Consider the following 56834-nt stretch of genomic DNA (forward strand, 5'->3'; position numbering starts at 1 on the left):
CCTCAGGGCAGCCACTTCCGCTTTTCATGATCCAGCTGCAGTGGCTTGAGGCTCGGGGTCAAATGAATAACTCTCCAGTGATGCAGGCATCACCTACGAGCTCTTCATTTGCCTGTCGCCTCAGGGCAGCCACTTCCGCTTTTCGTGATCTAGCTGCAGTGGCTAGGGACTCGGGCATTTGTCAGCCCACTACGTGAAGCAGGCTTCACTTCGTGTTCTGCCAGATACCTGCCGTCCCTGGGCAGCCACTTCCGCTTTTCTTAAACGATGCCCGCATCAAAGTTATATCATCGATGATCAACTGTTACTAAAAGCTAAAAGCATTGCGAAAAAATCCTTCATCTAAAGAAAGGAGAGTTGTAAGATGAGTGAATTAGTCCCCTATATTTCTATAATGGGTTACAAAATCAATGTATTCCCAGAGGAGGAAAATCCCATGAAATCAAAGTTTCGCCCATCCATCATTAGCTACATGAGTCTTAGGGACATCACCGACATACTTAATGAGTTAATCGAAGACAACCAACAAAACGAAAAAATGGTGAAAATACTAACTGAGAAGAAAGTGGAAGTACACGAGAGATATGGCAGAAGGTAAACGGAGAGCTAGCATTTTAGAAAACAAAAAAAAGGAGCAGGTGAGCTGTAACTCATCTACTCCTCCTGTGCGAAAGAAGCATCACACAATACAATAATAAGTGATTATATTGTACGACTTTTTTTCAAAAAAATCAAGTCGTAGTTGTATTTGGTGATGACTTCTTTCGGCAAAATGAAAGGAGTTTTTGTTGTGGCAAAAAAGGCAATAACTATCATTGCATCAGTCGAGGCTTATTCGAATCTGTCCACTTTTACTACAATCGAAGAATTAAATCAAACTGTTCGCTCATACAAAAAACAATTGGCGGATCAATTAACAAAGTCAACACTCAAAGTTTTGGATCACCTGCACAGATACTCTGCTAAATACTTGGGCGTTAGCTTCTGTTCCAAAAACAACATCGCTCAGACTTTAAATATCAGCCGTAAAACAGTCATCAGAGCTTGTCAGAAACTAGAAGTGTTAGGTGTGATTAAACAGCTAGAAACAAAGCGGAGAACAGATATGCGACAAACAACAAACGCAATAATAATCCAGCCAATTGAGCAGATTGTCCCACAAGAGGAAGTGGAAAACGAAGGGAAATGTCCCACCAAAAAAACAACTAAATTTTTAAAACAAATACCTTTAAAAACACGTACAGATACATCTGAGCGTGTTAATCCATCCCAAGACACAAACGTATCGGATTGGGTGAACAAAGACTTCTCCACAATCTGTGGCTCATTTTACAACGCTAAGGACGTGGAGGAGTTTTGGCGAATCGTCTATATCAGCAATAAGATGTATCAAATGCAAATGCAGGATCTAATTTGTGTATCTGTGGATGCTTTTAAGCAGCTAGTGGTTAAAATCAAGCGAGGAAAAGTAGAGAATAAATTCGGCTATTTTACGGGAATTCTTCGGCAAAAAATGAGACGAACTTTTATGCGAAATGCTTTTAATAGTTTTTTGGAAACATAAAAAAGAAGCCTTATTTATTGGCTTCATTGGTTTGTTTAACGTTAAATAAATCCTCAATTGGCCTATTTAACGCTCTACTAATTGCAAAAAGATGAGCATCTAAATGGGAAGCATTTTTATCAAATCGAGATATAGCGGATTGAGGGATCTGGGCCATCTCAGCTAATTTAGTCTGGGTTAAACCTTCCTCTGCTAATATGTCAGATAAACGGGGTTTTACGGTTATGCCATTAATCATATAAGCACCTCCTTGTATATAGTATGCAATAATCAATAAGCAATTTCAAATAAATTTATATAAAACTATTGACTATGCACTATTGCATAATGTATAGTGTAGACATAGCCAATATTAAACGAAAGGGGGAAAGCAAGATGATTAAGTTTATCGAGAAAGAGAATCTGTATCATCTCAACTTAAATTCGTTTGAGGGTATTGAGGATTCTGTAAGACAGGAAATCCAAACTCATTTTAATGATTTAAACTCTAATACAGATATTAAAAAATTAGTATTTGCAAGAATTACACCTTCTTCATTTTTTATTAAGGTGATTAAAAACTATGACAATATTCCAGGCGAGAAATTTGTATGTTATCACTATTTCTCATTCTATAAGTCATCTTTGTTCTTAAGCGAGGTGGATGGAAATGTTTTTGAAATTCTAACCAGTGCAATTGATGGCGGAGGATTTAATTAAGGACAATAAAACGTTCCAAATTTTCATATTGTTTAAATTGGAACGTTTTTAAGAAGAAATTTCAATCAAAAACACTCATTCGACAGATACCTCCAAAAGTAGTCACGTTTTGCTGTATAAATGTTTTTAAAATCCTAGTATTTTAGAGGTGTAGCATGACTAATACATAAAAATTACACTTCATCTCAGATCAATAAAACTAAAGAAAGGAGACTGTTATGCTACAGGGAGTAGGCAACTGTATTTATTGTTGGCAGAATGATTGTGAATGTGGGCAAGAGTATCTGGTCGAGGATGATTACTTTTTAAATACTAAAATGGAATATGAGGGGGAGCTAATAATGAAAACATTTACAGGTAAAGTAGAACTAACGGTATCCAAGGAGTCAAATCAAGAGGTAACTAGATTCGTAGAGGAACATGATCTGCAGCATTTTATCGAGGCTACACTTATAGTCAAATTGCCGGGTGGACGAACTATCACGCTTAATGTGGAGGATATCCCATTTTATAAATTCCAAGCTCATGACGAAGATGGGGTAGAAATAGAAACACCGCAATTTGTTTAATCAGAATAAAAAATGATGGAGGGACAAAAATGACAACGAAATGTGAAATACCTACTTATGTAAGGTGGGGAAATGTTCCAGAAGGATTGGCAACTAAAACTCAAATGAAAAATGTCTACGGTTTAAGAGTGCATAACAATGCAGAAGTTGTTGCATACGTCAGAGCTTACGCTCAAGGCAGATGGAGAGATTTTAATTTATATAAAATTGAAGATGGCATAGAAATTAAAAAAAGAGTGGTAGATATTAGCCATATAAAAATCTCCCCATCTACCATTGCTGAAGCTCTCTACATTATCAACAAATCGGCTAAAAAGAGTAGGGACACAAAAAATCATTCTTACGATAGTAAAAAATACAGTGTAGTAAGTCGGTCTAAGACAAGACAATTAAAACTTTACAACCTAAAAGATGCGGTCATTAATCAATTGCTAGAACTAAATCAAGGGGAATTTTTAGGATACCATCGTCAGGTTTTACAAAGAGAAAATGAAGATGTGACTAATTATCTAAAGCTATACAAATTAGGTAATTTTACATTTCATTTACCAGCGTTTCATAGTCAGGTTGAGGGACTCAAAGATCTTGGTGAAATCGGAGTGATCTCTTCAGATTCAATAAGTTTAGATATAAAATTTCATGAATCTGTAAAATTATTGGAAACTTTCATAGAAAATAAGGCAATTTAAACAATAATAAAAAATCCTATTCTAAAGTGTCTGCTTGGCGGCTCGAACATTTTAGAATAGGATTTAAATTAAATTTTAAATTCGACAAAAAACTACTAGCATTTGACAAATAAGTTATGTTAAGTTGGAAACGGAATAGTGCCTTGAAAATAAGTAAATAGCCCAGTTCATCAGATTTTAAAAAAGATGATCTATGCTTAGCTTTTTAATATTTTTTTTGCTAGTTCAATAGATAAACCTATACTACTATCTGCTAATAGTTTACCACAGATTTATATAATGTCAAACATTTAATTGAAAAGTTTTTTTAAGGAGGTGTATTAAATGGAAACAATTACAATCGAAGACATTAAAAAGTGGTCTAAAGCTGATATCATCGAGCATTTACAAGTGAGCATAGATGAGTTAGGTAAACACGAATACGACTCCAAGGAATATCATGCTATTCGTGACCACATTGATGTAGTGATTAACATTATTGACGAATTACTACCAAGATGAAATACATATTTTAATGGAATTTGGATTGAAGGGAGGTGAGAGTTTGAAAGATTTCTTTTTTTGTTATGACAAAAATTTATCTACATATCTAAATGAGCAGGGAATTAAGTGCGTCACTGTGGCAAAAGACATAAAAAAAGGTCGCATTTTTAGTTTGTACATAATCAATAGTAACTTCCAATCGGCACTGAGCCAATATAAAAAATCCAAATTAAATCAAGGGGAGAAAGCGAATGCAGGAAAAAGAATTACTTAAGATCAAATCCCTTTGTGAAGATAGCATAAGGGATTTTTTGCAGTTTAATCACAACGAAAATAAAGTGTTTATGCCAAATGAGATTTTTGATGATCTACATAGAAAATTTAATACGCTGTTTCCAGAAGATCATGAGAAGAATGGAGCAGTGGGGTCACACGTAGCTTTTACATACTCATATGTATACTTTATAGCGTGGCTGCATCGGTATTGTAAGTACAGCGATACATGGATAACGACAAACGGTATAAAGAAGTGTTTAAGGTATTCTCCTACAACGAAAACGATTGACTTTATCATAAAAAAAAATGGTGTGTTAGATGATTTAGGATATACTTTGACCACAACAAATTATCCTATCTACTGGACTTTTGAGGATCAAGACTTACAGTTTGTCACCGTTTCGGATTTAGATGAGGTTGATAAACAGTACATAACGCAAAAATTGAGAAACTATAAAGTTAAATTTCCGGTTAAACAATTTTATCGTGACAGAGAATCATATGAGGAAGGTATCATTGATGGAGCTTATTACGAAGTGTACAACACTCACATGATTGACTTTGAGGTATTTATGTTTTGTATGGGGGAAAAGGATTTAGGTTGCACAGGATTTTACCTCTACAGCTACTTAAAAATGATGAATGATCAATTTAAAAATGGATTTGATGTGGCATTAGCAGACCTTACACATCAAACGAAAATTAAGGACAGAACGCTAGATAAATATCTCAAGTCATTAAAAAAATACCGAATGATTAATTGCATACATAATCAAGATTACTACGTGAGTGGCTTAAGTAAAGAGGAGCGGAAAGCGAATACATATCAAACAAATGAGTACACCTTCTTTTCAAATGAGCCTGTTAAGGTTAAAAACATTGAGTCTATGCGCCTACAAGATTATCGAAAATGGAAAACAGAAAAAGAGGAAATCAATAACCGTGATATTGATGGAGAAGTTGCAAACTTACCATTTAATTTTTGAAAATGTAAAAAGTAGTTTTTCTGCGGTACATATAATATAGTCTATAAATTACCCTACTTATTATATTTAATTAATTATTATTAAATTAGTAATAAATGTATATTGATAAATTATTATTAAATATAAGTAAAAATTAATATCTATATTCTAACTACCGCAAATAAACTACTTTTTGCAAAATCTGTTTTTAAGTTAATCATTAACGTTCTATATCAATGGAAGAATTCGGGAAGAAAAGAAAAAACGTGTACATTTGAAAAGCTGATAAAGGTTGATATAGCGTTGTTTAATTTAACTAAAAAAATCTATACATTCCAATAATGTTGATATATCAAGCTTTTTTGAGGTTTTTTATGAATAGCCTATAAAGGAAGAAAAATAAACAAAAAAGTAAAAAAATGTCCTAGTTTAGAAATCGGCTTAAAGCCCATAGTATCAACGTTTATTTTATATTTTGTTTGCTAAAGTTACTATAAACCCTTACGTATCAATGCTTTCAGCCATTTTTCATGGATAGTCTATAAAGGAAGAAAAATAAGCAAAAGAGCAGAAATATGTGAAGTTTCAGAATTAGCTCAAATGCTTGATACTAGTGGACTTCACAGAAGTAATGATAGTTAAGAAATCCATAATCGCTTGCGCCCCAACGCTTTTAGCCATTTTTCATGGATAGTCTATAAAGGAAGAAAAACAGCGTGAATACAGGGAAAAACGTGTACAATTGGAAAGCTGATAAAAGCCTTTACTATCATGTCTTATCAATAAAATAAAATTTGAAACTAGCGCAAAGTCTTTCATATCAACGCTTTCAGCCAATCTTGATGGATAGTCTATAAAGGAAGAAAAATAAATATTTCATTTTAGTCAGAGGAAATCTCCTCTGACTTTTTTGTTTTGTGTCGTTTTATTGCACAAAAATATATTTTTAAAAAAGTTTAAGCTTTCTTTTAAAAAGCAGAAAGGATCGTGTCGAATGGAAAATCAACCATCGAAGAAAAAAAGACAAAAAATAAGTGAAACTGCTTTAGGACGAGTGGGAGAAACAAACACTAATAGTTTAGGCTCATTGATGATTGTGGAGCAGTATAATGGCTCTCAAAATGTGCTTGTCAGGTTTGTTGATCAAGAAAACACTGTTAAAACTACCTGGCATCAATTTGTTACTGGTAGAGTGAAGAATGTTAATGATAAAAGTAAATTTGCCATCGGCTATATTGGGGAAGGAGATCATCCAGTCCGTGTAGATGGTAGATACACAACGAAATATTTAACTTGGAGTGCCATGTTGATGCGTTGTTATAGTAAGCAATTCCAAAAAGATCATCCCACATATAAAGATGTTTCTGTGTGCAAAAAGTGGCACAGCTATCAAAATTTTGCATCGTGGTTCGATGCGAATTATTATGAGATTGATGGCCATAAAATGCATCTTGATAAAGATATTTTAAAAAAGGGAAATCGTGTGTACAGTCCAGAGACTTGTGCGTTTGTTCCCCAATTTATCAACGGAATGTTTGCCTCAAGGAAAGCTTTAAGAGGAAATACACCGATTGGAGTGAAAGTTTGTAGCAGATACGGTGATAAATATGAAGTTAGGTGTTGCAATAACAAAGGCGGTCGTGTGTATCTGGGGAGATTTGATTCTCCAGAAAAAGCATTTGAGGTTTATAAAATTTATAAAGAAAAGCTGATTAAGGACGTTGCGGATGAATTTAAACATCAAATTCCTGAACCTCTGTATGATGCACTTTACAAATATAAAGTTGATTTTACTGATTGATTTACAAAAAAATACATAATTAACAAAGGAATCCTTCGTTAAATGTCGAAATGTAGTTTGAAGGAGGATGGTAATAAATGTATTTTTATTTAGAGAAATATAGAGATATCAACGATTACATAGTTAAAAGGTTCAGCATTAATGATGAAAAATTAATTAAACTAATACTTGCAGATGTAAATTGTGAAGCTTTGTCGAATGAGTTTTTTCAAAGGCATACTGCATATAAATCATTTGATCATTTTGTTAAAGAGAATCCGTTTATTGAGAACATAGGTCACAGATTGGTTGTTTATAATGCAGTGAGATTTGATGAGTTTGTCCAGGAGAGCACCAAGTATTTAAATTTTGAGGATTTACTTGCTGCTGCTTATAGGCTTTACGTTTAACTTTTCTGCACATGTAAAATGAGGAGGAAAAAGAATGAATAAAATTTATAAAGAGTCGTTTGCAATTATTCGGCTTGTTCTTTTGATTAAATTCGTATTTTTTACATCGATTGCTTGTGCGATTGCATGGGTGCTCGGAGCAATTTTACAGATTAGTATAAATTATTTTATTCCAATTGGATTAATGGTCATTCTGTACATTTTTGTGGGATTGCTTACATTTGTTCAGTTGAAAACAATGAAAAATATTTCTGATCATGTCGGAAAAGGATTTAAGCTTTAATTAAGATAGGGGAAAATTCCCCGATGTTGCGAGTTATGGTATAGTAAGTAAAAACAGTGGCATATACTAGTCTATCAGCGTTTAAAAAAGGTGGTGAGTGGTATATGCGAAATGAGGAGGAGAAAGATATGTTTGCAGATGCAATTAAAAGAAAACCTAAGAATAAGCGAACAAACCTTTTATCTACTGCAACACCTAGTGATTTGAAAACTCTCAACGAGAAAACTAAAAAGAATAGAGGTATAAGTAACTTAACCTATAAAAAAGTTTTTGGGGAAAACTGATAAATGACTGAATCAATTTTTATTGACTCTAATAATTGGTATTTAATTGAAAGAGGATTCTTTTTTCAAGCAGCAATGAGTTATTATTCAGACCAAGAACAGCCTTTGAGGTTTTTAAAGAGAGATGAAGAAGGAAATCTCATTATTGAAAGAGAAAATGGAAATTTTGATCCTGTTATTATTGATGGAAGACCTAGAGCAGTGGAGCAGGATATTGTGATTACTGTTAAACCAAGGCAAGTGATAATTCTTTCAAACAACATTTTAAATAAATCAAAAGATTATGATTACGTGCAAGTTGCCCCTATTATGGGATTAAAAGAAAGGGATTTAGTTAAAAACTGGTATCAAGATTTGATAAATGATTCTCATATTGGTTTTGCATATATTCCAAGAGGACTGTACGGTATTGAAGTTGATTTAACTCAAATCACCACAATCCATAAAAGCATGTTACTTAAAAAACAGACGAAAGTTCCTGAAGACAGAATGAAATTTATTGATTCCCATATTGCAGAATTACTGGACATGTGAAATGTTTTTATGAGTCTCACCATTATCTGTGGTGGGTCTTTTTGCGTTGAAAAAAATAGGGAGAATGTTAAGGAGTGACGAAATGAAAAAATTAAACAAAATGATTGTTAAAAAATATAATGGTGAAACTTTGAACGAGTATGTTAGCTACAATGAGTACGAAGAAAAAGATATTGAAGGTGTATTGGAAGCTGAGGGTGCTGACTACCTGACGCTTGATGTGGAGTATCATAAGGGATAGTTTTTGTTTGGTGAAAAGTTTTGCTTTTAAAGTTGATGAATTGAGGCAGGGAATCACTTCCTTTTATCGAATTAGTTCGGTGAGGGGAGGTGGTGTGACTGTGAATAAAGAATTGAATAGATTTATAGTTAAATGTGTTTGTGAAGAAAAGGTGTTAATTGATATTAGTGTAGATAATGAGATGTGTGCTAATTATGTTTCTTCTTTGCAAATAAGTGATGTAATAAGCTTTAAGGGGATGAAGTATTCTAAAGAACATGTGGAACTGATTCATCATCAGGTCGGTAGTTTATGGTTAGAAGTAATTGTTTATTTAAAGCAAATAGTTGATTAGAAAATAGTATTTCGTCATCTCAATTGAGGTGGCTTTTTTATTTTGAGGGAGGAATTTTATAATGAATGACTTAAAATATATTAGAAAAATTATAGGGTTGATTATGGCAAACACAGGTATAAGTCATGAGGAGTTATCAAAATTAACAGTTGAGAGTACTCTAGCAATAGGAGAAGCGATACTAGGGGAAAAATGCTTGAACAGATTAAGAAAGGAATTGGATGTTAGCCTTTAAATGTAATAAGATTATTAATTATCACTAAATTAGTTGTTCAGAACGATTGTTCGTATTATAATTGTTCTGAGGCGGTGATTTATGTGGATATTAGAATTGTAAGTGTATTAATTTCTGCGTCAGTAGCATTATTTATTGCTGTTTTGAACCATTTTATTATAACACCTTACAAAGAGAGCAGAAATAGAAAAAGAGAGCAGTTAAAAAACCTATACGCTCCTCTATATGGAATAATTAATGTTAGAATTAAGATGGTGAAAGAATTTTCACTAAGGTCGAAAAAATTAATGCTAGGTAGTACTGAAGGGATAGAATATCAATCAAGGGAAAACATGGAGAAATTTATCTTAGAAAAGGCTGGATACGCTTCTAATGAACTGTTAGATGCTTGGATAGAATATTCTTCACAACTTACTGGAATTGAAGCAGAAAACACTGAACGATTAGTTATCACTGTCGTAAAAGAGTACAACCAATTAAAAAAGAAATTAAATCTCCCTTATAATGCAGAAGAATTAAGGACTGGCATCCCAGAAAGTATAAAAGAATATAGGGATTTTATATCTTAGACATCTCATATGAAGGTGTCTTTTTATTTTAGCACAATTAGAAATTGGAGGGATTCGATGAAAGGTCAAATATTATGTGATACTAATTATTTCGATGAGCAATTTGTAAGAGTGGTAGAACAACTCGGAAAAGAGTTACATGAGCAAAGATGGATTCCAGAAGTTGTTAGAGGATATCTACTTCACCTGGAAAAGCAGATTGAAGAAGCGAAAGATATTGTTGAGGAAATAATAAATGCAACTACTCAAGATCAGAATGAGCTAAGACTAGCTAGCATTCAGAAAAAAACAATTGAATTGTCAAAAGAGATGGATGATTTTATTAAGCGATGGGATAAGGTAAATGATTAACTTAAATATTAATGCTGATAATGTCATCGGAAGATTGGACGAATGTCAATTAGAGCTTGAATCAATATTAGATCAAATAAAACATTTTGAAGAAAAGTATAAAGATATTATCATGATGGATGCACATTTAACAGTGGAATTTAATGAGGATGAGATTGTTAATATGATGGTGTCTAATTTGGTTGATTGAAGAAAGGTTGATGAGTTGATGAAGTCTTATGAGGTAATAAAGAGATTTAAAGATAAGTATAGTAATGAGTCGTTTAATGTGGGAACTATGTACATATCAGACGATGAAGATAGAGTGGAAGAGTTACATGGTAAAGGATATCTTAGCGTTGAGCAAGATACATTAATTAAGCATGTAGGCGGAGGATATTATGTCCTGTCAAATGGTGAGAAGGTAAGGGGTAAGGAGAAGGCTCTAGAAGCATTGAAAGATGTGAGTGTGGATGAGTAACGACTTCTATCGATCTATAGTTTGGAGAAAGAAAAGAGAATACATATTAAAGCGTGATGGATTCTTGTGTCAAGAGTGCAAGAAGTATGGCGTCAATCGTGATGCGAATATAGTGCATCACATAAAAGAGCTGGAACACCATCCTGAGTTAAGGTTGAGCAATAATAATTTAGTTTCGGTCTGTGCGAAATGTCATAACAAATTGCACCCAGAAAAAGGTGGAAGGAGAAAATTTTAATCCCCCCATCATTATTTCTGTTGATTAAACGCTTAGGAACCGGTGGAGGGTAACTTTTTCCAACTACGCACCATTTTACAATAAAAGGGGATTTTCTATTTCTGATTAAAAGGAGGGGTGAGTATGGCTAAAATGTCAGATGAGGAAAAAGCGGTGAGAAAAATTATTAGAAAAACGGAGAAGGATATGCAATCGCTTGGCACATATCGTCCTCAGTTTGATTCGGCAATTAGAGTCTACTCAGAAATGCGATTCCAGTATGATGTGCTCATGCAGCAATTTTATGCAGATGGTTGTAAAATATCTGAAGAATACACCAATAAAGCTGGTGCAAAAAACATTCGTAAAACAGCAATGTACCTTTCGCTCGAAACGTTGCGTAAAGATATTGTCAATCACGAAAATTTATTAGGTCTAACTCCTGCTGGACTAAAGAGAATTAATGATGAGATGGCAAAGAAGAAAAAGAAAATGAGTAAATTAGATTTGGCGTTGAGCTCACTTGACAAGTGAAAACTTCCAGGCGGTATTAAAATATGCCAATGATATAGTTGCAGGAAAAAAAATAGCATGTAAAGAATTAATACAAGGCTGTCAAAGGTTTTTAAATCACCTTGAGGATGAAAGGTATGAACTAAAACACAAAGATGCTGAGTTTTGTATAACAATAATTGAAAAAACATTTACACACATTAAAGGTACCGCCAAAGGAAAACCATATATACTCGAGGACTGGCAAAAGTTTATAGTCTACAATGTGGCAGGATTATATATAAAAGGAAAATCTGAAAGGCTCTATAAAGAGGCTTTTATTTTTTTGCCTAGAAAGAACAGTAAAACTTTTTTTGCATCAGCATTAGCTTGGGCAATGTCGTTACTAGAAAAAAAGTATTATTCGGTGCTTTACATAATTGCTACAAAGTTGGACAGGGCGCTTGAAGCCTTTTACAACATCCTAGAAAACATAGAAATCATGGGGGAAAGAGACAACTTTAGAGTTCTTGACAACAATAGCGAACACAGTATTTCTCGCTCTTTTTATGATCAAGAAGACAATAAAACTGGCGCAATGAAGATACAAGCCTTGGCGTCCGATGCAAAGAAAGCAGACGGACTAAACGGAAATATTTTCATTTTGGATGAGATACATGCTTATAAAAACTCTAATGAGTATTTTGTATACAAACAAGCGATGAAGGCATATGTAAATAAATTGCTAATCGGAATCACCACGGCAGGATCTAATATGAGTAGTTTTTGTTATCAGCGATTACAATACTGTCAAAAAATACTAAACAAAGAAGTCGAAGATGAGCAATATTTTATCTTTATCACAAAGGCTGATAATCCTGAAGATTATACAAATCCTCAAGAGCATGAAAAAGCAAATCCTAATTATGGCGTCACGATTAGACCGGAAGATATTATGGCAGAATCACTTCAGGCTCAAAACGATGTATCGGCTAGGGATGAATTTTTAAATAAATCGTTAAACATTTACACTAATACGATGAGCGCATATTTTAATATTGCAGAGGTACAAGCCTCGGATGAAGAGTACAATTACACTCTTGGAGATTTGGCAAAGCTACCTATCACATGGTATGGGGGAGCTGATTTAGCAAGACTATACGATTTATGCGGTGTTTCACTGTATGGAACCTATAATGATATAGACATTGCGATTACTCACGGATTTATTCCTATTACTCAAGCTAAAGCCAAAGCAGAAGAGGACAACATTCCTTTCTTTTGGTGGAAAGAACAATCGTGGCTGACTATGACTAATAGCGAAATCACCGATTACGAAGAAATAGTAAAATGGTTTAAAAAAATGAAGAGCAAGGGATTTAAAATTAAGAATGTTGGATTTGATAAGCAATACTCTCGTGATTTTGTTCGATCAATGCAAAAAGCAAAATTTAAAATGGAGAACTCTGATCAAGCCTACTGGAAAAAGTCTGAAGCATTCCGAGAAATCGAGAAAAAAATAAAAAAGAGGCAATTCTCTTACTTACATAATAAGGCGTTTGAGTATTGTATCAGCAACGTCAAGGCAGTAGAAGATTCCAACGATAAAGTGAGATACGAAAAAGTGCACGATAATTTTAGAATTGATTTATTCGATGCGACTGTTTTTGCTTGTAAACAATCTATTTTAGCAAGAGATAAAGGAGACAAACTTAAAAGTTGGTTTGAATAAGAGGGAGGTGATTACTATATTTGGATTTAATAAAAAGAAGCAAAAAAGAAGCACAAATCCAGTGGGGTATTGGCTGTCCGGTGGAGATTCTAAAGACATACTGTTGCCTACTGGATTTGTACCTATCACAAAAAATGAGGAAGTAAAGAAATGTCGTCATAAAATTGCTGATCTTGTGTCAAGTATGACAATCATGCTGATGGAAAATGGTGATAACGGAGATGTTCGTTTAAAGAATGAACTTTCCAAAAAGATTGACATTAATCCAAATAAAAACATGATACGGAAAAATTTTATCTATAAGGTTGTAGATGATATGATTTCGGCTGGAAATAGTGTTGTCCAACCAAGGATGAGTGGCAATCTAATTGACAACTTAATTATTTGGGATATTAATAGAGTAAATTTTAAAGGAAATGAAGAGGGATATACAATTTCAATCAATAATGTGCACTATGACCCAGACGAACTCCTTCATTTTTCTTTGATACCAGATGACGAATTGCCTTATAAAGGTCAAGGCTATATCAACACAATTAAAGATACAATCACAAATCTAGTGCAAGCAAACACTACAAAAACAGTATTTTTAAAAAGTAAGTGGAAACCCTCTCTAATCATCAAAGTGCAAGGCGATGCAGAAGAGATACAGGATTCGGAAATGAGAGAAAAGTTGCTTAATAGTTATATTGGAGACACTGAGGCCGGGAAGCCGTGGTTGATCCCTGCAGATGAAATTGACGTACAAGAAGTGAGACCGTTAACACTGCAAGACTTGGCCATACAAGAGAGTATTGTACTTGATAAACGATCAGTTGCGTCTGCTTTCGGTGTTCCTAGTTTTATGATTGGAATTGGAGATTTTAATAAAGATGAGTACAATAATTTTATTAGTTCTGTGATAATGCCAATTGCAAAATCAATCGAACAAGAGTTAACAAAGAAACTTGTTTACTCTCCTACGTGGTATTTTAAGTTTAATCCAAAAAGCTTAATGCAATACAATCTCAGCGAAAAAACATCACATGTCAAAGAGCTGGTGGCGAGTGGTATGATTTCCAGAAATGAAGGAAGGGGCTTGTTCGACTACTCTCCAGTTGATGGACTTAATGAATATGTCGTACTAGAAAACTTTATTCCCGTTGCCGATGTAGGTAAACAAAAGAAACTAAAAGGCGATGATGAAGGGGGTGAGGACTAAATGAAAAAGGAAAAAATGGTCAGGGAATATCGCACAAAATTTAATATAACTCGTGCTGAAGATACTCCTGATGAGTTAATCATTGAGGGGTATTTTGCACTATATGAACAAGAAACCGAGTTGTGGCCAGGGAGCTTTGAAATTTTATCTAAAGGCTGTTTTGACAACACATTGAGTAACGATATACGAGCGCTGTGGAATCATAATACTCAGTATGTGTTGGGCAGAAACAAAAGTGGAACTCTGCAATTGAGCTCCGATGAAAAAGGATTATATGGTGTCATAAAATTACCAAACACACAATATGCAAGAGATTTGTACGAACTAGTGGAACGAAAAGATGTTGACCAATGTTCGTTCGGGTTTGACATCCTGGATGAAAAACTAGAGGAACTTGCTAATGATTCGTTTCGCTGGAGAATCAATGAGGTTGATTTACACGAAATTTCAGTTGTGACTTTTCCAGCTTATGAGAATACAAGTGTGCAAGTCAGAGAAAAGCAAATCAAAGAAATGAAAAGTCGAAAGGTTGAAGCTCAACGACAAAAACTAATTAAACGCTTGGAGGCTGTTAAAAAATGTTGAAGCAATTAAGATTATCTAGGTCACTAGAATTAAAACGTCAAGAATTAAAGTCATATAATGAACGAGAAGCAGAAATCCAGAAGCGCAGTGAAGAGGTAAAAATCGGACTCGAAGATGCTGAGAGCGATGAGGATTTTAAATTATTGGACGAGGAAATTGAAAAACTTGAAAAAGAAAATGATGATTTACAATCCTCTCGAAACTCGTTGCAATCTGAAGTTGAAAAGTTAGAAGAAGAGTTAGAAGAAGTGAACGAAAGAAGTATCAAACAAAAACAAACGCAAAAACGTGAAAAGGGAGCTGCTGAAATCATGAATCGATTACAAGTGAGAGAGTTATACAAATCAGGAGAGTATTATGAGCGTGGAGAAGTTAAGGAATTTTATGATAAGTTTAAGAATTTACGAGCAGTATCAGGGGCTGAGTTGACAATTCCTGATGTAGTAGTTAATCGCATTATGGACATCATGGGAGATTTTACCACGCTGTATCCATTAGTTGACAAGATCCAAGTAACAGGCACTACTCGTATTTTAGTTGACACAGATACTACTGCAGCAACGTGGATGGAGCAAAATGCAACTTTGCCTGCTAGCGATGTTGGCACAGTAACAAAAGTTGATTTTGATGGATTTAAAGTTGGTAAAGTTACTTTTGTAGACAATTATTTGTTACAAGATTCCATTATTAATTTGGATGCATACGTAACAAAGAAAATTGCTCGAGCGATTGCGAAAGCATTAGACCTCGCTATTGTGAAAGGTACCGGAGCGGCCAATAAACAACCTGATGGTGTTATTCCTCAATTGCCGCCTGAAAATAATGTCACCGTTGATGCGGATGCAGATTTAATTAAGAATCTTGTTAAACAAATTGGTTTAATTGATACTGGTGAAGACAGTGTGGGAGAAATCGTATCAGTAATGCATCGTAAAACATTTTACAATCGTTTATTAGAATTTTCGATCCAAGTTAACGCTCAAGGGAATGTGGTTGGCAAATTGCCAAATTTACAAAATCCTGATTTATTAGGACTACGTGTTGTTTTTAATAACAACCTAGCAGAAGATGAAGTATTGTTCGGTGAGTTTTCTCAATATACGTTGATTGAGCGTGAGAGTATCACTATTGATAATTCGGAACATGTAAAATTTGTTGAGGATCAAATGGCATTTAGAGGAAAAGGTCGATTTGATGGGAAGCCAGTTAAACCTGATGCATTTGCACTAGTAACTATACAAGACGTGGCTTAATACATACATAGGAAAAGAAAGGTGGATGCAACTATTTTGACATCCGCCTTTTTATTTTGTAGTAAGGTGGTGAATCTATGTTATTAAACTTACTTAAAATGGACTTGGGGATTACTCATCATTTAAGGGACGAATATTTTGTTAAACTACTGGACAGTTGTAGAGCAGAAATTGAACGAAAGGGCATCGTTTTAGATGAACTAAACGACATTGAAGATGCAATTTTAATTGCTGACTATGCTGCATGGAGTTATAGAAAAAGAACAGAAGACTTGCCTTTATCTAGGAACATCCAGCACAGGATTCGCAATCGTATCTTAAAAGAAAGGGCGAAAGATAGTGGATGATTTTTTAGAATTTATCACCATTACTGAAGAAGAGAATCGCAGAGGCACAATGATAAAAACTAACAAATATAGACAAGTTTTCGCAGATAAAAAATCGATAAGGCAATCAGAATTTTACCAAGCTCGAGCTTCCGAACTCAAACCTGAAATCATGTTTGAAGTGTGGAGCCTAGACTACAAAAATGAAGAAAAACTAAAGTTTAAAAATGAGGAATATAAGGTGATTCGTACATACGAAAAAGATAATGAAAAAACAGAAATAGTTGCTACTAGAGTCGCTCGAAATGAGGTGGTTTAATGGGATTACCAAGTCCGGTCAAGATTAAGAAAAATGGTGTTGAGTATGTTTCGAGTGTGGACAGAGTACAATACACTCTTGCAGAACTTGTTAGGGGAGCGTTAAGAGATACGGGCAAGTTAGTTACAAAACGTTTTAGAAGCGATGTGCACAGGAGAACAGGAAGACTTGCAAAAAACACACAATACTGGGTGAGGCGAAAAAGTGGAGATTTGCAAATTGGATTTAAACCTGGAGGGTTTTATGGAATGTACCAAGAGTTTGGTAGTTCTAAAACGCAAAAATTAGGATTACTGAAAAAAGCAGTTAATGAAAACATCGATGAAATTAGGAGAATACAAGGGAAATATTTATCCGCAATTGACGATGAAAATAGAGCATTAGGATTAATTGATGAGTCGGAAGTGATTTCTGATGATTGAGATTACTGAAATCACGAGAGATTTTTTGAAAACCATTCATCCTAGAGTCTATTTTTCTTTGAAGTCTAATAATGCAAAATATCCCTTTATCACATTTGAAATAAACGATGTTACACCTCACAGCGAGTCTTTAGATTTTTATTCGATCGATGTTGATGTTTGGGATTTACCTCTCAACAACGATGACTTGCCAGTGGACAATTTAAATAAACAAATAAATGGAAATGGAGATATTGTTTCTCCAACAGGATTAAATCGGAAAACTCTTAACAACGAGAGCGCCACCGTGACGTATGCACTGGACAGAACAATTCCTCTCGATGAAGAGGGCACGGGTATCAAAAGAAGAAAAAACGTCTACCATGCTAGACTTTTTGAAAGGGGAAATTAAAATGGGGAATCCATTATCACAAGAGCAAATTGATAACATCCAAATAGATTATGCAATTGTTTTTGCCAACTATGGTGAAGTTGACCAGGAGAAAATCGGGCCAACAAAAGGCGGAGCAGAATTTTCTGCAACCAAAAATATTTACGACATCGAATATGATGGAAAAATGGGAAAAACGAAGGGGATGCAAAACGTAGACGAAATTAATGCCTCTTTAAAATTTAGCGTTTTAGATACGCAGCTTAAAACGCTAGAAATGGTGTTAGCTTCCCAAGCGGAATTCGATGAAGGCACCGGTAAAATTTCCAACAATCAAGGTGGAATCATTGACTCTTCAAAATATCTAAAAAATCTGACAATGTTTGCTAAAACTGTAAATGGAAAATTTAAGAAAATAACTCTTTTTAACGCTATGAATGAAAGTGATTTTGTTTTAGGCGCAAAGCCAAAAGTTGAAGGTGAGATACCCATTGAGGTGTTCGCCCACCATGATCCAATAGTCATGGGTGATATTTATGACATCCAAGATGTCGATGCGATTGCTTAATTGGTGACAGAGATTAAAAATCTCTGTCTTTTTATTTTGAGGAGGAAATTATAATGAAAAAGTTTGAATCGGAACAAATATTTGACATGTTGCCGTACGCTGTTGAAATCTATGAAAAAGTTGATTTAGACAGCTATGCGGAAAAATTAAAAAAGAAATATAAAAATAAAAAAGTTAGTCAAGACAAAATTTTCTGGGAAGTGTTGATGCACATTTTAAAAAATTCTCAAAAAGTTAAAGACGATTTCTTTTCGGTGTTGGCCATTGCTCAAGGGATAACTTTAAATGAAGCAAAAAAGAAGCCAATTAAAGAAAGTTTCGAGACATTTAAAGCAATCATTGAAGATAACGATCTAATGGGTTTTTTAAAAGCATCAGTGGAATAGGATATGAGGAGACTCTGATTTTATTCCACACTCATTATCATTATGAGATGTTAAAAAGAACACCTGTAAAACGCTTAAATAAGTTGCTACAAAAAGCACAAGAAAAAGAAAATGAAAAATTAATTTTAGAGCTGTGGGTGCGCCTCTATCCTCCGATGATGAAGAAGGAACTTGAGTTTGTGTCATTTTTGGATTTTAAAGAAAAAGTCAGCAAGCCTGCTCAAAAAGTCACTGATAAATCCCACAAAGAAATTGAGGACGAATTACTAAAAATTATCGAAAATCATGAGAAGAAAGGCGGTGATAGAAATGGAAATCTTTAAGTTGTTCGGCTCAATATTTATAGACAACGAAAAAGCCAATGATAGCATCGCCAAAACAGATAAAAAAGGTAGAGGGTTGGTTGGCACTTTTGGACAAACTGTCAAATCTGCAGCAAAAGTAGGAGTGGCAATTTCTGGAGCGGCTGTTCTTGCTGGTGGAGCGGTGACAGCATTAGCGACAAAAACAGGAGATTATGCGGATAGAATTCTCGACCTAAACTCCATCACTGGAATGTCAACCGATGCCATACAAGAATGGCAGTATGTTGCCGGGCAAGCTGGGGTGGATATAGAGGCAGTTACAAAAGCTCAAGAAAAATTAACAAAACAAATGAACATTCTCGAAGAAGGCACAGGAAAACAATCAGAAGCGTTGGCTGGGTTGGGGTTGAGCTATCAAGACTTGCAAAGTTTATCACCTGATGAGCAGATTGACAGCATAATCAAAAGTTTGAGTGGAGTTGAAGATCCAGCGGAAAGAGCAAGGTACGGAACGGATTTATTAGGGAGTTCCTGGAGTGAAATAGCTCCAATTGTCTCAATGGGAGCTAATGCCATTGAAGATGCAAAGGGAAAAGCTAATGATTTGGGAACTGTTTTAAGTAATGACGCCTTAAACAACGCAAATAATTTTCGCATGGCGATGGAAGACCTTAAATCAACTCTTGGTGGAGCTGCGATGCAAATAGGCTCGAAAGTTGCGCCATTGTTGACTAATACATTAATTCCAGCCTTTCAAACGGCTTTGCCATATGTCATTGATTTTACTTCTGGATTGGTAGATGGTATTGGAAAAGGAATTGAATGGATTTCTAAAGCATCGGAAAAAGTTAAAACTTGGATTGAAAATAACAAAGAAACACTAAATAATGTAAAGTCAACAATCATGGACGCAATCGGGTTTGTAAAAGAATATATCGCTGGATACATTCAGTATATAAGCGACTTATTTTCTGGTGGGGGGAATCTAGGGGAAACCTTCATGAAAATCTTCACTACAATAAAGTCAACGGCCATTCCTATATTGCAAGATGCAATTTCCTTTATTATGGAAATTGTTGGTCAACTCCAGCAATTTTGGACGGAAAATGGAGACCAAATTGTCCAAGCCGTCCAAAATGCGTTTTCGTTGATTGCTAGTATTATAGAGTTTGTGATGCCTGCCATTGAGCTGATTATCAGAATGGTGTGGGGGAACATAAAAGGCATCATTTCTGGTGCGATAGATGTCATCATGGGAGCCATCAAGATATTTTCCGGTTTGTTTACAGGTGACTTTTCTAAAATGTGGGAAGGGATCAAGCAAATGTTTTCTGGCGCAATAGAATTTGTCTGGAATTTGATAAATCTAATGATGTTTGGTCGGATTTTTGGTGGAATTAAATCGTTTATCACGAAAGGAATCGGTCAGTTTAAATCTTTTTTCACAAAGACCAAGAATATTTTTAAGAATTTAGACACTAGTGTTGTTGGCATTGTTAAAGGGCTTTGGTCAAAAGTGACTGGATTTTTTGATGACATTGCAAAAGGTGGAAAAAGTAAGTTTTCTGATTTGCTTACATCTGCAAAATCTAAGTTTAACTCGATTAGAGACTCAATTGTAAACCCGATCTTAAAAGCAAAGAACCAAGTGAAAGGTTTTATTGATGACATTAGGGGATTCTTTAGCAGATTAAAATTATCCCTACCAAACATCAAGATGCCACATTTTAAAGTAAAAAACTGGTCATGGAATCCCAAGGATTGGATCAAATCACCTCCAAGTTTGGGAGTCGAATGGTATGCAAAAGGCACTGAGTCAGCAAAAGGAGGATGGGCTGTTATTGGGGAGCATGGCCCCGAGCTAATGAAAGTGGAACAGGGTGCGAAAGTGAAGACAGCAGCTCAATCAAGAGGCATCTTAGATAAAAATAACGATGAAACACAGCGTCCTGTAATTATAAAACTAGTTTTAGACGGTCAAGAATGGATTACTAAGAATTTTGGAGTCATTAAAGATTTGCTAGATGATGATCTAGAAATTGAATTATTATCGGAGGGGGTGAAGGAGGGATGACGCCATTTAATTTTACTGTCGAAGACAAGCAAGGAAAACGAACTAGCATGTACGATTTAGGAGTTTTGGTGCTATCATTGCAGTTACCTTCACCTACAGTCTCATTTGACACAGAAAGAGCAGAAGGCTCAGATGGAGAGTATGTTTTGAGCTCAAATTATAATCCACGGCCATTAAATGCAAAGTGTTTTGTTGATGTTCGTAAAAATGATCATTTACTTATACGAAGTAAGTTATTCAAACTCTTTCCCAAAAAGGAAGAGTTTTTTATTTTACCTGATAATCAACCAGACATTAGGTGGAAAGTGAGACTGTCATCTGATTTTACTGTTGACCCAAACTCTGGAATGTTTTCATTGAATTTTACTATTCCAAAAGTCTTTGCTGAGTCGAGAAATGAAATTAAGGTGACCAAATCAACCTCCTCATTTCCAGTTTACAATTATGGTGATATGGCTATCGACCCAACAGAGCATGATTTAAAAATAGTGTTTAAAGGCGATGTCTCAAGTCAGTTGTCGATAAAAAACGAAACTAATGGCGATGAATGGATTTACACAGGTAGCGCCACCGCAACTGATGAAATTGTCATTGATAAAATAAGATGCACTAAAAATCTGCTCTCTATTTATCGAGAGACAAATAGAAAAATAATTAGACTTGATGAAGGTGGAAATGATTTTTCCATATCCGGAGCAACAAACTATACAATTACATTTTTGTACAGGCATTTGCATTATTAGGAGGTGGATGGATGGAAGTAAGTCAAAATGGAATAACTGAGAGACTGCTAGGTTTTAATAAACTAGGCCGTACTCGCAAAATTGGGGAGAGGACGATACGTTTCTCTCTTTTTTCATGTAAAGAAAACAAACACTCTTTCGATTTAGTACAACATGAGTCAATAATTACGTTTGATGGAGATGATTACATTGTAAAAAATCTCAAGGAAAAAGGGAAAGGGGACAGTTTTCGAAAAGATGTGGTAGCAACTCATTCATTTTTTGGATTGGTAGATGATTTTTGCTATGAAGTGCAAAGTGGCTCTTTTACACTTGTAGAAGCATTAGATTATGTATTGAATGGTACAGGATACACCTACTCTGTTGAAGGTGTGTTTTACGCTCAATCTTTTGAAAATTTTGGAGATAGTAATCGCCATTCCATGTTCGTTGAAGTGATGAAACGATATGAAGCCGAATTTGAAGTAAATGGCAATCATATAACAATAAAGAAAAAAATTGGCCGACAAAGCGATTTCCAATTTCGATATAAGTACAACATTAAAGGGTTGTCAACATCGGGGAGCACACGTAATTTAAGTACATATATAGAGGGGTTTGGAGAAGATGGACTCCATGTCACATACACTTCTCCCAACGCTGCAAAAATCGGTATAAAACATGCTAAGCCTATAAGAGACGAAAGGTTTACAGATGAAACAGAACTCTTAAACAAGTTGAAAACTGTTCTAGTTGATGCACCAGAAATATCATTTTCTATCGATTTTATCGACTTGAGAAATGCGGGATTTCCTTTCGATGTGCCTGATGAGGGCGATGATGTGTTTTTGATTTATGAGCCGATGAGTCTTGATATAGAAATAAGGATTCTTGAAGTAGATGAGGAATTTGATAAATTTGAAAAACCAATTAAAACCAAGGTGACTCTTGGGAATGTTCGTCAAAGCATGTCTTCCAAACTAGCTAGTCAGCAAAAAAAATTGAGCAACATGACGGATGATACTGGTAAGGTTAAATTTTCGTTTTTGGATGCTCAAGTACAACGATCCACAGAAGCGCTACAATCTGCTCAGACAGAGGTTGAATTTAGTAATGGTTTAATACTTAGAGATAAAAATGATCCTAATTTACTCGTACTGTTGAATTCCAGCGGCGTAGGAATTAGTCGGAATAATGGTCAAACTTTTACCGAGGCGATTACGTCTGAGGGCTTTAATTTATCGGCAGGGGCTATCGGATATCTACTAGCTGATTACATTCGTGGTGGCACACTTTTATTAGGTGGACTTAATAATACAAACGGAAAATTCCAAGTGCAAGATGAGCAAGGGGAGATTATTGCTGATTTAGATGCTGAGCGTGGTGGCTTTAGTGATTTGTATGTTGCAAATCTGGATAGTCCCACCGTAGTAAAAAATGGAGGAAATGTTGGAACTTGGAACTTATATGTTGCAAGTTATAGCGTGATTAGTGGCTTTTCGCCGTCCGATGAAAACACAGGAAATGATTGGTACAGTCCACTTCGAACAATCAGTGAAGCAATGCGCAGAATCCCGACTTATTTTAGTGGAACTGTCAATATCATCCTAGCGGGATCTTTTAATGAAGATATTAGTGTAACTGGATTTTTAGGAGATGGAACTATCAATGTGGACGGTGAGACACGGAATCCAAGCGTCAATGGGCGAATATTTGTTGCAAAAAACACAGTGATGACACGCATTAACAATTTTACTCACTATGGTAACAATACTTACTCAAACATCCACATTGCTGATGGAGCTAAAGCACGAATTGACAGCGTAAAATCATTTGGAACAGGAAACACCTCTTTTCATCTGGATGTTAACTGGGGAGCTTTTGTCCAGGTGTTTGACAGTGAGTTTTATGATTGCAACAAGGCTATTTGCGCTCGCTATGGTGGAACAGTTATGCAACATAATAACAAAGGCCATGCAAATTCGTATGGTACGTACACCTACAGTGGAACGGTGAAAGGGTACGGTACGTGTCCAATAGGTGATTCTGCAACTTCTGGGAATGATGCAGGAGGTATTACTGACTTTACTTTTACTCCGGATGGAGGGTCGTATACACCTCCACCTCCACCAGAAACAACAAAGCAATGGTCTTCAAGAACAGATTCTGCTACTTATCGCCTAGACTTTAACTACTGGGATGACGACACCTTTAACAACATGGTACTGCAAGGAAAATATGCAGGCTACGGATTATATGAAGGTTGCTGGTTTTTCGGCTCTGATGTAAAGTCATCTGTCCAAAGTAAAACAATCAAACAGATTCGATTTAAACCAACTAGATTAAATCAAGGCGGCTACTCAACGGGGGTTCAGGTGACATTTCGCACTCATAATTATGCAACCAGGCCAAGCGGAAATCCATCTATTGGGAGTACAACAATGACAGCAAATTTTGCATGGGGAGAGTCAAAATGGATCACTTTGCCAGAATCATTCCACGATTTATTTGAAAACGGAACTGCACAAGGAATAGCGATATACACATCAAGCACTGCCGGAGATAAATATGCAAAGTTCGATGAGAACGCAACGCTGGAAATAACCTACTCTTAATGAGGTGACATTGATGAAACAACTGATTATTTATGATGACAACGAAAAGATATTAGACGTATTTCCAAATCTAAAAAAAGTCGAAATAGAAGATGATAGCATCTCGTGGGAGAACGGTGGATTAACTGGTCTCAAGCGAGATTTTTTAATTGTAAATAACACTGATGATATTAAAATTGGTAAATATTTGAGCGAGTACGCACTGCAAGAAGCAATAGATGACTTTCGATCAGAAAAAATAAAAAAAGAAGATGAGCTATTTCTGTTACAAGAAGAAAATGCTCAACTCATAATGGATTCGATGATAAAAGATTTTGCAATAAATCAAACAGAATCAGATTATGCTGCATTAATAATGGAGCTAGTAAGGAAAGGGGTGTTGTGATTGCAACAAACTTTAAGTATTGATTATTTCGCTACTGTAAAGCGTTACTATGACAAATTGATTTATTCAAGAGGGGATGTCGCATTGTTTGTCCAATATAATAAAATTTCTGTGGCTGAATACGAACAAATCACAGGAGAAGAATATGGGGGTGGGAATTAATGGAATTAGAAAATATACATAGTTTTACGTCAGTCAAACAAGGTGATACAAAGGCAATTTTTGAATTGAAAGTGGTTGATGAGGGAACACCAGTTGACTTGAATGACTACAATCCAGTCACAGTTATCATCGCTAATGCGAAAGGGAAAATATTAGAGCTTACTCCAACACTCGATGTAGAAACGGGTGTTTTTTCTTTCTCATTTTCTGAGGGCGATGTTACCGGATTCGGTGATATGCAATTGGAAGTGCATATCACAGATACAGATGAAAAGACAAATATTGTTCCCAATCAAGGGTATTACCGTTTTACTATTGAGAAGAATTTAGACTCCATCGGGACAACTCTCACAAGCTACACATTAGATTATTTTATAAACGATGTGGAACAAAAGAAAGTTGAATTACAATCCATTGCTGACCAAGCAATTGAAACAGCAAATAATGCAGAGAGTGTTGCTGACCAAGCGGAAGACACTGCTAACAATGTACAAACACAACTTGATTTAATTGTGAATCGAGAAACAGATTCGGACGCTATGTCTGCTCAAGCTGCAGTAGATGCTAACGGTGTAGACAAGTTTAATTTGAAGACGAGACTCGATGACGACTACAACGTGCTTACTGAACAGTTGGCCCATACAGCGAGCAAAGCAGAAGTAGATTCAAAAGTCGCTCAAATAGTCAGCGGATCTCCAAAAGGAACATACACAACCTTATCAGCATTGCAAACCGCTTTCCCTACCGGAACAACAGGTGTATATGTTGTAACCGCTGATGGAAAATGGTATTACTGGAACGGAACGGCATGGACAGCAGGTGGGACATATCAAAGCACGGGTATTTCTAAAAAATCAATAGGTACGGACAAAGTTAGCTTTATCAAAGAATCAAGTAACTTATTTAACCAAAATACAGTTACACAAGGGATTTATTTAGATTTGAGTGGGAATGTAGTTTCTTCACCTTCTTATTCAATGACAGATTTTATTCCTGTTGAGGTAGCAAAAGCCTATTCCGTTTATGGATTTATCCATTTTAGTCGTTTCGATTCTAATAAGCAGTTTATTAGTAGAAGTGATACAGGTGGGGCAACCGCTACTTATACGCACACTATTACAAGTGGAGTAGCTTTTGTAAAACTTAGTTTTCAACATGGAGTCGTACTAAATAGACAAGTGAACGAAGGTTCTACTCTAGCAGCTTACGAGAAATGGTTCACTCCTTATATAGAAAAAGTTAATGCTGCGACTTTAAGCGAGGGAATCGTTGAAGGCAAGCACGTTAAAGAAAAAGAAATAGGCTTCGAAAAAACAAACTTCATTAATAGATCAACCAATATTTTTGACATCAAAACAATAACTAGAGGCTTTAACCTTTCAAGTACCGATGGTTCTTTGGTTGCAAATAGTGCTTATGATACATCTGATTTCATTATTGTCAGTCCTTCAAAAGAATACACTTACTATGGTTTCTTAAATGTTGCTTATTATGACGCTAATAAGCAATTTATAAGTAGACCATTGTTAAGTTATTCAGGGCAAACATTGACTACTCCATCAAATGCGAAATATATTAGAGTACATTTTCAACCTAATAATAGCAATAAACCTCGTCAGATAAATGAAGGGAACACTCTACTGCCTTACGAAGAATTTTACAGTACATTCAAGAATGATACTGGATTGTCTGGCTTAAATATTCTGCTTAAAAAAGGTATCATAGACCCCCCAGACCGTTTTATGATAGATGTGTCTGTAGATGGTACTTACAATACAAATGAGACGTTTCCTGACTATACGACTTTTGGAACGATTTCGGCTAATGATGTATATACCATGTTCGATAATCTAATGTCACAATACCCTAACTATATTACTAAAGAATTGTTAGGAAATGATTCTATCGGCTTACCAATATACGCATACTATTTAACACCTGCTCTCCCTGCTGTTGATGTGCCTACCAAAATACCAAAATTGTTTCTTCCTTGCGGAGTTCACGGAAATGAGAAGGCTTCAACATTATCTACTTATTTGTTGATTAAACAAATGTGTGAAAAGTGGAACACTGACCCACTACTTGAAGCACTCCGATTCAATGTAAAATTTATTATTATTCCTGTAGCTAACCCTAGCGGTTGGAACGCTTTTACTAGGACGAATGTAAACGGAGTAGACATAAATCGTAATTTTCCTTTTGAGTGGGTACAAGGAACATCAGGAACAAGCACCTACGGAGGTTCAGCGCCTTTAAGTGAACTGGAAACCCAATATATTAAGTCTGTGTTCGACAATCATAAAGACATAAATTTTATGTATGATTTTCATAATTACCACACTGAAAGTAACGGAAACTATTTTCTGTGGATTCCGACAGCATCTGGCTCTTATGTACAACATATGGCGCAAACCTTGTTTAGCCGATTAACAAGAAAATGGAAAAGAGAGTTTGCATTCATACCCGAAAATTATTTTGCTGGATATGCAAACACCAAAGGAGAAGGCATGATTCAAAATTATGCTCAATCAATCGGCATCAAATATTCAGCAACATTTGAAATTTGCTGGAAGTGGGTATTAGACACTAACTCCGTACCTTATGACCAAAATATGTGTAAAACAGGCGTGGAAGCATTAGCGAACTGGCTATTGATTAATCTTAAAGAAATAACAAAATAATGTCATAGTCGGACACAATTGTGTAGTAGTGCGTATAAAGAAATTGTAAAAAGAAGGTAATGCCTCCTTTAATATTGAATAGAAATAAAAAAGGAGGCGTATTTAACTATGAAAGGGATTGTAGTATCTCCAGTAGAAATCATCGGGAAGAATAGTATCTCAGTAAATGGAACAATTGAACCAGAAAAACTTAGAAAGTACCTGTTATATTGGGATAAAATAGATTTTCCTCAGAGTAATATAATAGGTTTTGGCAATTCTCCAGATTTAGAATTCTTGGAAAACGCTGGTGTATTAAAGCGATCTAGATTCCACGTAAGGGGAGGAGGAGAAGTAGCAGATTTACACTTAAAAGTTCAATTAACTGCCTTGAGAAAAAACAATGATACTGAAAGAGGATGTTGGTCATTAGCACAAGAAGGAATTAATTTTGTGATTCCAACAAGAGAAACAGTATTAGATAGGTGTATAGAGCTAAGCCTTTATAATAGTTTACCAATTCCTTCAATAGAGTCTTCATTTGAAGATATTTTAACCTTTAAAGAAAGAAGAAATGATGAATTGTTAGAGTTTCGATTGTTATTGGACGGTATATTTCAAGAGATACTTAAGGCTGGTGATTCCGAAAGAGCAATTGAGACTCATTTGCATAAAATTGATAGACAAGTTGATGCTATAAGCAGGACGATGAATGAGTCAATTGGAAAAGTTTTGTGGAGCAATCTAAAAGTGCGTTTTGATGTAGGTGATTTAATAAGGAATACGACCATCGGAGCCTTTGGAGCCTCACAATTAGGGGTATCAGTCACTACTGGCGCAGCATTAGGATTGGCGTCTTCAATAAAACTAAATACAGAGATGCTATTGAAACCTAAAGGAATTCCAACAGAATTAAAAGATTTTGCTTATTTATTTTACGCTAATCAAGAATTGAAATAAATAAGCTTCGGAAAGGAGATTAACATGAATTTTACACTCGATTTATACAATCTCTTCTCAAAAAAATATATAGGGATAAGAATTCCGAAACCAATGTACCACTATGATAAACGAGGAAAACATGTGTGTAATTTCGGTTTTTGGAAATTTGAAGTCCAAGTATTCATACAGAAAACATAGAACACTAACGGAGAGTTGTTTATCGGCTCTCTTTTTTTATTGGAGGTGGGAAAAATGAGCAAATTTCCAAAGCAAAGTTGCTATTGTTTATTTTGTGATTGGGAGATAATAGATACACATAATAATCTAGACGGTATCCGTTGTCTTAAATGTAACGAACCTGTTACGATGGGTAAGCGAAAAGCTAAACAAAAAAAGAGGAGCATCAGTTTAACCTGATTTCTCCTCTTTTTCTAATACTTCTTTCTCTAATGCTTCAATGATTAATTCTCTGATTGCTTCATTTCGATTCGGAATTTGGTTTTCGTGCCAATACTCAGTGATTTTTTCAAGTAGTTCATTGGGAAAGGTCACTAGCACTTGTTTGTTCTTAGTTTTATCTACTGCCATCTAAAAGCACACCCTTTCTATAAGTATTATAAGTTATATAACTTGTAGTTGACAAGTAGTCAGAATACTTTTACAATCATTATATAAGTTATATAACCTATATAATGAAGAGGGGATGAGTAAAATGTATGATGGCGGCGAATACTTAATTACTGATTTGGTAAAATACATATCTACTAAAACACCCATTGATGTGGAAAGAACAAAAAACGAACTGTCTCTTTTGATGAGCGATTATCACACAACCAGAGTCGAAGAAACAGAAACTCATCCAGACCTCAATGATAAAATTGATCTGTTTTTAAATACAAAAACACTAGAAGGTTCTAGCACGAAAACAATAAAAGGCTATGATCTAGAGCTGCACCTCTTCTCAAAGCGAATTACTAAGAAAGCCGAAAACATTACATCTGCAGATATACGTACATACTTAGGTGAATTAAAAGGCATTCAAATGAGTACAATGGGGCGCAAATTATATGTGCTAAAAAGCTTCTTCGGATGGCTAAAAGAAGAAGAGTATATTGGCCGAGATCCAACAGCTAAACTAAAAGCACCTAAAACTAAAAAAGGTTTGCCAAAATCACTAAAAATAGAAGAATTAGAGATGCTTAGAGAGTCATGTGAGACGATAAGACAAAGAGCGTTGGTTGAAGTTTTATACTCAACTGGTTGCCGATTGAGTGAAATTGTTAACTTAAATAAAGGTGATATTAATTATCAGGAAATGAGTGCGAGAGTGTTGGGGAAGGGGAACAAGGAAAGATTGGTCTTCTTGTCACATAAGGCAATGTATCACCTTAGTAAATATTTAAACACTCGTCATGACGATTGTGAGTCCTTATTTGTTACTTTGAGAAAACCTTATCGCAGACCAAAAAATAGAACAGTTCAGCGAGAAGTAGATATTATCGCAGAGAATGCTCAAATTAAAACTAAAGTAAGTCCACATATATTTAGACATACGTTCGCTACTTTAACATTAAATAATGGCGCTGAGATTGTGGCTGTTCAGGAACTTCTTGGTCACACAAGCCCTGATACTACGTTGAGATATGCACGAATCACAGAGGAAAGAAAACGAGAGCAGCATAAGAAATATTTAGTAATGTAAAAGTGAGAGAAGTGTCCAATAGGACGCTTATTTTTTTTTGGTTTTTTAAGGAGGTGATGCACATGGAGCAACAATTAATAAAAATCGAAGCTGAGGTTGGTCAACTTAAACACGATTACTACAAGGATATCAATGATGTTAAAACTCGTCTTGCTGTAGCGGAGTCAAACATTAGTGACATTAAAGAGGATTTGTCATCAATTAAAACAAACACTGATTGGCTAAGACGTTCCTTTGCAAACGCAGGCATTGTTGGAATCGTTAGTCTTGTTGTGACTATAGCAGCAGGTGTGACTGTATGGCTGTTAACAAACTAGGAGGTTGCGAACATGGAAAGATTAAAAAATTATGTGCTATGGACTGCTGTTGCATCACTTGGAGGACTTGCATTGATTGATTTAAACTTGGTGGATTCTCTTGATAAGTATGAGGTGTATGTTGATAAGATTTTATACATATTAGTTTTACTTGGAGTTATCAATAACCCTTCACTTGGCAAAGGATTGAAGGATAAAGGGGGAGAATAGTAATGGTTAAATTAGTTTTAGACGCTGGACACTCACTAAAAACTCCAGGTAAGAGAACACCTGATGGAGAGCATGAGTGGTCATTTAATAATCAGCAATTACTAGCTTGTGAGAGGTATTTACAGCGATACGAAGGAGTTAAAATCATAAGGGTAGATGATCCAACAGGGAAGCGAGATATACCTCTAAAAGAGCGAACAGACAAGAGTAATGCCTTTGGTGCTGATGCGTATGTTTCGTTTCATAATAACGCTCTTTCGTTTGAGTGGGACAATCATGAGGGGATGGAGACGTTTAGTTACATAGGGCGAAATCCAAAGAGTGAAAAACTTCAGAGAGCCATTCACAAACACCTTATTAAAGCCACTAAGAATAAGAATCGTGGCATGAAAGAGGCTGACTTTCACGTTTTGCGTGAGACAAAAAATTGCGCTGCCGTACTGTGCGAATCATTTTTTATGGACTCTAGAACAGACATCAAAAAGCTACGTGATAAGCAATACCTCAAAGCAACAGGTGAAGCAATTGCGAAAGGGATTGTAGAATGTTATGGCTTGAAGAAAAAACCTAAACCGAAAAAACTTTACAAAGTACAAATTGGTGCATTTGGAAACAGAGACAATGCAGAGAAACTTGCTAAGTCAGCAGAAAGTAAAGGCTTCAAGACTTTTATTATTGAAGAATAATATACTTACTCCTCATTCTCCTAGTCGAGCGTGAGGAGTTTTTATTTGCTCTGTAATATTCTTATCGTTATCTATTATAACCTTCACAATTTTCACTTCTTTTGGAAACATTTGTTGCACTTCCTCGATCCACTTCCTCACTAATTCATGTAGTTTATCCTCCCTACAGCGAATCTGATTTGACATCCTTGCTTTGTTTTCTGCCACAATAAAATATAAATCAATGATGTAATTCTTCATTCGCTCACCTTTTGGTACAGATCCTCAACCTTACAATCTAATAATTCTGCCAATATGTAGGCTTTGTCAATAGGTATCAAACTGTGGTCTGTTTCATAATTCCTAAATTGTTTTACACTTACCTCTAATCTCTCTGCGATAAATTTCTTTTTTAATCCACTTTCATCAACTAACTTTTCAATATTGCTTTTTAATTTCATCGTCATCACCTAATTTAAAAATTCTACATACATCTTATTTTCTCCTTTTAGAAAATTAAATTAGATAGTACAGGCAATATAATTTCCGTTTTGCATACATTGAATTATACGAAGAAGAGGAGAGTGAGCAAAATGGGGATATTTTCGTTAGGAATGGCTCTTGTTTCTGGATTCGGCGGAAGCTTGATATTGATTGCTTTATTGGAGAAAGCAGGACTAAGTATAAATGAGGATATGCTGAGGCTTGTGATGGAGGTTGTGAAGTTTGGATCAATCTTCTGGCTATTAAATGAACTTAGCAAACTATTCTTCTAAGTCGAGGACAATGACAAATTCATTTTGTGAAAAATACAATGAAGTCTTCAACCTCATTATTATCAATTACCAGCCTTGTCCATGAGTCTTCAATTTTTTTGCAACTGATATGTCTATTAACATATCTTTTTCCGATGTTTCTCATCAAAAAAAACAGGAGGTTGTACAATGTGGGAGATATTAGCTTTGCCATTTTTAGCATTTGGAGCAGCGCTCATTCCTAGTAAAAAAACTGATTTAAAGAAAATAGATGAAGTGTTCGAGAATATGGATATTTGTATAAAAAAAGGTGAGTCAATTATGTACCCTAAATTGAGAAATAAAAAGCAATCAGAAACCCATTCTACCTACAGTTACTCATTACCTAACGGCTTACCTTCTGACAAGGTTGAAGTGGCTAAAATCGCAATCTGTGAGGCTTTAAAAAAAGAAATAGACATTGAATATAAAGGGATTCTTTTGATTCGTGCATACAAAAATAAACTCCCTGACAAGTGGAAATACGATGAAGGATTGATAAGGGAGAAAACTTGGGAAGTACCAATTGGAAAAAATCATGAGGGAATCTTATACCATGATTTTGACAAGTACCCTCACATGCTAATTGGAGGTGTCACAAGATTTGGAAAAACAGTTTTTATGAAGAACATTTTTAACACACTTTTGATAAATCAACCTGCAAACAGTAAATTTTACTTTCTCGATCTTAAAGGTGGTCTTGAGTTCTCAAAATATCTCGGCTTACCTCAAGTCAAAGGTGTAGCTTCAGATGTATATGAAGCAGTTTCGCTACTGGATGAAATAATTTATCTGGTAAAAGAGCGAGAAAAATTATTTAAACAAAATGGTTGGACTAATGTTGTGGACTCTCCAATAAAGGAAAGAATCTTTGTCATAGTTGATGAAGGAGCAGAATTATCCCCTAAAATTGTTCAAGGGGAAAAGAAAAAATATGCTGAAGCATGTCAGTCAGCGCTCTCAGAAATTGCAAGGATCGCTGGTGGGCTTGGTGTTAGATTAGTGTATGGAACGCAATATCCGACAAAAGAGGCTGTTCCGATGCAAATAAAAATGAACATTGTCGCTCGTGTTTCGTTTGTTTGTGCAGCTCAAATAGCAAGTAGAGTATTACTTGATGAGATTGGCGCAGAGAGTTTACCTGCTATACCTGGCAGAGCAATCTATAAAATTGAGAAAAATAGAATTGTGCAAGCGCCATATATCGATGACAAGATGATGTTTAAAATGATGGAGGAGGCGAAAGTTGATGATATCCAAACAGGAACGAATCGAGAAGTTATTGACCACAATTGACTTGTTGGGAGTGGCTACGATTAAACAGTTGATGCAGATACATGACTTAAAAAGCTATCGTAACGCAGCAAGGATTATTAGTGATACATTGTCACCATTTTTAAATCAAACCTACTACAATAAGCAAAAAATATTTTACTTAAATAAAGATGGAAGAGAGTTAATTGGATCAAATAAGGAGATAAAGAAGTCCCCAATTATAGAGCACACTTTACTGAGGAATGAAGTGTATTTGTATTGTCAATGTCCTCGTGATTGGCGAGTGGAATGTAGGTTGGAGAGTAAGCAAAAAAACCTTAATCTGAAAGCAATTCAAGTCAGTGGATTGAAACCAGCGAATAGTTTAAAAGTAGTCGCAGACGCTGTATACGCAAAGAATGGCTATGTCTATTTCATTGAGGTAGACAATATGCAAACGATGCTGGAGAATCAAAAGAAGGTGGAAAAGTATGCTGAAATAATACCGAAAATTCGAGATCAGTTTAACAATGCTTGTCCGATATTGTGTGTTTATACAACAACAGATACACGAAAAAAGAAGTTTGCGGAGATGCTGCAGAAGAAAGGAATTAGGCATGAGGTTAGAACTTTTGGGGAGATAAACTAGAAGTTTTGGAAAGTCTTTAATCAGGCTTTCCTTTTTTATTTATCAATTGATAAAACATTGATTATGTCGTAGTCTTAATATAAAATAGGATTCCCAAAAAAAGGAGAAGCTATGAATAAAACTAAAGTCGCAGCTTATTGTCGTGTTAGCACAAATTCCGATGATCAGAAAAATAGTTTTGAAAATCAGAAGAAGTTTTTTGAAAACATGAAAGATGATAAAAAGTATGAGATAGTAAATATCTATGCTGACGAAGGGATCAGTGGGGTAAGCTTAAAAAAGAGAGAGCAATTTTTGCAGATGATTTTCGATGCAGGGATAGATTTTGAAAAAAGAAAGAACAATTACGAGTTCGATGCAGATAACAAGCGAGACTCCAAATTTAGAAAAATATTAATAAAAGACATTTCTAGATTTTCAAGGAATATGGACATCATTCCACTTTACCGCAGCTTAGTAAAAAAAGGTGTATCCTTAGTTCTTGTTAATCAGGGCCTTGAACTTTCAAAAGAATCGGATGAATTTTATTTGAACTTATTACTAAATTTTGCTCAACAGGAAAGTCTAGATCGAGGAGAAAAAGTTCGGTTCGGTCTAAAGGAGAGTGCTAAAAAGGGTAGAATTAAGTTTTCTCGGGACTTATTTGGCTTTAAGTACATTGCCGAAACGCAAAAAGTGGAAATTGTTGAAGAAGAAGCAAAAATTGTAAGATACATTTTTGACCTCTATGTAAACAAAGAGTTGGGAGTTAGGAGAATAACACAACTGCTCAAAAAACAAGGACACAAAACACGAGCAGGTAAGTTTTTTGGGAATTCTACAGTCACAAGGATGATTTCGAATCAAAAATATTGTGGTGACATGGTGTATTTTAGATATGACACCGGCACAGTTTTAAATAAAAATGCAACGTATAAATATCGACCGGAAGAAGAATGGATTGTCCATGAAAATTTAATCCCTTCCATCATCCCAAGAGAAATGTTTTATAAGGCTCAAGAGTTAAGAAAAAGCAGAGGGAGTAAGACTGGGAAATTTAGAGGGGTAAAACACGCTAATACAACTTACTCAAATATAATTATTTGTGGTAATTGTGGAGCATTTTACGGAAGAAATAGTGCAAATGGTGCCTATTTTTTGAACTGTATGACTAAAAAGCGTTTTGGAATCACGGAATGCGACTATCCAAACATAAAAGAAGAAGAAATCGATAATTTGATTGACAGAATTTGCAAAAGCTTAATGTACAAATTTTTTCTTTACCAAAAAAATGAAAGCCTTGAATTATTGACCAATCTTAAATTAGATTTACTTAAAAAAGCTGAAGAGGAAACACCACCTGAGTATTTTCAAAATAAAAAATCCATTCAAAAATTAAGCAATAAAAAAGAAAAACTATTGAGTTTGTACTTAGAGGACACAATCAATAAGGGGACGCTTGATAAAAAACTAAAGGAAATAAATGAAGAAATAGAAATTATCGAAAATGCACAATTTAAGTTGTCAATGCCTGCTGAAGAAATCAAAGCTCATACATTAAACATCGATAAAAGAATAAAAGAATTACAAAACATTCAAATTAAAAAAGTTTTTGAAAAGAAAGAAATAGTTGATTTAATCGACAAGATTGAAATTTCACACGTATACAGAAACGCTGATCTAAAAGTTGTTTTCAAATTTGAGCAGACGGTGAATAAAGCTATCACTCTTCTAGACAGTTCTAGAGAAAATGAGGAAATAAAGAAGATTACTCCCCCAGCAATTTATTATACTATTAAATTACCAAATAATATTAAACCTAGAATCCCAGAAAATGCTTATGTTTTGAGAGATGGCGTATCCCAAGAAGAGGTTGATGCAATAATAAAAAAAGATCAGGAAGAAAGAGATGAAAAATATAAGAGACTTGTGAAGGAATAACATTGACTTTGTAGCCAATAACGTCAGAGGTTGGTTTCCCGATTATTGTCACACTTTATTTGCTTCACCGAATCGAAAAGAAGCTAGAAGATGTGATTACATCCATCCAAACCTTACCGGATAAATTAAATGGGTGAAAAATTCAATCCAGATGACTGAAAGTAAATAAGAGCACAGAAAAATTGCTTATAGAAAAGGCATGGCCAAAAACCTTGAAATAGAGGATTTTGGCTTTTTTTGTATACATATGAAAACACCAAATGTAAAGAATGTAGGTAGAATCATCGACTTTGTTCTTTTCTTCCTTTTCGAAAGGGGAGGAAGAGGGAAAAAATCTCGTATTTAGTTTTGCCCATTGTGATTCATTCTTTAAGGAATATACGTTCTCATGGTAAAATAGGAAACAAGAGAAACAAGAGAAACATGAGAAAAGGGGAGGATTAAATGAAAATTATTCATACAGCGGATTGGCATTTAGGAAAGCTCGTTCATGGACTTTATATGACGGAGGAGCAGCGGGAGGTATTGAAGCAGTTTGTCGAATTGGTTCAAGAAGAAAAGCCTGATGCAGTAGTGATTGCTGGTGATTTGTATGATCGAAGCGTACCGCCAACTGCAGCAGTCGAGCTATTAGATGAAGTATTATTTAAAATCAATGTGGAGCTAAAAACCCCCGTCGTAGCGATTTCAGGCAATCATGATTCCGCTGAACGTCTTCACTTCGGCTCGTCCTGGTACAAGCATAACCAATTTTATTTACAAGGAAAACTGGACGAATCTTTTACACCATTTCACATTAAGGGAGTAAATTTTTATGGGGTTCCCTATGCTGAACCTGGTACAGTGAAGCAAATACTTCAAGATGATAGTATTTCATCACATCATGATGCAATGAAAGCGATTGTTGGAAAAATAGAAGAGTCATTAAATCCAAATGAAACCAATGTCTTCGTGGGCCATGCGTTTGTTCTGGGCGGAAAAGAAACAGAATCAGAACGAACTCTTTCGGTTGGGGGAACAGGGTGTGTAGGTGCTGAATTATTTGCTCCGTTTACTTATACAGCACTCGGACATCTTCATAGTCCAGATGCTATTCAGCATCAAACCGTCCGTTATTCAGGTTCACTGCTTAAATATTCTTTTTCAGAAGCACAGCAACGGAAAAGTGTTTCAATTATCGAATTCGATGACAAGGGCTCGTTTACGAGAGAAGAAAGAAGCCTACAGCCAAAAAGAGACATGCGAGAAATTGAAGGTCATTTAGAAGAACTCCTATCCCCATCATTCTTTCAATCTCAGAAAGTGGATGATTTTTTAAAGGTCACTTTGCTCGATCAAGGGTCTCTCTTTGATCCCATAAATAAATTACGGCAGGTCTATCCGAATGTTCTTCATTTGGAACGGAAAATTGAACATATTAACGCCAAACAAAAAAAAGTATATTCGGCATCGTTTGATCGGAAAAAATCGGATTTAGATTTATTTCAGCAATTCTATGAAGAAATGACGACCGAAAGGTTTACTGATAAAAAGAAACAAACGATGACAAATATTATCCAACAAGCGAAAAGAGAGGTGGAAAGCAGATGAAACCCCTTCAACTTACCATGCAAGCATTTGGCCCGTACGCTGGCGTAGAAAAAATCGACTTTACTGCTTTGGAGAGCCGAACAATGTTTGTGATTTCAGGAAAGACTGGTTCAGGAAAAACGACCATTTTTGACGGGATTTCGTTTGCTATTTACGGAAAAGCGAGTGGAGAAGATCGAATTGGTACAGAGTTACGGAGCCAATTTGCAAAAGAGGATATCTCAACCGAAGTGCAATTAGTGTTTAGCCTGCGCGGGAAAAAGTATGAGATTCACCGCTCTCCACAACAAGAGAAAAAGAAAGAACGCGGTGAAGGCTATCGAATGGTGAACGCGAAAGCCGAACTTTATCAGTTTCACGAAAATGGTGAAAAGGAGTTGCTTGCTGCGTCAGTGCGGGATACAGATGAAAAAATCAGTGAAATCATTCAACTTGATGCGAACCAGTTTAGACAAATTCTCATGATTCCGCAAGGTGATTTTCGAAAACTATTAACGTCTGATAGTAAGGAGAAAGAACTGATTCTGCAGCGCTTATTTCATACAGAGTTTTATAAGGAAATTCAAGAAAAACTTAAGCTACAAGCAAGTGAACTGAAGCAGCAAGTGGAACATTCCATTCAAGAGCGGACTCGTTTATTGAAAAACATCATCGTTTCTCATGTGAAGGAACTAGAAGAAAGCTTGCAGGCGGAACATCTTAATGATCGGGAAATTCTATCTTTATTGGAAAATGAACTAAAAAAGATGGAGCTTCAATATAGTCAAACGGAAACAGAGAACAAGCTTATGAAACAAAATCGGGATCATCTTCAACAGAAAATCGTAGAAGCAAGAAATACCAATCAACAATTTGATCAACGAGAAAGACTCCAAACACGCCTTCTTGAACTTGAAGCAATGAACGAAATTTTCTTAGGAAAAGAAGAAGAAAGAAAACTTGCAACGAAAGCGGCAGTGATACAAAAGCAAGATGAATTGTGTTTACGAATGAAAAATGATTTGAATGTGATTGAAAAGAGAGTGCTAGAGCTTCAAGAAGAAGAGAAAAGAAGTCAAGACTTTCAGCTCAAAGCGGAAACTAGGTATCAAGAACAGGTGAATAAAGAAAGTAATCGCGAAAAAGCCAGGGAAGAGGTTCATTATTTAAAAAGCTTAGGGGATGATGTCGCTCAATATGCCTTGCAAGCAGCGAGGACAGACCAACTTGAAAAAAAGATCAATCAATTCACCTTGCTTCAAGAAGAAAAGGATCAATACATACAAGAAATCTCGCAAAAACTTCAAGTGAAGGAAAACGTTCTTCAAAACGAAGGAGATTTAAAGCTTGCCGTAATTGAGCTTGAAAGAAAAGGAGAGAAACAGGATCAATATAGAAAACGACTAACCCAGTATTCTCAATTGCAGGGAGAATCCCAAGTACTTAAGAGCCAGATTCAAAAGTATTCAGCGGATTTAAAGCGGCAGAAAGGGATATTGGCGGATCATAAAGGAACGTTGGAATTTCTAGAGAATCAGTGGAAACAAGCGCAAGCCAGTTTTCTTGCAAAAGGGTTAGGAGAGAATGAGTCATGTCCAGTTTGTGGTTCGACAGATCATCCACATCCGAATATCGATGAAACAGAGCTTCCAAGTGAGGAAGAATTAACGGAGGCTAAGAGGACCATTGCTTCTCAAGAGGCAGAAACGTCCAATGTAGAACGGAAATGGATTACTCTTCAATCCAATTCAACGGCTCTTGAAACACGAATGGAGGAAGTAGAACGAGACATACGAGACCAAACCGCTTCTTTTTTACCAGAGTTTACAAAGGAATTGATTAATCAAGCAAATGAAGAAATGAACAACCTCAAGGTTTCGCAGATGAAGGTGAAACAGGAGATTCAGCAGTTTGAGCAACAAAAAAAAGAAGTTCAGCAATTAAAGGAAGCTGTAACGAAAGAAGAGGAAAAGCGGGAGGAACTGCGAAAGCAATTCGAAGACCTGAAAACCCAGTATTTAACGCAAAAGGCTTCGTTTGACCAATTAGAGAAAAAAGTTCCTGAGAACCTTCGAAATCTAGAGGCATTTCAAGCTACTTTTCGAAAAGCAACGGCAAATCAAGATCGTTTGTTAAAGGAATTTGAAGATGCGAAAGAAAAACGGCAACAGATTACGCAGTCGCTTTCTATTTTGAAAGCGAGACTGTCTGATGCTCGGTCTAACCAAGAAGGAAAATTTGCGGAATTGACTCAAGAGCGAGATGTATTTAAGGAAATGCTAGAGAGAGAAGGGTTTCAAGGATATAAAGCGTATGCTTCTGCCAAAAGAACCGACGAGCAAGTAAATCAAATCGAAGTTGAAATTCGTGAATTCCGCGAAGAAAAGCGCTCGGTTCGAGATCAAGTTGAAGTCTTAAATGTTACATTAAATGGCAAAGTCCGGTCTAAGATTGATGAGCTGATAGAACAATTTTCACTAATGGAAGAAAAGCTGAAGACATTGGCCCAGGATATGATGAACATGAAGCAAATGCTGTTACAAAATAAAAGCATTAAATCGTCTGTATTAGAAATGAATAAAAGTTTGAAAGAGCTAGAAGAGACGTACCAAGTGATTGGACACTTAGCAGAAATTTCTCGCGGTCAAAACACACATCGGATCACGTTTGAGCGCTATGTGTTGGCCTCTTTCTTAGACGAAATTCTCCAAGTAGCAAATGGACGATTAACAAAAATGACGTCAGGAAGGTATCAGCTTTTGCGAAAAACAGATCGTGCTAGAGGCAATGTTCAAAGTGGATTAGAGCTATTAGTGTTTGACCAATATACTGGACAAGAGCGACATGTAAAAACATTGTCTGGTGGTGAAAGTTTTAAAGCATCGCTTGCGCTTGCACTCGGTTTAGCAGATGTGGTACAGCAGCATGCGGGTGGTGTTTCACTTGAAACAATATTCATCGATGAGGGATTTGGTACGTTAGATCCGGAATCATTGGATCAGGCGATCGAAGCGTTAATGGATATTCAAAGCAGTGGTCGGTTAGTCGGTATAATTTCACACGTACCAGAGCTGAAAGAACGAATTGATGCCAGATTAGAAGTTGAGACAACACAAGTTGGAAGCACGACCAGATTTGAATTTTTGAATTAATTAACAATAGAGAAGGCTGTTTTAGCAAAGTTAGTTACCAATTGGGATTTTTCTTACAATTCACATAAAGTAATAAGGAGAATAAATGAAACTGTTGTGAAAAAAATTTCCGCGAGTTTGGGGATAGCTTGAATATGAATAGGTTCTAGTATGAAGTGATTAATCGAAATACATCTGAAAAATAGTTGGGGGAGGTAACAGAAATGAATACTTTAATTTTTTTTAGTTTGATCCCGATTATAGCAGTAGCATCGTTCTCATGGAGTTGGCACCGGTTACTAGATTTTAATTCGTATCGGAAGCCACATATCGAAGGTACGATCCTCAGTTTTATTATTTTTACTTTGGGTTGCATTTGGTATCTCTTTGTTCAAGAGGATAAGGCAGCAGGAATCGCAGGAATTATGTATTACTTCATTGCCTTTTTAGTGATTTTATTTGTGAATGGTTCTATTTTAAAGTCGATATTTGACAAAAAAGTAAAGAAAGATCAACGTCTATGAAGAAGATAGCGATCGATGCAGGTGGGACGCTTGCGAAAATAACGTATAAGGAAAATGAACATTTCTATTACAAATCATTTCCAGTTGCGGAGTCTGAACAATGGTTGTCTTGGCTCAATGTGATAGCTAGAGATGCTACTTATATTTTGACGGGTGGAAATGCAAAAAAATTCGCCCGTAAATTAAATCATGTCCATTTCGTACCTGAATTTGCAGCGATGGCAGAAGGTGCACGTCTGCTATTAGCTGAGAAAGAAGAAAGAAAACCTCCATTTATATTGGTAAGCATTGGGACTGGGACCTCTGTATTCTTTGTCGATCATGATGATCAAAAACGGGTTTCGGGTACCGGAATCGGGGGAGGAACTTTGATGGGGTTAGGGAGAGTATTGACTGGAGGTTCTTCTTTTGAAGAGATAGTAAACTTAGCATCAAGTGGAGAACGTAAAAACAGCGATCTTGTTGTTGCAGACTTGTATGCTCCAGAAATTCCTCCTATCTCTGGTGATTTAACCGCCAGCAATTTTGAAAAAGCCTCCTCTTACCCGATGTCAATTGAAGATCTTGCCGCAGCTCTCGTAAATATGATTGGTGAAACAATCGTTTTATTAGCTAATGGAGTAGCGAGGGAATTCAATCAATCGACGATAGTATTTGTGGGATCAACGCTAACACAAAATCAAGCTTTGAAAGAAGTTCTTTCAAGATTTGAAACCATGCTAAACTACCAAGCTGTCTTTTTAGATAAAGGGGAGTTCGCTGGGGCAAGAGGAGCATTGTCACTAGGGAATTAATAATTTCACATTTTGTTCATTGAGTTTGATATGAGGTTAAGATAGTATATAAGGAATGAAACCAGAGACCAAGTTGTCTTTTGGAGGAGGTAAGGGATTTGATAAGTACATTTAAGAAAATTAGTATTATCACTATAGCATGTTTGTTTTTTTTAGCAGGCTGCAGCAATGGTGATTTTCATCCAGACATGAAAAAGACAATAAATGATTTTTCTGTTACCGATCAAAACGGTGAAGCATTTAAAAGGGAAGATTTGAACGGGAAGGTAACACTTTCGGACTTTATCTTTACGAATTGCACAACGGTTTGCCCGCCGATGACGTTTAATATGGCCAAAATTCAAGACATGTTAGTGAAAGACGACGTCACTAATTTTCAGATTGCTTCCTTTAGTGTGGATCCCGCTGTGGATTCTCCTGACATTTTGAAAGAGTATATTTCGAAGTATGATGCGAACGAGGACAGCTGGCGTCTTCTAACTGGATATGACCAAGCATGGGTATCTCAGCTAGCGTTAGAATCATTTCAAACAATCGTCCAAGATGATCCGGAATCTGATCAAGTCATACATGCCACTCGATTTTATCTAATTGACCAAAACGGAACGATCGTGAAAAGCTACCGTGGCGATGATGAAGTAGAATTTGATTTAATTGTTTCTGATGTAAAGCAATTAATTAAATCTGGACCTGTGGATGTCGATTAATTATAAGTGATATAATTTGTTCATGAAGGCTAGGTTCGTATCCAATGTTGCTATTTAGTCTAATTTTAAATGAAATTCTCCATTTTACTAGTGATTGACATCAAAAATAGACTGGAAAATGACCCGGAAATAATGCTATATCATCGTTTATATTCTGGTTCAAAACATAACAACCTTTGCGAAGATGGCCTTCTTGAAAAAACACCATTGCTGGTGTTTTTTCTTTTTATCATTTAGAAAGATAGTTATATATGTATACTAGCCCCAGGCATCTCCACGTTTCTATCTAATGATTCTCAAATTGATTAATTAGGTCCTATCATACTTTTTCACCATCTCATAAAGCAGAGCGGTAGAGGTCAGCACAACAAGAAAAACAGGGACAGAGTACCATAAAACATAGCCGTGCTGATAGTGAATCGCTCCTACTGATGTTGATAATTTCTCCATTAATAGTCCAGTCATGGTCCATCCCAAAATATATAGTACGATTGATGTACGAGAATGGAGAAATTTTTCATATAAATAAATAAAAAAATAGCTAAACGGTGCGAAAGCGAAATAAGAGAGTAGGTCGGTTAGCTCATACGAATTAACGTCATTAACTTTGTAAAAATCTATCAGACCTCCGCCAATGGTAAAGTCAAATATCGTGGAAATCGCAAACCCCCAGACAAGAAATAAAAGTGTTGTCGCCTTTGGCAACACGGACGGAACGATAACATAAGCAGTGAATCCTATGAATAGAAGTAGCATCACATATATTTCATTTAAATTGAAATTCTCCCATAATATCATACTGATTTCACCTCTCCTTGACGAGCAGGGTGGATGAGACGATAACTTCCATTTGCGATGAAAAGGAGACTGACAAAATAAAGGCAATCATAAAGATAGGTCCAATTTTCATAGGTAACAAGATGCATGTGAACAACGAGTCCGCTTGTCACAACTAAAAAGAAAATGAATCCTCCGGCCACTATGAATTTTAATAGCGTTCGATTGAAGCCCTTCATTAAATTGATTGAAATCAGAATGATTAAAGGCAATAAGAGAATTCGGTGAAAAAGAAGGGCCACAAAAACAATGGGTTCTTTCGTGCTTTTAATCCACTTAAATTCCTCTCCTATAATCCATGAAAAATTAATATTCACTATTAGAACGACTAAATAGATAAAGGTGTATTCTAGAAAAGAAAGCTTGTTTTTCATTAAAAAAAGTATGGCGAAGGCTATCCAAGTCAAAAAGAAGAAAGTGGCAAAGGCCATAGTATCACTCCTAGAGTTTTCCTACTAATTACTATGTTCATCTGAATAAGAATTATTCTTTAATAAAAGTTCGTATTTTTACATTGAGGGTATTTCAGCAAATTTTCGATTGATTCCTCCATTTCCCTGCTGACTATCAGCAAAAACAGACGAAAAGATGCCTATAGACTATTCTTATTAGCAGAATAAATATTCCTGAGAAAAGCAACAATCTTTGCAGAAACAGTTTTTATATAAGAATTGAATAGATTTTTGGGAGTTAGATAAGTGTTTAGGTCTAGGTACCTATGCTTTGCTACCGAAAAGTGAAAAAATTAAAGGAGTTTTCACGAAAAAATTATTGAGAAAAAAGGAAAATGGTAAGAAAGAGCGAATTGATAATTATGAGGTAGAGGTATTAGGAATATCCTTCAAAAGGTGAGGGGAGAGATCCCAGTTTATTCTTGGTAAATCGAAAGGGAGGGATTGGATGAGTTTTCTCGTAGGCTTACTTGTGTCGACCGTTATCTTTTTTGCCATGAAGAGCTGTTTAGAATTTTGGCGAAACATATTATTGGTTCGGAGATATGTTCCTGGTAATTACATTCGCTCTCAATCGGTTATTGGATTAGGAAATGATCTTCAGCAGGTGAAAGGCTCCGTGCTAATAACGTATTTATCATTAGTGATTGCGGGAGTTTCATTTATCCTATTTCAAATATTCTTCCGGTTATAATTTATAAGGAAACAAATATTTATTCTTCAAGTCCTTTTATAGGACTTTTTTTAAGCGGAAATATTCTATTGATTGAGTCAATTTCATCAGGTCATTAACTATCCAAAGCATGCCAACATATAGTTGAAGACGGTTTAATTCAACTACATGTTGGATCCTACTGGCGATATATAGGCTTTATGAAATTGAGTAGAAGAGTCGATCTTATTGTTATTTGATCTTAAATTTAGTTTTTTTCGCAAAGTTTGTTGCTTTTCGTATCCGTTAATCATTTATGATATAGTTTTGTTCCGGGCATCATTTCGTCTGTTTTTGATGGAATCAACTGTGAAATGGAGGATGCAGTCAAAAATCTGCTGAAATAGCCCCAATGTATAAAAGAAGAGCATTAATTTATGAACGAATGGGTGTTAAAGAAGAAAGTAAGTCTTTTTTAGGTATATACCTTAGTACCAAATGAAGTAATATTTGGTGAATAGAATATTATGATTGATTTCAATCACTTATATTATGAGGAGGTAGGAAAATGCGAGATATTTTTCAAGAAAGTGTCATCATTCATCTAGACCCAGATGTAGTTTGGAGTTATTTTATTGATATGGAAAAAAATGCTCCTGAATGGATGGCTGGTATTTCTTCGATTGAAAAAACAACAAGTGGACCTATTCAAGAAGGTACCATTTTTACCTTTCATACCAGGGGCAAGGATCATGTAACCAAAGTGACCGAATATGTGCAAAATAATAAGGTGACCTTGACTTCGAAGCAAGGAAATTTCCAAGCCGACTATACATATCATTTTTCTGCAGAAAATCGGAATACAGTCGTTACCTTGCATGTGAAGTGCAAGGCAAAGGGAATGTCAAAACTCTTAACACCAATTATCTCTGCTGCAATCAAAAAAACGGATGGACGGCAGCTAGAACAGTTACAATCAGCCTTAGCAAAAAGAGTAAATGAAACTAAGGGTGGCCACCCATTGTAGTGGGGTCACTCTAGGTTTTTACATATCTAGAATAAACAGAGTAGATTTTCAAAGAGAATCGTTAAGGTTAGAGGAAATAATTTAATTCTATTGCTCCTTATTCATTGCATTCTTTTCTAATTTCATTAAGATAGAGATGTAGGGAGTGAATAATATGAACCGGTTTGGTCGTATGATGTATCGATATCGAAAATGGATGATTGTTCTCTGGGTACTCATGATTGGTTTTTTTGCTTTTTTTGCCATGAAACTACCTTCTGTACTCAGTGGAAACGGATTTGAATATGATGGTGAATTTAAGCAAACAATGACTGTCCTTGAGAAAGATTTTGGTCAATACGCTTCTTCCATCATTGTTCTTTTTGAAAATGAGCAACAGCTATCAGAGGAAGAGTTTGGACGGAGCATTACTTCGACGTTATCTACACTAGGAGAAAATGAGCAAGTAGAAAAAGTCGTGACTCCTTTTATGCAGGAAGGTATGAAAAATGAGAATTTTGCTTATGGTTTACTCCTGTTTAATGAAGTACCAGGTGAATTGACGAATACTATTGAAGAGTTATCAGAAACACTAACGTCGGTTAGCCAGGTTAAGGTGAGTATGACTGGGGAGCCGGTAATTGTTAAGGATCTAAATGAAGCCAGTCAAGAAGATTTAGCTAAAGCTGAAACCATTGGACTGCCAATTGCCCTGCTCGTCTTAATCTTAGCATTTGGTGGTTTAGTAGCAGCAAGTATCCCGCTTGTGATTGGGGTCATTTCAATCTTGATGACGATGGGGATTGTGTATTTTTTCAGTTATGCTACCGATTTATCGATTTTTATTTTAAATATTGTGCCAATGATAGGTTTGGCCTTAAGTATTGATTTTGCGTTGCTTTTAATTAATCGATTTAAAGAAGAAATTCAAACAAAGTCAACTGAAGAAGCGATTCAGGTAACGATAGCTACAGCAGGGCGTTCCATCATTTTTTCAGGTTTATGTGTATTTATTGGTTTATTTGGATTAATGTTTATTCAAATCGATATATTTCAAAACGTGGGCTTAGGGGGGATGACGGTCGTTTTAGTATCTGTGCTAGCTGCACTCACCTTTTTACCGGCGATATTATCGATGGTCGGCCCGAAAATTAATGCTCTTCGCATCTTTAAATTAAAAGATGGATCGAGTACGTGGGAAAGGTTTGCGAAAGTTGTTATGAAGAGACCAATCGTGATGGCACTCCTGTCTTTAGCCGTCCTTGTTACGGCATTAATTCCTCTCCGCGAGATGAATTTAGCTATTCCATCAACCAATGCCCTACCGGAAAACTATGAATCCCGTACAGCCTTTGAAACGTTTGAACAGGAGTTCATTGATGAGAATAAACGTGTAGAGAAACAGGTTGAAATCGTGGCCGAGGGTAACGGAGAAATGCTTTCGCTTGCCAATCTTGAAATGTTACAAGCATTGATTTCAGAATTTGAAAAGGATCCTTTAGTTCAGACGGTCGAATCACCGTTTTCTCTAGCAAATATTGCTGATGCTGAAACCTTCGTTTCCGTAAGCCAGCAAGTAGAAAATAATCCGTTAACCCCTATTTTAGATAATTATTTTTCAGAAGATAAAGTGTTATTGAGTGTCTACTTAGACCCCAATATTGAAAAAGAAGAAGGGTACGAATGGGTGAAAAAGTGGTCTGAAAAAAACAGCGAGTTTGATCTTCTCTTTGGTGGGCAGCTTAAATTCGAACAAGAAATATTCCAAGAAATATTTGATAAGGCGCCTTATGGACTCGCGCTAATTCTAATTTCAACTTTTATCATCTTAGCAGTCGCGTTTCGTTCGCTGATTATTCCGCTAAAAGCGATTATCATGAATATTTTGAGCTTAAGCGCGACGTTCGGAATGATTGTGTGGATTTTCCAAGGTGGTCATTTTGGATTACCTTCTGTAGATATTGCTTTAGTTCTCCCTGTGTTTGTATTTAGCTTAGTTTTCGGTTTATCGATGGATTATGAGGTCTTTTTGATTTCCCGAATTCATGAGGTGTATTTAGAAACCCAAAATAATGATGAAGCGATTATTAAAGGCTTAACGTCAACGAGTAAAATTATTACCTCTGCAGCCGCCATCATGATTGTCGTAACCGGTGCGTTTGCTTTTACAGGGGTAATGCCAGTTAAGCAAATGGGTGTCGGGATTGCACTAGCAATCTTTATCGATGCAACGATTGTTCGAATGATATTGGTTCCAGCTCTAATGAAATTACTTGGCAATTGGAATTGGTGGTTTTTCGGATTTAAATTCAATCAATCCGAGAAAGTGAAGCTGAAAGAGGCATCTGAATAGAAACAGGTTCGAATAGTCCTGACTGCTGACACCCCATCCATTTAGCAGACAAAAACGCACGGTGCATTTAAGCATGGTGCGTTTTTGTCATTATATCAAATGTTATTCAACTAATATGACAGGTACTCACCATGGTGTAGCATAAAAAGGGGAACACTTCTCCTTTTTCTCCTTTTCTCCAGATTAGGTCTATTGATAATAGTTCTTCAAATGAGGTGAGTATTCAATATGTTTACTAATTATTTCAGTATTTTTTTTCCCCAGGATTGACGTATCTGAGGTAAATATCAATCCTTTTAATAAGGCTGTTTTCGCAAAGATTGTGGCTTTTCGAATAAGAAGGAATCCTTGACTTGTATGACTTCGTGCTCTCTTCCTAATGAAAAATTCTTCATTTCTAGATAAAAAGGAAGAGATCAATCGAAAAAAACCAACTGCATGTATTTTCTTTGTGTCAAGAGCAACAAAGTATATGAAAAGAGCCTTTAATAAAGCTTCTTCTCATATACATTGCGGCTAATTCATCTGATGTTTGATTAAAATCTCCATTTCATATTTGATTTCAATCAAAATAAGACGAAATTGTGCTCAAAACAAACCTATATCATAGATAATCAACGGATCCGAAAAGTCACAAACTTTGCGAAAACTACCTTAATAATTGTTTAGGCAGTGGAGCATTTTAATAGAAGAAGGAGAATACTCACTCATAATGATTAAAGGATGGTAGGATGAATAGTAAGAAATTATTGTCTTTAAGTATATTACTTATTCCTTGGTTCACTGTTCCCCTAATTGGAAGAAAGACATTTACACGCTATTTACCCGCAACAACTTTTGTCAATTTAATAATCAGTTTAGTTAGTGTTATTGCAGAGAAGAAGAAATTATGGAGAGTGAAAAATCCAATTTTCGCCTACACAGCTGTGGATTTCTCGTTCTTATTAGGCCTGTATTTTATTACAACGATTTGGGTGTTTAAATTATCTTATGGAAATTTCAAACTGTATTTAGTTCTCAATGTTTTATTGGACTATATTCTTTCTTTTCCTCTCGTTCGTTTTTTTACTAAAGTAGGTGTGTTTGAATTCAAAAAAATGAGACCAAAACATTTTTTTACTTTTAGTGTATTTTTAGCGATACTAATCTATTGGTATCAGAATATTATCGAAAATACGATCAGATCCCAAGATGGTATAGAAGAAGTTGAATGACCTTTAGTCTCTTCGATAGATAAATCATGAAGTTGAATATATCCTGTAAGTCCATTTATTTCTAAGTGATTATTCCCAGATGGTACGGTCTAAAACTTTCTATACTAGTAACTGCTCCGGAATCGTGGGGAATTTGAAACGGTCCTGATTTTTGATCAAGATGGAAGTGAAAGGGAAGTTTTTTGAGAATTCATTATTTTTTTCAAATTGAATAGATAAACATTGACGAATTGAACTCTCTATGATTATTGTAGATAGAAAGCTTTTTCTTAGGGGGAGTTATATGGAGTTCAAAGGGTCAAATGCGTATGAAAAAGAGGATTTTTTCAACCAGTATTTACAGAGACGGCATCGAAGCGAGAGTCCGAACCGATTGATTGAAAATCCAGCGATCTTTGAATTGTTAGAAGGTGTATCAGCAGAGACCATGTTGGATCTAGGCTGTGGAGATGGATCATTAGGGGTAGAATTACTCCAAAATGAAAGGACACAATCCTACATAGGAATTGATGGTTCTGAAAAAATGTTGGATGTTGCTAGAAAAAAGCTAGCAAATCTAAGAGGAACCGTTGTTAATGTCTCGATGGAGGATTACGAGTATCCTGAGAAAACGTATGATCTTGTGACGAGTCAGCTTGCTATTCAGTACATTGAAGATTTTGCGACGTTAGCAAAACGAGTGCACGAAACCTTGAAAAAGTCAGGAAAGTTTGTTTTTAGTGTGCAGCATCCCGTGATTACCTCATCCTTTGAGAGTATACAGAGTACCGGAAAACGTGGAAGCTGGTTGGTTGATGATTATTTTCAGACAGGAGAAAGAATAGAACCATGGATTGGGGAAAGTGTCGTCAAATATCATCGAACAATCGAGCAGTATTTTATGCTTTTACAAGAAGCTGGCTTTACGATCGAAGCATTAAAAGAGGGCGCACCGAAAAAAGATCTGTTTGAGGATGAACAGGAATATGAAAGACGGAAGAGGATACCTCTATTTTTACTGTTTTCTTGTGCGAAATAGATAGCTGACCAGGGTGCAAATGAGAAAGATGAGGACAGGTGCAACTACGAGAGTGACTACACATGTACAAGTATGAGTGCATCAAATCGTTCTATTTCTAGGGAATTGTTTAGATAATAAAAAAAGAGAGCCGCTGTTTATGTCTTTAACAGCGGTTCTCCTTTTTCGAGGAACGATACATGGCAAGAAACGTGTGTTCTATTGAGTTTGCGTGATCCAATATCTTTTTAATATATTTCCATCTTCTTCAACAAAGTCAGAATCCTCGATTCCATTATTATGGAGAATCGTTTTCATCGACCCAATATTCGTTCGATCACAAATGACCAAAACCGGTTCTATTCCTAGTTTTTTGGCTTGTATTAGACTTAGAGACAAGAGTTTTGTGGCATATCCCTTTTGACGTTCTGTAGGTCTGATTCCATAACCAATATGACCACTACGATTGGTAAGCCACTCAGTTAATGAATGACGAATATTGACTGCGCCAAGGATTCGATTTTGTTCAGAAACAAGCCAGAAGGTGGAATTAGGAACCCAACCGTCTGGAAGATTGCTTCCTAAAGAAGCATTTTGGAGAGTTTGAATCATTTTTGCAAAACCTCTAGGGTCTTTGCTGATAACCCATGGAACCATCACTTCACCACTTTTTACCCATTCTTGATAAAAATCAAAGTATTCCGTTTGTAATTCCAAAGTGGGTTTCACAAGTCGAACATTCATCAAGATTCCTCCTATTCTCTACACTCGTTAATGAAGTTTAAACAAAGCTAAACTAATTTATTGGAGAATATACTAGTTTAGAGAAGAAGCATCGACTTGCGTTTGTTGTATTCGAGAAGAATTGGAAGTCATCTTATCTATCAACAGATACACAATGCCCGCAATAATACAGCCTACGCCGAGCATCGTGAACATTACGACACCAAGTGAGCGATCAAGTAAAAATCCTGAAATTAATGGCCCAATTGCTCCTCCTAGAATCCATTGTAATCCAGCTGCACCCATATATGTTCCCCGTAAATGTTCCGGTGCGAGATTGGCGATAAACGTCATTTGTACCGGACTCATGATCATTTCACCTAGTGTATACACCGCATAAACAACTAGCATTATGAGTAGTATCATGGAGAAATCAGTTCTTTGTTGAAAAAATAAAGTAGGGAACCAAGCTATTGCGATTTGACCGATTCCAAACAACGATGCTCCTAATAACATGACCGATCCTACTTTCTTCTTACCAGCCCAGGACGAGATTGGAAACTGAAACAAGACGACAAGTAAGCCATTAAAAGCTAGGAGATAAGGAAATGGATTTAATGTTTCTGGTAAATGTTTTAATTCATTATCAAAATGGAGTGGTAGCATGCCTTCAGTTTGTGAAAAGCTCATGGAGATTACAACACCTGTTAACACAAACAAAAGTAACAGCTTATCTTGCATTAATACTTTAAAAGGAGACGGAAGTTTTTCTTCTGTCTCATCGACTTCTAACAATGACTCTTTTCGCTCTTTCTTTGGTAAGCTTTCATAAATGAAAAACGCCACGATTGCCGCATAAAGAAGTGTTGTACCTGCTGCTATCATGAAAACAATCGATTTGGAGATGACAATAATGGATGCGCCAAGTAGAGGACCTGTGGCTGCACCAATATTATGGCCCATTCGCAATAAGCCGAATGCTTCTGTTCGTTTTTCTGGGGCAGTTACGTCTGCTACCATAGCACTTGCAGCTGGATGGAAAAGGGAATTGAAAAACCCTAAAAATACCGATAGAATCATAAACATCCAGAAGGTATCAAAAAAAACAAAACCCATCATAACGATTCCGTTTCCAACCATCGATCCGACCATCACAGGTTTTCTTCCATACACATCGGCCATTTTTCCTCCAACCATTGTGCCAAAAACAGACGCTATCGGTGCAACGGCCATCACGACTCCTACTAAGACTAATGAGTCGACTTTATCCTTTAAATATAAGGCGAAAAAGGGCATTAACATCATAAATGCGATTCCGTTTATCCCTTCTCCAATGAAGCGAATCCAAACATTTCGGTCCATTTCGCGTAACGATTTAAATGTGTTCATTCCATCACCCTCTGTTTCATTAAACTAATCACATCATAATATAAAAATCTAACTTCTTGTATTTTTAGAAATTTCAAATAATAGATGCGTAACTCCCATCAAGCATAGCGCGAATAATGAGTCTGTGCCAACGTTCATAGGGTTGAAAAAATATCCGTCTTTCGGCTGAGAGAATATGGTATTCTAAAAATAGAATAGTTTGTGGAAGGATGTTTCTGTGAAAAAGGGATTCTACCTCTTTGGAGGGATACTGCTAATTTATGGATTATTATTGTTAACGAAAAATCGCTTGAATTCAGGAATTCTACTTTTTATATTTAGTGGAATTGTATGTACTTTCATCGGATATCGTATGTCTTATTGGTCTACTTGTTGGAAGAAGCATAAGTGGTTCAGACTATCGGTATTTACAGGGTCGCTATTGTTTCTAGTATATTTTGTGTCGATGGAATCCATGATTGTTTCTCATATGGATGATGAAAGATCAGAACAAGTTGATTATGTTATTGTGCTAGGAGCAGGAATTATAAAGGGGAAGCCCTCACTTGTATTAGAAGAACGACTAGCTTTAGCTATAACCTATTTGGAGAATAATAGGGATGCAAACGTGATTGTAAGCGGGGGAATTGATGTAGGAGAAAAAATTTCGGAAGCAGAGGCTATGAGGATATACCTAGTAAACGCTGGAATTGATGAAGAGCGTATCATGATTGAGGATCAAGCAACTTCCACATACGAAAATTTATTGTTTTCCAAAGAATTGATGGAAAACAATAAGGAAAAAGTTTTGATTATCACCAGTGATTTTCACTTGTTTCGTTCCAAATATATAGCAGAGTCCATTGGTTTAGAAGCATTTGGAACTGGAGCTTCAGTACCAGCACCGCTCATTCCTCTCGTTCATACTCGCGAAATGTTAGCGATTTTAAAAACAGTGATGATTGATGTTTCGCAAATGGAATAATGTGATTAAGAGATAGGAGATTACTATGGTAAAAGTTCTAGCAAGGGAATTTTGTACCTTTCGGATATATGTAATTCATCGTTCAATGAAAGAGGATGTGAATTAACAAGGAGGTTCAACAATAGTGAGTGGATTGGGCTTATGAAGTTAGCGATCATTTAAGAGGTGACGACCATCAATGAGCTGAGCAGTTTAATTCCTATTTTATTTGGCCACTTGCGATGTAAACGAGCACGGGGAGTAAGTTGGAAGTGAATTTACCGTAGAGTGCGGTGAAAATAGGTGCAGAGAATCTTGATTGTCGTAGTGTATATAAGTCACTAAAGATTGGTCGTGATTTTTTTTCGTACTTATTTGACCTACTTGAATAAAGAGCAATCATGAATATGAAGAGAGCTATTGAAAAGCACTAGTTAGCCTTGTTTACTATTCATCTAGGCTATTCAGTAATCCCGAATAAAGCCCTACACTTCGATCACGTTTAGATGAGCCAACTAGAAGTAGAGTGTAGATAGTACTAGGAGAATGGCGGTTGGTTTGATAAGCTTCTCCTCGTCCCTGCAATGGAAATAACCTTGATAGGTCGAATTTTTTTACTCTTATTTCTATTTTATAATACAAAAATACTCGGAAATGTCCTAATTATTCCTATTCTAAACCTATTCAACTAGGGAAGTTTCGGGGTATTAGGACTTTTTTGTTGGAAAAGGGTAAATGTAGGACTTCTCGCATTTCATGTTTATTTTTGTCTAAATTAGGGGAATTAAATAATATTGGTATTCAGAATATTAACACGCTTCCTAAAAAATGATATAATTCGACATATACATTAAAAATGGTTATTTATACTCAGTTTAAGTGAAAATTTGGAAGTTAAAGGAAAGTAAGCAATCCGCGTTTGTATTGTTCATAAGAAGGAGGTATACAAAAATGAAAATACCTTATAAAGTATTATTTATTGCTTCAAATATAGGTTGTACGATATTTTCATTTAATAGCGTATTATTTGCCTATTTCGAAAAATTAGTTGCAACATCGTTGAATTTAACCGGAGTGTTGTTAAGTATCACTCTTGCTATTTTTCTTTACCAAAAGATTTTAGGTGAACATCAACAAGAAAACTCCAGAATTCAATCTTTAATAAATGAGCCAGAATCTCGCTAGGAGATTCTGGCTTTTTCATGGCTAGTAAAGTTTTGGTGATTGACTTTGAGCGGGTTTAGCTCGGCGCAACGTGACCCACCTTGGCAATTCTTGTTTATTTCTTTTTTTCGCTATAGTAGAAGCGAGAAACTAGTAAGCCGATTCCACCTAAGATAATGAATAGTACAGCCCTAATGGTGAGAGATGAGATGGGGAGATCGACGAAAATTGCTTTTAATAAGACTACGAAAATCATCACTAATCCGAATGTTTGCAAGGGGGAGCTATTTTTCCATTTACCCACGATAATATATCCAACAGCATAACATAACCATAAGAGCGAGATCGTCATTTGTTGAATCATATAGGAATATTCTATTGTAATGGTATTACCAAATTGACCAAGGAATAGAAGCAACATGAAGGATAGGATTATTACGGTCAATGATTTTAGGTTTTTTTCGAAAAACGACCCGTGTTTGTTTTCAAGCCACAATATAGAAATGGTGGATGCGAAGAAAACAAGCCATGTGATGAGTTCCGGGCTCCATAGTTCCCAATAACCTATCATGAAAACTCTTAGAGTCGCTAGTAAAAAAGTCATCCCAGATGTCAAGAGGATTAACTTACTTTTTAGTGTAACGGCTAGGTATATTCCTAATACTGCTTGGAGCAATAGTAGAGATGTAAGCAATTCATCTCCCGAAAGATGATACGTATATAATCCAATGAAATAAAGTGCAAGAACAACCGATAACGGTATTTTCTCAGAAAGGTTTTTTCCAAAATATAGATAAATGCTAAGTGTTGAATAGGCAAAGATTAGACTTAGTAGGACCGTATCAAATGACCACCCATCCAAGAGGCTAAAACAAAATAATGATGTGATTACTGCACTTGTAAAGAGTGAGCTTATTTGATCTTTCGATGTCAAATGATGTTTATAAAAAACAACAACGGAGATTAAGAGGTGTTGAAGTAACATGATATATGCCGGTTCATTTCCAGAAGGCTGTACCAAGACACCGTAAGCTACCAGAGTTAATGGTAAAAACAGAAACGAAATATAGTGAAGCCAGCGGTATTGGAAACGATAGGAAAACAATAAGAATATTGCGTATAACAACGTTTCATAAGTATAAAACAGCCAAGAACCTGTTCCAGCACCATCGAGTAAAAAGGGAACGAGAAATCCACCTAATGAGACGATGACCGCGATGATTTCGGTTTTGAAGTAATAGGATGTGATCAGCCCCAATACTAACCAACAAGCATTCAGTAGAAAAGCAGGCCAAAAGGAGATAAATTCATACAGCATATGTGCCGAAAATGTTGTTAAAAACAAAAGAACAATCGTTCCACCCAGCAGACTAAAGGCTAAGTTAAAATGTTTTCTTCTAAATTGATGAATTCCGATTCCGTATAACACTAATGCGAAGCTATATCCTGAAGCCACACGAATCGATTCTGTTACAAATCCACCTTCAATGGCTGCCGCAAAGCCCCAGACGACCCCTAACAATAACACAAAAATAAAGATTCGAGGTAACCAAGTTTGCCCAATTTCTTCTCCCCATTGCTTTTGCACTTCTTCCTTGCTCACGTGAGTGTCGATAGTAATTGGTCTAGGATTTTGATTGAGAATTGTTGAAGGCGTTGGTGACTTACTCGATTGAATTTTAGTCAGAGTATTAACTTTCCCCACTTGTCCCCGAAGGTCAGTAACTTCTGCTTCTAGTTTCTCTATTCGACTACGAAGTTCTTGAATTTCCGCATTCATCTTTTAACCTCCTAATATAACGTTATGAAAAGAGAATTTCTTTACCTTGGTGTAATATTACACCTTAATAGATTGTTAATCAAGAAAATATTTCCTTTTAATGAACTTTTTGTCCAAGGGTAAGAGGGATATGAAAACCGTATGTTGGATTTTTTATCTATTAAAGTGATTCATATTTTTTAGAACCTATCCTTTTTATTTTCATTCTAAAAGGCTATTTTGCAAAGATTGTGGCTTTTCTAATAGGAATATCTCCCCTGGTTTGTATGACTTCGTGCTCGATTTCTAATGAAAAGTTCTTTATTTCTAGATAAAAAGTAAGAAACCAGTAGAAAAAACTTTACTGGCTGTTTTTTTGTGCCTATAGCAACAAAGTAAACGAAATGAGCCTTCAAAAAAAGCATACAGGTGATGTTTTCTAGTATTTCTATTTATTCACCACTTTAAGTTCTTTCAGCACCTGAAAGAATTGGATCATTAAATTATTTGTTTACCCCTCATTTTTTCTAAGGTATAATTCAACAAGTGTTTTGATTATCCAAAATTAGACAGACTATTCCCTTGAGAATTATTGTGTTTATTCAATACAACAGCCATATCAGAACGCTAGTCAATTGGTAAGCTGT

General features: G+C 35.8%; 70 protein-coding genes. 61 read left to right on the forward strand and 9 right to left on the reverse strand.

The genetic code is table 11. From position 1 onward, the window contains the following. Positions 1-436 precede the first annotated feature (436 nt). Entirely contained in the window at positions 437-598 is a 162-nt protein-coding gene (locus tag U8D43_RS14695; protein ID WP_335871934.1) for a hypothetical protein, read from the forward strand. A gap of 192 nt (positions 599-790) precedes the next feature. Then, positions 791-1564 (forward strand): helix-turn-helix domain-containing protein, encoded by a 774-nt coding sequence (locus tag U8D43_RS14700; protein ID WP_335871935.1) that lies wholly within the window; start codon positions 791-793, stop codon positions 1562-1564. A 10-nt stretch (positions 1565-1574) separates the two neighbouring features. Here U8D43_RS14700 and U8D43_RS14705 read toward each other — a convergent pair whose 3' ends face one another. Continuing rightward, complete coding sequence (locus U8D43_RS14705) at positions 1575-1802, reverse strand: helix-turn-helix transcriptional regulator (protein WP_335871936.1); 228 nt, start codon at positions 1800-1802, stop codon at positions 1575-1577. A gap of 137 nt (positions 1803-1939) precedes the next feature. Here U8D43_RS14705 and U8D43_RS14710 point away from each other — a divergent pair, with 137 nt between their 5' ends. The 38 genes from U8D43_RS14710 (at position 1940) to U8D43_RS14890 (ending at position 28480) form a co-directional block, all read left to right on the forward strand. Beyond that, positions 1940-2263, forward strand: a complete 324-nt coding sequence (locus U8D43_RS14710; RefSeq protein ID WP_335871937.1) for a hypothetical protein — start codon at positions 1940-1942, stop codon at positions 2261-2263. 341 nt (positions 2264-2604) lie between these two features. Further along, positions 2605-2832, forward strand: coding sequence for a hypothetical protein (locus U8D43_RS14715; protein WP_335871938.1), 228 nt, complete (start codon positions 2605-2607; stop codon positions 2830-2832). 29 nt (positions 2833-2861) lie between these two features. Continuing rightward, positions 2862-3521, forward strand: coding sequence for a YkyB family protein (locus U8D43_RS14720; protein ID WP_335871939.1), 660 nt, complete (start codon positions 2862-2864; stop codon positions 3519-3521). Between the two features lie 324 nt (positions 3522-3845). Beyond that, the gene (locus U8D43_RS14725) at positions 3846-4022 is read left to right on the forward strand and encodes a hypothetical protein (protein ID WP_335871940.1); all 177 of its coding nucleotides are present in this window, start codon (positions 3846-3848) and stop codon (positions 4020-4022) included. Between the two features lie 43 nt (positions 4023-4065). After that, positions 4066-4278 carry a DUF5659 domain-containing protein gene (locus tag U8D43_RS14730; protein ID WP_335871941.1) on the forward strand — a complete coding sequence of 71 codons (213 nt, stop codon included), beginning with the start codon at positions 4066-4068 and terminating at the stop codon, positions 4276-4278. Further along, positions 4256-5266 (forward strand): hypothetical protein, encoded by a 1011-nt coding sequence (locus U8D43_RS14735; RefSeq protein ID WP_335871942.1) that lies wholly within the window; start codon positions 4256-4258, stop codon positions 5264-5266. The genes U8D43_RS14730 and U8D43_RS14735 overlap by 23 nt, the downstream gene beginning before the upstream one ends. A 973-nt stretch (positions 5267-6239) precedes the next feature. Continuing rightward, positions 6240-7046 (forward strand): hypothetical protein, encoded by an 807-nt coding sequence (locus tag U8D43_RS14740; protein ID WP_335871943.1) that lies wholly within the window; start codon positions 6240-6242, stop codon positions 7044-7046. A 77-nt stretch (positions 7047-7123) separates the two neighbouring features. Continuing rightward, entirely contained in the window at positions 7124-7435 is a 312-nt protein-coding gene (locus U8D43_RS14745; protein WP_335871944.1) for a hypothetical protein, read from the forward strand. Between the two features lie 34 nt (positions 7436-7469). Beyond that, positions 7470-7718: a hypothetical protein gene (locus tag U8D43_RS14750; RefSeq protein WP_335871945.1), complete on the forward strand. Its 249-nt coding sequence runs from the start codon at positions 7470-7472 to the stop codon at positions 7716-7718. Positions 7719-7846: 128 nt separating this feature from the next. Next, on the forward strand, positions 7847-8002 hold the full coding sequence (locus U8D43_RS14755) for a hypothetical protein (protein ID WP_335871946.1): 156 nt from the start codon (positions 7847-7849) through the stop codon (positions 8000-8002). A gap of 3 nt (positions 8003-8005) precedes the next feature. Next, on the forward strand, positions 8006-8536 hold the full coding sequence (locus tag U8D43_RS14760; protein WP_335871947.1) for a type II toxin-antitoxin system PemK/MazF family toxin: 531 nt from the start codon (positions 8006-8008) through the stop codon (positions 8534-8536). An 82-nt stretch (positions 8537-8618) separates the two neighbouring features. Beyond that, positions 8619-8777: a hypothetical protein gene (locus U8D43_RS14765; RefSeq protein ID WP_335871948.1), complete on the forward strand. Its 159-nt coding sequence runs from the start codon at positions 8619-8621 to the stop codon at positions 8775-8777. Between the two features lie 7 nt (positions 8778-8784). Next, entirely contained in the window at positions 8785-9111 is a 327-nt protein-coding gene (locus U8D43_RS14770) for a hypothetical protein (protein WP_335871949.1), read from the forward strand. A 61-nt stretch (positions 9112-9172) separates the two neighbouring features. After that, on the forward strand, positions 9173-9346 hold the full coding sequence (locus tag U8D43_RS14775; RefSeq protein WP_335871950.1) for a hypothetical protein: 174 nt from the start codon (positions 9173-9175) through the stop codon (positions 9344-9346). Between the two features lie 83 nt (positions 9347-9429). Then, positions 9430-9915 (forward strand): hypothetical protein, encoded by a 486-nt coding sequence (locus U8D43_RS14780; RefSeq protein ID WP_335871951.1) that lies wholly within the window; start codon positions 9430-9432, stop codon positions 9913-9915. Between the two features lie 57 nt (positions 9916-9972). Next, complete coding sequence (locus tag U8D43_RS14785) at positions 9973-10266, forward strand: hypothetical protein (protein ID WP_335871952.1); 294 nt, start codon at positions 9973-9975, stop codon at positions 10264-10266. Continuing rightward, positions 10259-10456 (forward strand): hypothetical protein, encoded by a 198-nt coding sequence (locus U8D43_RS14790; RefSeq protein ID WP_335871953.1) that lies wholly within the window; start codon positions 10259-10261, stop codon positions 10454-10456. Before U8D43_RS14785 ends, U8D43_RS14790 begins: the two co-directional genes overlap by 8 nt. 18 nt (positions 10457-10474) lie before the next feature. Further along, positions 10475-10726: a hypothetical protein gene (locus tag U8D43_RS14795; RefSeq protein WP_335871954.1), complete on the forward strand. Its 252-nt coding sequence runs from the start codon at positions 10475-10477 to the stop codon at positions 10724-10726. Next, the gene (locus U8D43_RS21070; RefSeq protein WP_442893615.1) at positions 10719-10964 is read left to right on the forward strand and encodes an HNH endonuclease; all 246 of its coding nucleotides are present in this window, start codon (positions 10719-10721) and stop codon (positions 10962-10964) included. Before U8D43_RS14795 ends, U8D43_RS21070 begins: the two co-directional genes overlap by 8 nt. A gap of 123 nt (positions 10965-11087) precedes the next feature. Beyond that, positions 11088-11477: a P27 family phage terminase small subunit gene (locus U8D43_RS14800; protein WP_335871955.1), complete on the forward strand. Its 390-nt coding sequence runs from the start codon at positions 11088-11090 to the stop codon at positions 11475-11477. Beyond that, positions 11467-13167: a terminase large subunit gene (locus U8D43_RS14805; protein WP_335871956.1), complete on the forward strand. Its 1701-nt coding sequence runs from the start codon at positions 11467-11469 to the stop codon at positions 13165-13167. Before U8D43_RS14800 ends, U8D43_RS14805 begins: the two co-directional genes overlap by 11 nt. Positions 13168-13174: 7 nt before the next feature. Next, positions 13175-14368: a phage portal protein gene (locus tag U8D43_RS14810; RefSeq protein WP_335871957.1), complete on the forward strand. Its 1194-nt coding sequence runs from the start codon at positions 13175-13177 to the stop codon at positions 14366-14368. After that, positions 14369-14953: an HK97 family phage prohead protease gene (locus U8D43_RS14815; protein ID WP_335871958.1), complete on the forward strand. Its 585-nt coding sequence runs from the start codon at positions 14369-14371 to the stop codon at positions 14951-14953. Further along, positions 14947-16206 carry a phage major capsid protein gene (locus U8D43_RS14820; protein WP_335871959.1) on the forward strand — a complete coding sequence of 420 codons (1260 nt, stop codon included), beginning with the start codon at positions 14947-14949 and terminating at the stop codon, positions 16204-16206. Before U8D43_RS14815 ends, U8D43_RS14820 begins: the two co-directional genes overlap by 7 nt. A gap of 77 nt (positions 16207-16283) precedes the next feature. Continuing rightward, on the forward strand, positions 16284-16553 hold the full coding sequence (locus U8D43_RS14825; RefSeq protein WP_335871960.1) for a hypothetical protein: 270 nt from the start codon (positions 16284-16286) through the stop codon (positions 16551-16553). Continuing rightward, positions 16546-16851: a phage head closure protein gene (locus U8D43_RS14830; protein ID WP_335871961.1), complete on the forward strand. Its 306-nt coding sequence runs from the start codon at positions 16546-16548 to the stop codon at positions 16849-16851. The genes U8D43_RS14825 and U8D43_RS14830 overlap by 8 nt, the downstream gene beginning before the upstream one ends. Continuing rightward, positions 16851-17273 (forward strand): HK97-gp10 family putative phage morphogenesis protein, encoded by a 423-nt coding sequence (locus U8D43_RS14835; protein WP_335871962.1) that lies wholly within the window; start codon positions 16851-16853, stop codon positions 17271-17273. The genes U8D43_RS14830 and U8D43_RS14835 overlap by 1 nt, the downstream gene beginning before the upstream one ends. Further along, positions 17266-17664, forward strand: coding sequence for a hypothetical protein (locus U8D43_RS14840; RefSeq protein ID WP_335871963.1), 399 nt, complete (start codon positions 17266-17268; stop codon positions 17662-17664). Before U8D43_RS14835 ends, U8D43_RS14840 begins: the two co-directional genes overlap by 8 nt. Before the next feature lies 1 nt (position 17665). Continuing rightward, on the forward strand, positions 17666-18211 hold the full coding sequence (locus U8D43_RS14845; RefSeq protein WP_335871964.1) for a hypothetical protein: 546 nt from the start codon (positions 17666-17668) through the stop codon (positions 18209-18211). A gap of 53 nt (positions 18212-18264) precedes the next feature. Further along, positions 18265-18597, forward strand: coding sequence for a hypothetical protein (locus tag U8D43_RS14850; protein ID WP_335871965.1), 333 nt, complete (start codon positions 18265-18267; stop codon positions 18595-18597). Positions 18598-18644: 47 nt separating this feature from the next. Further along, positions 18645-18920: a hypothetical protein gene (locus U8D43_RS14855; protein WP_335871966.1), complete on the forward strand. Its 276-nt coding sequence runs from the start codon at positions 18645-18647 to the stop codon at positions 18918-18920. Then, positions 18907-20976, forward strand: coding sequence for a phage tail protein (locus U8D43_RS14860; protein ID WP_335871967.1), 2070 nt, complete (start codon positions 18907-18909; stop codon positions 20974-20976). Before U8D43_RS14855 ends, U8D43_RS14860 begins: the two co-directional genes overlap by 14 nt. Further along, on the forward strand, positions 20973-21719 hold the full coding sequence (locus tag U8D43_RS14865; protein WP_335871968.1) for a phage tail domain-containing protein: 747 nt from the start codon (positions 20973-20975) through the stop codon (positions 21717-21719). Before U8D43_RS14860 ends, U8D43_RS14865 begins: the two co-directional genes overlap by 4 nt. 11 nt (positions 21720-21730) lie before the next feature. After that, positions 21731-24313 carry a phage tail protein gene (locus tag U8D43_RS14870; protein ID WP_335871969.1) on the forward strand — a complete coding sequence of 861 codons (2583 nt, stop codon included), beginning with the start codon at positions 21731-21733 and terminating at the stop codon, positions 24311-24313. Between the two features lie 13 nt (positions 24314-24326). Next, positions 24327-24698 carry a hypothetical protein gene (locus tag U8D43_RS14875; protein WP_335871970.1) on the forward strand — a complete coding sequence of 124 codons (372 nt, stop codon included), beginning with the start codon at positions 24327-24329 and terminating at the stop codon, positions 24696-24698. Beyond that, positions 24699-24860: an XkdX family protein gene (locus U8D43_RS14880; protein ID WP_335871971.1), complete on the forward strand. Its 162-nt coding sequence runs from the start codon at positions 24699-24701 to the stop codon at positions 24858-24860. After that, complete coding sequence (locus tag U8D43_RS14885; RefSeq protein WP_335871972.1) at positions 24860-27541, forward strand: M14 family zinc carboxypeptidase; 2682 nt, start codon at positions 24860-24862, stop codon at positions 27539-27541. Before U8D43_RS14880 ends, U8D43_RS14885 begins: the two co-directional genes overlap by 1 nt. Positions 27542-27649: 108 nt before the next feature. After that, positions 27650-28480 (forward strand): DUF6236 family protein, encoded by an 831-nt coding sequence (locus U8D43_RS14890; protein ID WP_335871973.1) that lies wholly within the window; start codon positions 27650-27652, stop codon positions 28478-28480. Positions 28481-28870: 390 nt separating this feature from the next. Here U8D43_RS14890 and U8D43_RS14895 read toward each other — a convergent pair whose 3' ends face one another. Further along, positions 28871-29050: a ribbon-helix-helix domain-containing protein gene (locus U8D43_RS14895; protein WP_335871974.1), complete on the reverse strand. Its 180-nt coding sequence runs from the start codon at positions 29048-29050 to the stop codon at positions 28871-28873. A gap of 124 nt (positions 29051-29174) precedes the next feature. On the opposite strand from U8D43_RS14895, the gene xerA reads away from it, so the two are divergent. From xerA to U8D43_RS14915, 4 genes are all read left to right on the forward strand, one after another. Next, positions 29175-30164, forward strand: coding sequence for a site-specific tyrosine recombinase/integron integrase (xerA, locus tag U8D43_RS14900; protein ID WP_335871975.1), 990 nt, complete (start codon positions 29175-29177; stop codon positions 30162-30164). Positions 30165-30226: 62 nt separating this feature from the next. Then, complete coding sequence (locus U8D43_RS14905) at positions 30227-30481, forward strand: hemolysin XhlA family protein (RefSeq protein ID WP_335871976.1); 255 nt, start codon at positions 30227-30229, stop codon at positions 30479-30481. Between the two features lie 12 nt (positions 30482-30493). Next, on the forward strand, positions 30494-30691 hold the full coding sequence (locus tag U8D43_RS14910) for a phage holin family protein (protein WP_335871978.1): 198 nt from the start codon (positions 30494-30496) through the stop codon (positions 30689-30691). Positions 30692-30693: 2 nt separating this feature from the next. After that, complete coding sequence (locus U8D43_RS14915) at positions 30694-31377, forward strand: N-acetylmuramoyl-L-alanine amidase (RefSeq protein ID WP_335871979.1); 684 nt, start codon at positions 30694-30696, stop codon at positions 31375-31377. Positions 31378-31389: 12 nt separating this feature from the next. On the opposite strand, the gene U8D43_RS14920 is transcribed toward U8D43_RS14915, so the two are convergent. Together U8D43_RS14920 and U8D43_RS14925 are read right to left on the reverse strand one after the other, a co-directional pair. Next, positions 31390-31617 (reverse strand): hypothetical protein, encoded by a 228-nt coding sequence (locus tag U8D43_RS14920; RefSeq protein WP_335871980.1) that lies wholly within the window; start codon positions 31615-31617, stop codon positions 31390-31392. Then, positions 31614-31817, reverse strand: a complete 204-nt coding sequence (locus U8D43_RS14925; RefSeq protein ID WP_335871981.1) for a helix-turn-helix domain-containing protein — start codon at positions 31815-31817, stop codon at positions 31614-31616. The genes U8D43_RS14920 and U8D43_RS14925 overlap by 4 nt, the downstream gene beginning before the upstream one ends. Positions 31818-31949: 132 nt before the next feature. Between U8D43_RS14925 and U8D43_RS14930 the strand changes: the two genes are divergently transcribed. From U8D43_RS14930 to U8D43_RS14975, 10 genes are all read left to right on the forward strand, one after another. Beyond that, on the forward strand, positions 31950-32132 hold the full coding sequence (locus tag U8D43_RS14930) for a hypothetical protein (RefSeq protein ID WP_335871982.1): 183 nt from the start codon (positions 31950-31952) through the stop codon (positions 32130-32132). Positions 32133-32300: 168 nt separating this feature from the next. After that, positions 32301-33446: an FtsK/SpoIIIE domain-containing protein gene (locus U8D43_RS14935; protein ID WP_335871983.1), complete on the forward strand. Its 1146-nt coding sequence runs from the start codon at positions 32301-32303 to the stop codon at positions 33444-33446. Further along, positions 33400-34053 carry a replication-relaxation family protein gene (locus U8D43_RS14940; protein WP_335871985.1) on the forward strand — a complete coding sequence of 218 codons (654 nt, stop codon included), beginning with the start codon at positions 33400-33402 and terminating at the stop codon, positions 34051-34053. Before U8D43_RS14935 ends, U8D43_RS14940 begins: the two co-directional genes overlap by 47 nt. 111 nt (positions 34054-34164) lie before the next feature. Beyond that, positions 34165-35973 carry a recombinase family protein gene (locus tag U8D43_RS14945; protein ID WP_335871986.1) on the forward strand — a complete coding sequence of 603 codons (1809 nt, stop codon included), beginning with the start codon at positions 34165-34167 and terminating at the stop codon, positions 35971-35973. A gap of 17 nt (positions 35974-35990) precedes the next feature. Beyond that, positions 35991-36110 (forward strand): YvrJ family protein, encoded by a 120-nt coding sequence (locus U8D43_RS14950; RefSeq protein ID WP_335872012.1) that lies wholly within the window; start codon positions 35991-35993, stop codon positions 36108-36110. A gap of 307 nt (positions 36111-36417) precedes the next feature. Continuing rightward, on the forward strand, positions 36418-37563 hold the full coding sequence (locus U8D43_RS14955) for an exonuclease SbcCD subunit D (RefSeq protein WP_335871987.1): 1146 nt from the start codon (positions 36418-36420) through the stop codon (positions 37561-37563). After that, positions 37560-40694 carry an AAA family ATPase gene (locus tag U8D43_RS14960; RefSeq protein ID WP_335871988.1) on the forward strand — a complete coding sequence of 1045 codons (3135 nt, stop codon included), beginning with the start codon at positions 37560-37562 and terminating at the stop codon, positions 40692-40694. Before U8D43_RS14955 ends, U8D43_RS14960 begins: the two co-directional genes overlap by 4 nt. A 203-nt stretch (positions 40695-40897) precedes the next feature. Further along, complete coding sequence (locus U8D43_RS14965) at positions 40898-41197, forward strand: hypothetical protein (RefSeq protein ID WP_335871989.1); 300 nt, start codon at positions 40898-40900, stop codon at positions 41195-41197. Next, entirely contained in the window at positions 41194-41991 is a 798-nt protein-coding gene (gene coaW, locus U8D43_RS14970) for a type II pantothenate kinase (RefSeq protein ID WP_335871990.1), read from the forward strand. The genes U8D43_RS14965 and coaW overlap by 4 nt, the downstream gene beginning before the upstream one ends. A gap of 98 nt (positions 41992-42089) precedes the next feature. Beyond that, a complete protein-coding gene (locus tag U8D43_RS14975; protein ID WP_335871991.1) occupies positions 42090-42698 on the forward strand; it encodes an SCO family protein in 609 nt (202 codons plus the stop codon). Positions 42699-43007: 309 nt separating this feature from the next. Here the strand turns inward: U8D43_RS14975 and U8D43_RS14980 are convergent, their stop codons facing one another. Both U8D43_RS14980 and U8D43_RS14985 read right to left on the reverse strand, forming a co-directional pair. After that, a complete protein-coding gene (locus tag U8D43_RS14980; RefSeq protein ID WP_335871992.1) occupies positions 43008-43496 on the reverse strand; it encodes a hypothetical protein in 489 nt (162 codons plus the stop codon). Further along, positions 43493-43966: a hypothetical protein gene (locus U8D43_RS14985; RefSeq protein ID WP_335871993.1), complete on the reverse strand. Its 474-nt coding sequence runs from the start codon at positions 43964-43966 to the stop codon at positions 43493-43495. Before U8D43_RS14985 ends, U8D43_RS14980 begins: the two co-directional genes overlap by 4 nt. 469 nt (positions 43967-44435) lie before the next feature. On the opposite strand from U8D43_RS14985, the gene U8D43_RS14990 reads away from it, so the two are divergent. From U8D43_RS14990 to U8D43_RS15010, 5 genes are all read left to right on the forward strand, one after another. Next, positions 44436-44681 carry a hypothetical protein gene (locus U8D43_RS14990; RefSeq protein ID WP_335871994.1) on the forward strand — a complete coding sequence of 82 codons (246 nt, stop codon included), beginning with the start codon at positions 44436-44438 and terminating at the stop codon, positions 44679-44681. Positions 44682-45207: 526 nt separating this feature from the next. Continuing rightward, on the forward strand, positions 45208-45666 hold the full coding sequence (locus U8D43_RS14995; protein WP_335871995.1) for an SRPBCC family protein: 459 nt from the start codon (positions 45208-45210) through the stop codon (positions 45664-45666). A 154-nt stretch (positions 45667-45820) separates the two neighbouring features. Next, positions 45821-47998 (forward strand): MMPL family transporter, encoded by a 2178-nt coding sequence (locus tag U8D43_RS15000; protein WP_335871996.1) that lies wholly within the window; start codon positions 45821-45823, stop codon positions 47996-47998. Positions 47999-48729: 731 nt separating this feature from the next. Further along, positions 48730-49212: a hypothetical protein gene (locus U8D43_RS15005; protein WP_335871997.1), complete on the forward strand. Its 483-nt coding sequence runs from the start codon at positions 48730-48732 to the stop codon at positions 49210-49212. A gap of 283 nt (positions 49213-49495) precedes the next feature. Beyond that, positions 49496-50230, forward strand: coding sequence for a class I SAM-dependent DNA methyltransferase (locus U8D43_RS15010; protein ID WP_335871998.1), 735 nt, complete (start codon positions 49496-49498; stop codon positions 50228-50230). Positions 50231-50428: 198 nt separating this feature from the next. Here U8D43_RS15010 and U8D43_RS15015 read toward each other — a convergent pair whose 3' ends face one another. Both U8D43_RS15015 and U8D43_RS15020 read right to left on the reverse strand, forming a co-directional pair. Then, entirely contained in the window at positions 50429-50953 is a 525-nt protein-coding gene (locus U8D43_RS15015) for a GNAT family N-acetyltransferase (protein WP_335871999.1), read from the reverse strand. 72 nt (positions 50954-51025) lie between these two features. Beyond that, positions 51026-52321: an MDR family MFS transporter gene (locus tag U8D43_RS15020; protein ID WP_335872001.1), complete on the reverse strand. Its 1296-nt coding sequence runs from the start codon at positions 52319-52321 to the stop codon at positions 51026-51028. A 217-nt stretch (positions 52322-52538) separates the two neighbouring features. Here U8D43_RS15020 and U8D43_RS15025 point away from each other — a divergent pair, with 217 nt between their 5' ends. After that, entirely contained in the window at positions 52539-53285 is a 747-nt protein-coding gene (locus U8D43_RS15025; RefSeq protein ID WP_335872002.1) for a YdcF family protein, read from the forward strand. A gap of 930 nt (positions 53286-54215) precedes the next feature. Continuing rightward, positions 54216-54449 carry a hypothetical protein gene (locus U8D43_RS15030; protein ID WP_335872003.1) on the forward strand — a complete coding sequence of 78 codons (234 nt, stop codon included), beginning with the start codon at positions 54216-54218 and terminating at the stop codon, positions 54447-54449. Between the two features lie 94 nt (positions 54450-54543). Here U8D43_RS15030 and U8D43_RS15035 read toward each other — a convergent pair whose 3' ends face one another. Next, positions 54544-56208 carry a DUF2339 domain-containing protein gene (locus U8D43_RS15035; RefSeq protein ID WP_335872004.1) on the reverse strand — a complete coding sequence of 555 codons (1665 nt, stop codon included), beginning with the start codon at positions 56206-56208 and terminating at the stop codon, positions 54544-54546. Positions 56209-56834 lie beyond the last annotated feature (626 nt).

Origin of the sequence: Bacillus sp. 2205SS5-2 (assembly GCF_037024155.1) — a bacterium.
Taxonomy (GTDB): domain Bacteria; phylum Bacillota; class Bacilli; order Bacillales; family Bacillaceae_K; genus Bacillus_CI.

Bases quoted from the DNA above. Each gene is read 5' to 3' on its own strand.
- U8D43_RS14695 (WP_335871934.1), top strand. From the start codon at position 437: ATGAAATCAAAGTTTCGCCCATCCATCATTAGCTACATGAGTCTTAGG.
- U8D43_RS14705 (WP_335871936.1), bottom strand. From the start codon at position 1,802: ATGATTAATGGCATAACCGTAAAACCCCGTTTATCTGACATATTAGCA.
- U8D43_RS14710 (WP_335871937.1), top strand. From the start codon at position 1,940: ATGATTAAGTTTATCGAGAAAGAGAATCTGTATCATCTCAACTTAAAT.
- U8D43_RS14715 (WP_335871938.1), top strand. From the start codon at position 2,605: ATGAAAACATTTACAGGTAAAGTAGAACTAACGGTATCCAAGGAGTCA.
- U8D43_RS14720 (WP_335871939.1), top strand. From the start codon at position 2,862: ATGACAACGAAATGTGAAATACCTACTTATGTAAGGTGGGGAAATGTT.
- U8D43_RS14725 (WP_335871940.1), top strand. From the start codon at position 3,846: ATGGAAACAATTACAATCGAAGACATTAAAAAGTGGTCTAAAGCTGAT.
- U8D43_RS14735 (WP_335871942.1), top strand. From the start codon at position 4,256: ATGCAGGAAAAAGAATTACTTAAGATCAAATCCCTTTGTGAAGATAGC.
- U8D43_RS14740 (WP_335871943.1), top strand. From the start codon at position 6,240: ATGGAAAATCAACCATCGAAGAAAAAAAGACAAAAAATAAGTGAAACT.
- U8D43_RS14745 (WP_335871944.1), top strand. From the start codon at position 7,124: ATGTATTTTTATTTAGAGAAATATAGAGATATCAACGATTACATAGTT.
- U8D43_RS14750 (WP_335871945.1), top strand. From the start codon at position 7,470: ATGAATAAAATTTATAAAGAGTCGTTTGCAATTATTCGGCTTGTTCTT.
- U8D43_RS14755 (WP_335871946.1), top strand. From the start codon at position 7,847: ATGTTTGCAGATGCAATTAAAAGAAAACCTAAGAATAAGCGAACAAAC.
- U8D43_RS14760 (WP_335871947.1), top strand. From the start codon at position 8,006: ATGACTGAATCAATTTTTATTGACTCTAATAATTGGTATTTAATTGAA.
- U8D43_RS14765 (WP_335871948.1), top strand. From the start codon at position 8,619: ATGAAAAAATTAAACAAAATGATTGTTAAAAAATATAATGGTGAAACT.
- U8D43_RS14775 (WP_335871950.1), top strand. From the start codon at position 9,173: ATGAATGACTTAAAATATATTAGAAAAATTATAGGGTTGATTATGGCA.
- U8D43_RS14785 (WP_335871952.1), top strand. From the start codon at position 9,973: ATGAAAGGTCAAATATTATGTGATACTAATTATTTCGATGAGCAATTT.
- U8D43_RS14790 (WP_335871953.1), top strand. From the start codon at position 10,259: ATGATTAACTTAAATATTAATGCTGATAATGTCATCGGAAGATTGGAC.
- U8D43_RS14795 (WP_335871954.1), top strand. From the start codon at position 10,475: ATGAAGTCTTATGAGGTAATAAAGAGATTTAAAGATAAGTATAGTAAT.
- U8D43_RS21070 (WP_442893615.1), top strand. From the start codon at position 10,719: ATGAGTAACGACTTCTATCGATCTATAGTTTGGAGAAAGAAAAGAGAA.
- U8D43_RS14800 (WP_335871955.1), top strand. From the start codon at position 11,088: ATGGCTAAAATGTCAGATGAGGAAAAAGCGGTGAGAAAAATTATTAGA.
- U8D43_RS14815 (WP_335871958.1), top strand. From the start codon at position 14,369: ATGAAAAAGGAAAAAATGGTCAGGGAATATCGCACAAAATTTAATATA.
- U8D43_RS14820 (WP_335871959.1), top strand. From the start codon at position 14,947: ATGTTGAAGCAATTAAGATTATCTAGGTCACTAGAATTAAAACGTCAA.
- U8D43_RS14825 (WP_335871960.1), top strand. From the start codon at position 16,284: ATGTTATTAAACTTACTTAAAATGGACTTGGGGATTACTCATCATTTA.
- U8D43_RS14835 (WP_335871962.1), top strand. From the start codon at position 16,851: ATGGGATTACCAAGTCCGGTCAAGATTAAGAAAAATGGTGTTGAGTAT.
- U8D43_RS14840 (WP_335871963.1), top strand. From the start codon at position 17,266: ATGATTGAGATTACTGAAATCACGAGAGATTTTTTGAAAACCATTCAT.
- U8D43_RS14845 (WP_335871964.1), top strand. From the start codon at position 17,666: ATGGGGAATCCATTATCACAAGAGCAAATTGATAACATCCAAATAGAT.
- U8D43_RS14850 (WP_335871965.1), top strand. From the start codon at position 18,265: ATGAAAAAGTTTGAATCGGAACAAATATTTGACATGTTGCCGTACGCT.
- U8D43_RS14855 (WP_335871966.1), top strand. From the start codon at position 18,645: ATGTTAAAAAGAACACCTGTAAAACGCTTAAATAAGTTGCTACAAAAA.
- U8D43_RS14860 (WP_335871967.1), top strand. From the start codon at position 18,907: ATGGAAATCTTTAAGTTGTTCGGCTCAATATTTATAGACAACGAAAAA.
- U8D43_RS14865 (WP_335871968.1), top strand. From the start codon at position 20,973: ATGACGCCATTTAATTTTACTGTCGAAGACAAGCAAGGAAAACGAACT.
- U8D43_RS14870 (WP_335871969.1), top strand. From the start codon at position 21,731: ATGGAAGTAAGTCAAAATGGAATAACTGAGAGACTGCTAGGTTTTAAT.
- U8D43_RS14875 (WP_335871970.1), top strand. From the start codon at position 24,327: ATGAAACAACTGATTATTTATGATGACAACGAAAAGATATTAGACGTA.
- U8D43_RS14885 (WP_335871972.1), top strand. From the start codon at position 24,860: ATGGAATTAGAAAATATACATAGTTTTACGTCAGTCAAACAAGGTGAT.
- U8D43_RS14890 (WP_335871973.1), top strand. From the start codon at position 27,650: ATGAAAGGGATTGTAGTATCTCCAGTAGAAATCATCGGGAAGAATAGT.
- U8D43_RS14895 (WP_335871974.1), bottom strand. From the start codon at position 29,050: ATGGCAGTAGATAAAACTAAGAACAAACAAGTGCTAGTGACCTTTCCC.
- xerA (WP_335871975.1), top strand. From the start codon at position 29,175: ATGTATGATGGCGGCGAATACTTAATTACTGATTTGGTAAAATACATA.
- U8D43_RS14905 (WP_335871976.1), top strand. From the start codon at position 30,227: ATGGAGCAACAATTAATAAAAATCGAAGCTGAGGTTGGTCAACTTAAA.
- U8D43_RS14910 (WP_335871978.1), top strand. From the start codon at position 30,494: ATGGAAAGATTAAAAAATTATGTGCTATGGACTGCTGTTGCATCACTT.
- U8D43_RS14915 (WP_335871979.1), top strand. From the start codon at position 30,694: ATGGTTAAATTAGTTTTAGACGCTGGACACTCACTAAAAACTCCAGGT.
- U8D43_RS14920 (WP_335871980.1), bottom strand. From the start codon at position 31,617: ATGAAGAATTACATCATTGATTTATATTTTATTGTGGCAGAAAACAAA.
- U8D43_RS14925 (WP_335871981.1), bottom strand. From the start codon at position 31,817: ATGAAATTAAAAAGCAATATTGAAAAGTTAGTTGATGAAAGTGGATTA.
- U8D43_RS14930 (WP_335871982.1), top strand. From the start codon at position 31,950: ATGGGGATATTTTCGTTAGGAATGGCTCTTGTTTCTGGATTCGGCGGA.
- U8D43_RS14935 (WP_335871983.1), top strand. From the start codon at position 32,301: ATGTGGGAGATATTAGCTTTGCCATTTTTAGCATTTGGAGCAGCGCTC.
- U8D43_RS14940 (WP_335871985.1), top strand. From the start codon at position 33,400: ATGATATCCAAACAGGAACGAATCGAGAAGTTATTGACCACAATTGAC.
- U8D43_RS14945 (WP_335871986.1), top strand. From the start codon at position 34,165: ATGAATAAAACTAAAGTCGCAGCTTATTGTCGTGTTAGCACAAATTCC.
- U8D43_RS14955 (WP_335871987.1), top strand. From the start codon at position 36,418: ATGAAAATTATTCATACAGCGGATTGGCATTTAGGAAAGCTCGTTCAT.
- U8D43_RS14960 (WP_335871988.1), top strand. From the start codon at position 37,560: ATGAAACCCCTTCAACTTACCATGCAAGCATTTGGCCCGTACGCTGGC.
- U8D43_RS14965 (WP_335871989.1), top strand. From the start codon at position 40,898: ATGAATACTTTAATTTTTTTTAGTTTGATCCCGATTATAGCAGTAGCA.
- coaW (WP_335871990.1), top strand. From the start codon at position 41,194: ATGAAGAAGATAGCGATCGATGCAGGTGGGACGCTTGCGAAAATAACG.
- U8D43_RS14980 (WP_335871992.1), bottom strand. From the start codon at position 43,496: ATGATATTATGGGAGAATTTCAATTTAAATGAAATATATGTGATGCTA.
- U8D43_RS14985 (WP_335871993.1), bottom strand. From the start codon at position 43,966: ATGGCCTTTGCCACTTTCTTCTTTTTGACTTGGATAGCCTTCGCCATA.
- U8D43_RS14990 (WP_335871994.1), top strand. From the start codon at position 44,436: ATGAGTTTTCTCGTAGGCTTACTTGTGTCGACCGTTATCTTTTTTGCC.
- U8D43_RS14995 (WP_335871995.1), top strand. From the start codon at position 45,208: ATGCGAGATATTTTTCAAGAAAGTGTCATCATTCATCTAGACCCAGAT.
- U8D43_RS15000 (WP_335871996.1), top strand. From the start codon at position 45,821: ATGAACCGGTTTGGTCGTATGATGTATCGATATCGAAAATGGATGATT.
- U8D43_RS15005 (WP_335871997.1), top strand. From the start codon at position 48,730: ATGAATAGTAAGAAATTATTGTCTTTAAGTATATTACTTATTCCTTGG.
- U8D43_RS15010 (WP_335871998.1), top strand. From the start codon at position 49,496: ATGGAGTTCAAAGGGTCAAATGCGTATGAAAAAGAGGATTTTTTCAAC.
- U8D43_RS15015 (WP_335871999.1), bottom strand. From the start codon at position 50,953: ATGAATGTTCGACTTGTGAAACCCACTTTGGAATTACAAACGGAATAC.
- U8D43_RS15020 (WP_335872001.1), bottom strand. From the start codon at position 52,321: ATGAACACATTTAAATCGTTACGCGAAATGGACCGAAATGTTTGGATT.
- U8D43_RS15030 (WP_335872003.1), top strand. From the start codon at position 54,216: ATGAAAATACCTTATAAAGTATTATTTATTGCTTCAAATATAGGTTGT.
- U8D43_RS15035 (WP_335872004.1), bottom strand. From the start codon at position 56,208: ATGAATGCGGAAATTCAAGAACTTCGTAGTCGAATAGAGAAACTAGAA.